This window comes from Streptomyces sp. E11-3, assembly GCF_046540415.1.
Lineage (GTDB): Bacteria > Actinomycetota > Actinomycetes > Streptomycetales > Streptomycetaceae > Streptomyces.
On sequence record NZ_JAZGRL010000002.1, the window covers coordinates 280446 to 337268 of the forward strand.

Sequence of the window (56823 nt, forward strand, 5' to 3'; positions counted from 1 at the left end):
TGAGTCCGGCCGCGTCCAGGGGCGAGCGGTGCGGGGGCGAGCCGCCGCTCGCCTTGTGGCCGGTGGTCATCCCGCGGGTCCAGGACGGCAGTCGGGGCTCGCGCGAGGCCGGCCGCTCGGAGCGCGCGCCCGCGAGGGGGGCCGCGCCCGCGTGGGGGTCCGCGCCCGCGTGGGGGTCCGCGCCCGCGAGAGAGCCAGGACCCGCGAGGGGGCGTGTCACCACGGTGGACGCCCGCACCACGGCGGGTGGACCGGCGCGGCCGTCGGCGACCCGGCGGGCCAGTTCCCGCGCGTCGGGCGGGCGGGCGTCCGGCTGCTTGGCGAGCAGGTCGAGGACGATCCGCTCGAAGTACCCGGGCAGCTCCGGGCGGTGGCCGCGCGGCGGCGCCGGCGGTGTGTCGCGGTGCCCGACGAGCACCGCCCAGGCGTCGTCGAGGTCGAACGGCGGGGCGCCGGTGGCGATTTCGTACAGGACGCAGCCCAGCGAGTACAGGTCGCTGCGGTGGTCGACCGGGGCGCCGCTGATCTGCTCGGGCGACATGTAGTGCGGGGTGCCCATGGCGATGCCGGTGCCGGTGAGCCGCGCGGTGAAGCCGATGTCGTGGCCGAGGCGGGCGATACCGAAGTCGCAGATCTTCACTGTGCCGTCGGTGAGCCGCATGATGTTGGCGGGCTTCAAATCCCGGTGCACGATGCCCTGTTCATGCGTGTACGCCAGGGCGTGTGACACCTGCTCGGTGATCTCCACGATGTCGGGTACGGCCAGCGGATGCGCCTTGTTGTCCTCCAGGAGCTGGCTGAGGTTGCGGCCCTCCAGGAGCTCCATCACCAGGTACAGCACACCGTCGTACTCGCCGAAGTCGTGGACCACGGTGACCCCGCGGTGCTGCAGCGCCGCCGCGACCCGCGCCTCGCGCCGGAACCGCTCGCGCAGCACCCGCGTGAACGACGGATCGTGCTGCGGCCCCAGCGGTTTCAGGCACTTGACGGCGACCCTGCGCCCCAGCGACTCGTCGCGAGCCCGCCACACCTCGCCCATGCCCCCGCGCCCGATCAGCTCAAGCAGCCGGTACCGGCCTTGGATCAGCCTGGTGTCCGCCATCGCGTGCAGTCGCCCCCGTCGCCTCGCTGCGCCCTCCCCGGCTAGGTCCTGTCGTCAGACTCCCGCCGTTCATCCCCTGGGCAGGCGGAATTCTGACGACACGACCTAGTCCAGTATGGCCGTCTGACCGCGCAGTGTGTACGGTGCCGGACGGCTGGCCGGGCCGAGGCGTTCCATGGCCCGCAGGATGTGCTTGGGCGGCAGTTGCCAGCGGACCCTGGCGGGTATGCAGCGCAGCAGGTTGCCGGCGGTCCGCAGCCGCAGGTCCACGGTCTCGGGCGGCGGGGCGGGTCTGCCGTACAGCGCGTGCGCCCAGGGCGGCAGCGCGCCGTAGGCGAGGTTCGCCACCCGCCGCCACAGCAGCTCCCGTGCCGGGGTGAGCAGCGGGTGGGTCGGCGGACGGCGCAGGAAGGCGTCCACGTCGCGGGCCTCGGCCCCGGCGGCGAGTTCGGGACGTATCCGCGCGAAGTACGCGGCGAGCTCCGCCCGGTCGGCCGGTACGCCTTGCGGATCGAGGCCGACGAGGCGGGCGCTCTCGCGCTGCTCGTCGATGTACCGGTCGGCGTGGGCGTCGCTGATCGGCAGGCCCGAGCGGCGGGCGACCTCCAGATACGAGTCGATCTCGGCGCAGTGCACCCAGAGCAGCAGCGCGGGTTCGTCGACGCCGTAGCGTTCGCCGGTGTCCGGGTCGGTGGCCTTGAGGTGGCGGTGAATCCCGCGCACCCGGGCGCCGGCCCGCTCGGCCGCCTCGGTGGTCCCGTAGCTGATGGTGCCGACGAAGTTGGCGGTACGCAGCAGGCGGCCCCAGGCGTCCTGGCGGAAGTCCGAGTTCTGGATGACTCCGCGGACGGCGCGCGGATGCAGCGCCTGGAGGTACAGCGCCCGCATGCCCGCGATCCACATGGCGGGGTCGCTGTGCGTCTGCCAGGTGACGGATGCGGGGCCGAAGAGCCCTGGGTCCGCTGTGCTCACGCTCGTACCTCCCGATCCACCCGGTCCACCCGGTCCACCCGGTCCACCCGGTCTCCCCGGTCCACCCGATCCTCCCCCTGCCGGTTTCAGGCTAAGCGGGGAGACGGGTCGGCCGCCCTGGGCCAAAGCACCACATAGCACCCGAGGACCCAGTCGTTATATCCGGAGTCTTGACAGTGACGTAACGCACCCGCATTCTCATCGACACCTGCTAATTCGATTTAGCCGATGCCGATGCCGATGGAGGAGTGGGACAGCGATGACCGCACGCCGCGTGACCATGGCCGACGTCGCCCGCAGCGCGGGTGTCTCGCCGACGACCGCGTCGTTCGTGCTGTCCGGCAGGACCGATATGCGCATCTCGGACGCCTCCCGCGAGAAGGTCCTCGAGGCCGCGCGCGTGCTGGGCTACCGCCCGAACGTCACCGCCCGCAGCCTGCGCACGAAGTCCACCCAGACCATCGGCCTGGTCTCGGACACCATCACCACCACCCCGTTCGCCGGTGAGGTGATCCGCGGCGCGCTGGAGGCCGCCCGCGCCCGCGACCACCAGCTGTTCATCACCGAGACCGGAGGGAACCACGAGGCGGAACCCGGCCTGGTCAACGGGCTGCTCGACCGGCAGGTCGACGCGCTGATCTACGCGGCGATGTACACCCACTACGTCACCCCGCCCAAGGAGCTGCACGGCCGCCGGGTCGTGCTGCTGAACTGCCTGGCCCCCGGCTTCGACGCCCCGTCCGTCATCCCGGACGAGATCGAGGCCGGTCGCGACGCCGGACGCGCCCTGCTCAGAGCCGGACACACCTCCGGCATCTGGGCCATCGGCGGCCACCAGGCGATCCCCGCCACCCCCGAGGGCGTCTTCGCGGGCAACGAGCGCATGCGCGGACTGCGCGAGGTGCTGGACGCGGCGGGGGTGACGCTCGACGGGGTGGTCGAGTCCGACTGGAGCACCGAGGACGGCTACCGCGAGGTGCGCGCCCTGCTCGCCGCGGGGCACCGGCCGCGCGCACTGGTCTGCTCCACCGACCGGATCTCCTTCGGCGCCTACCAGGCGCTCGCCGAAGCGGGTCTCACCATCCCCGACGAGGTGTCCGTCATCTCGTACGACGACCAGGACATCGCCTCCTGGCTGCGGCCCGCGCTGTCCACGCTGGCCCTGCCGCACTACGAACTCGGCCGCACCGCCGTGGAGTTGATCCTCGGCGAGGCGCCGCTGGGCGCCGGTATCCACCGGCTGCCGATGCCCCTGCGTGAACGGGCGTCCGTCGCCCCGCCACGCCCGTAGCCGCTCCACCGCAACCGCACGAACGCCGGTGGGGCCGGGCTGCCACCCGACCCCACCGAAGGCTCATCCCCCAGCACGCGACTGACCACGAGGACGGACGAACCATGCGCACACCCATCGTAGCCGCGGCCTGCGCCGCGTTGGCCCTGGCGATGACCGCCACCGGCTGCTCGGGCTCGACCGGCGCCGCCGCGGACGGCGCCACCTGCGACGGAAAGATCGACGGCAAGTCCACGATCACCAGCTTCTACCACGGCGGTGGCGACGAGAAGAAGACGTTCCTGTCCCTGGTCAAGCAGTTCAACGCCGGTCAGGACCAGGTCACCGTCAAGGTCCAGAGCGTCCCCGAAGGCACCTACAACGACTCGGTCCAGGCCGCCGCGGCCTCCGGCAAGCTCCCCGAGGTCCTCGACTTCGACGGCCCGAACCTCTACAACTACGCCTGGAACGGCAACCTCATCCCGCTGGAGGAGTGCCTGTCCGTGAAGACGCAGGACGACCTGCTGCCGTCCATCGTCGAACAGGGCACGTACGACGAGAAGCTGTACGGCGTCGGCGCCTTCGACTCCGGCCTGGTGCTGTACGCGTACAAGTCGGCCCTCAAGGAGGTCGGCGCCCGCGTCCCGACCGGCATCGACGACGCGTGGAGCGCCGAGGAGTTCACCGACATCCTCGGCAAGCTCAAGAAGAAGGGCTACGACCGGCCGCTGGACCTGCACATGTGGTATGGCCGCCAGGGCGAGTGGTTCTCCTACGGCTTCGCCCCGATCATCCAGTCCGGCGGCGGCGACCTCATCGACCGCGACAAGTACCAGAGCGCCAAGGGCGTCCTGGACAGCGACAAGTCCGTCAAGGCGATGACCACCTTCCAGTCCTGGTTCACCGACAAGTACGTGGACACCGAGGCCCAGGACGACACCCCGTTCCTGAAGAAGAAGAGCCCCATCGCCTGGAACGGCATGTGGGCGTACAAGAACGGCTACAAGAAGGCCGCCGGGGACGACCTCGCCGTCCTCCCGCTGCCCGACTTCGGCACCGGCAGCAAGAACGGCATGGGCTCCTGGCAGTTCGGCATCACGCGCACGGCGAAGGACCCGGACGCCGCGGCCGCGTTCCTCGAGTTCCTGCTGAAGAAGCAGAACCTGATGACGACGTACGAGACCGTGGGCGCGCCGCCCGCCACCAAGACGGCGCTCGCGGAAACCGAGATCTATGCCGCCGACGGCCCGATGAACCTCATCACCGACGGACTCAACCAGGCTCCGAACGTCGCCGTGCCGCGCCCGCAGACTCCGGCCTACCCGGCCATCACCCAGGCGTTCGCCCAGGCCGTGGACGACATCAGCCAGGGCAAGGACGTCAAGAAGGCCCTCCAGGCGGCGGTCGGCAAGATCGACCAGGACATCCAGGACAACGCCGGCTACGCCGCGCAGGAGTAACCCGCACACCTGCGGCCCCGCCGTCCTGTCCCAGCCCGGTGCGGCGGCGATGCGCGTACCGCCCGCCGCCGCACCGCCCCCTCCTCGTCCGTACCGCCTCGTCGACCCACCCGAGGACCCGTCATGCCCACAACCCGCCTCACACGCGCCGCCAAGGACCGCGTGTCAGGACACGGCGCCGACCGGCCGCCGCCCACCACCGTCCCCACCTCAGCCCTGCCCAAGAGCGGCCCGCTCAAGAAGCGGCGGCGTACGCGCGAGGGCCTGGCCGCCGTACTGTTCTCGGCGCCCGCCATCGCCCTGCTGCTGCTCTTCCTGGTCGCCCCGTTCGTCTCCGCCGTGGTGCTCTCCTTCACCAACCAGCGGCTCTCCTCGCCGCTCCCGGTCGCGTTCGTCGGGTTCGAGAACTACCAACGCATCTTCACCGACCCGCAGTTCTGGCGGTCCTTCGGCAACAACTCGCTGTTCGCGGCGCTCGTCGTCCCGCTCCAGACCTCGGCCGCGCTGGGCCTGGCGATTCTCGTCAACCGGCAGCTGCCCGGGCGGGTGTTCTTCCGTACGGTCTACTTCCTGCCGACCGTGACCGTGATGGCCGTGGCCGCGGTGGTCTGGAAGCTGCTGCTGCTTCCCGAGGGCGGTCTGGTCAACGGGGTTCTGGGCACCCTCACCTTCGGGCAGCTGCAGCCGGGCTGGCTGTCCAGCACCAGCTGGGCGATGCCCGCGATCGTGCTCACATCCGTCTGGCAGGGCGTCGGCTTCCAGATGGTGATCTTCCTGGCCGGGCTGCAGGCCATTCCGCAGTCGCTGTACGAGGCGGCCCGGGTGGACGGCGCAGGCGCCTGGCAGCAGTTCCGGCATGTCACCCTGCCGGGTCTGCGCAACACCCTGATCTTCGTGCTGAACGTGACCGCGATCTTCGCGTTCCGCCTCTTCGACCAGGTCTATCTGATGCCGCAGTTCCCGGGCGGCCCGCTGGACTCGACCCGCACGATGATGCTCCAGCTGCTGCAGACCGGCTACACGCGGCGGATGATCGGCCAGGCCTCGGCGATCGCCGTCTTCTTCTTCCTCTTCGTCCTCGCCGTGACGCTGATCCAGCGCCGGCTCGGCCGCGAGGAGCGTGCCGTCCGATGAACACCCGTACCGCTACGCGCCCTTCGGCCCCCGTACGACGTCACACCCGACGCCGTACGCACAACCTGCCGCTGCATTACGCGGTGTGCACCCTGGTCGCGGTGGTGATGCTGGTCCCGCTGGTCTTCATGTTCGCGGGCGCGCTCAAGCCCAACGAGGACGTACTCGGCGACGGTGCCGGGTGGCGGGCGCTGGTCCCGGCCGAGGTGAGCCTCGACAACTTCGTCAGCGCCTGGGAGCGGTCCGCCTTCGGGCAGCTGCTCTTCAACTCGCTGCTGATCTGCTCACTGACCGTCGTCGGCGGCCTGATCGTCAACTCGATGTTCGGCTACGCGCTGGCCCGACTGCGCTGGACGAGCCGCAACGCGGTCCTCGCGATCGTCGTCGCCCTCATCATCATCCCGTTCGAGTCGCTGGCGATCCCGCTGCTGCTGATGGTCACCGAACTGGGCTGGCTCGACACCTACCAGGCGCAGATCATCCCCTTCGTCGCCAACCCCTTCTTCGTCTACCTCTTCTACTCCTTCTTCCTCGCCCTGCCACGGGAGTTGGAGGAGGCGGCGCGGGTCGACGGGGCGGGCCCCTGGCGGACCTACCGCAGCGTGATCGTGCCGGTCTCCAAGCCCGCGTTCGCCTCGGTCGCCATCCTCAGCTTCCTGATGACCTGGGGGCAGCTCCTGTGGCCGGTGATGGTCACCCGCAGCGAGTCGGTGCGCCCGCTGCCCGTCGGCATGGCTGTCTTCCAGACGCTGCCGCCGCTGCAGTGGGGGGACATCATGGCCTTCGCCGCGATGATGACCGTCCCGATGCTCGTCGTGTTCCTCATCTTCCAGCGGGCCTTCGTCCAGGGCGTGGCCGCACAGGCGGTCAAGGAGTGACCCAGCACATGCACCTCACGGTCCAGGAAACCAACCGGGACACCAGCCGAGACGCCGACCGGGACGCCGACCGGGACCCGCACCTGCCCACCGTGCATACGCGGCCCCCGGCCAACTGGATCAACGACCCCAACGGCCTGGTCCACCACGACGGTTGGTACCACCTCTTCTTCCAGTACAACCCCGACGCACCGGTCCACCGCCAGGTGCACTGGGGCCACTACCGCAGCCGCGATCTGCTGCGCTGGGAGGCGCTGCCCATCGCGCTGGCGCCCACCCCCGGCGGGGAGGACGCCGACGGCGTCTTCTCCGGCAACGCCGTCTCGCACGACGGCCGGATCACCGCGTTCTTCTCCGCGCACCGCGACGACCGCTCCTTCCAGCCGGTCGCGGCCGCCGACTCAGGGCCCGACGGCACCGTCTTCACCAAGCGGCCCGCCCTGCTGGTGCCCGAGCCGCCCCAGGGCGTCACCACCTTCCGCGACCCGTACGTCTGGCGCGACGGCCAGCGGTGGCGGATGCTCGTCGGCGCCGGGCTGCGCGACGGGCGGGGCGCGGCGCTGCTGTACGAGTCCGACGACCTGGAGTCCTGGACGTACCGCGGGCCGCTGCACACCCGCGCCGACCGGGGCGGCCGGGGCGATCAGGTCGAGGGCGGGGCGGGCGTGCGCACCGGCGAGGCGTGGGAGTGCCCGCAGCTGGCCGTGTACGAGGACGGGCGCGCCCTGCTGCTGNCTGGACGTACCGCGGGCCGCTGCACACCCGCGCCGACCGGGGCGGCCGGGGCGATCAGGTCGAGGGCGGGGCGGGCGTGCGCACCGGCGAGGCGTGGGAGTGCCCGCAGCTGGCCGTGTACGAGGACGGGCGCGCCCTGCTGCTGACCAGCGCCTGGTACCAGCGCACCGGGCCAGGACAGGTCGTCGCCTGGGCCGGTACGGCCGACGGGGACCGCTACCACTTCGGCGCCCCTTTCCGGTTCGACCACGGGCCGGACTTCTACGCCCCCGCGCTGCTGCGGGCTCCTGACGAGCGCTGGCTGCTGTGGGGCTGGTCGTGGGAGGCGCGGGAGCGGCCCGGCGACTGGGCGGGGGTGCTCACGCTGCCCCGCGAGGTGACGCTCACCCCGGACGGCCGGGCCCATCAGGCCCCGGCTCGGGAGCTGGTGGGCCTGCGTACCGGTCGGCCGCTGACCGTCGTACGGGACGCGCTGCCCGGCGAGTCGGTCGAACTCGGCACCTGCGCGGGCGCGACGGACATCACCGTCCGGATCGACTTCGGTGCGGAGGCCGCCTGGGGCCTGCGGGTCGTCACCGGGGACGATCCCGCCGAGTATCTGGACCTGGCGGTGGTGGACGGTGCGCTGCTCGTCGACCGCGGGCACGCGTCCGGCGACCCGCGCGCCCATGTCGGCACGTGCCGCATGCCGTTGCCTCAGGCCGCGCCCGGTCACAGCGTCGAGCTGCGGCTGATCCTGGACCACTCGATCGCCGAGGTCTTCAGCGACCTGGGCGAGGCCCTGACGTTGCGTCACTATCCGTCCGGTACCGGGCCGTGGCGCCTTCTCTCGCGTGGGCTCGCCGCTCATCCCGTACAGCTGGACCTCGTGGCGCACACCCTCAGCGCCCCGGCGGGTGACGAGCGATGAGTGGGTCCTCGCGGGTCACGGTCGTGGGCGAAGTGCTCGTCGATCTCCTGTGGCGGTACGGCGCGCGGCAGGTGGAGCCCGTGCCCGGGGGCAGCCCGGCCAACGTCGCGGTGGGGCTGCACCGGCTGGGCCGCCAGGCGACGCTGGTCACTGCGTGGGGCGACGACGCACCGGGCGCCATGGTCCAGGCCCATCTTGAGGGGCAGGGGCTCGACGTGCGCCGGACCGCATCGGCCTCGGGTCGGACCACGATCGCCCTGGCCCATCTGGACGCCGAGGGCTCGGCATCGTACGACTTCCTGGCCGCCTGGGACCCGACGGATCTGGTCGTACCGGATGACACCGCCGTGCTGCACACCGGGTCGCTCGCCGTGGTCGTCGAGCCGGGCGCGTCCCAAGTGCTGCGGCTCTGTCGCGCGTTGCACGGCGCGCCCGGCCGGGCCGTCGTCGCCGATCTCAACGTCCGGCCCCAGGTCCAGCCGGACCGGGACGCCTATCGTGCGGCGTGTCTGCGGCTGGCCGGGGTCACGGATGTCGTGAAGGCCAGCGACGAGGACCTCGGCTGGCTCTTTCCAGACCTCGAACCCGTCGCGGCGGCCCGGCTGTTGCTCGCCGCTGGGCCTCGCCTGGTGGTGGTGACGCTCGGCGGCGACGGCGCGCTCGCGGTCACCGCCGACACGGAGGTACGGGTCGGGGCCCCGGAGGTCGCGGTGGCGGACACGGTGGGCGCGGGCGACGCCTTCCAGGCGGCGCTCCTGGATGCGCTGGCCGCGCATGCGGCGGGAAGCGCCGATGTGCCGTTCCCGCTGCCGCTCTCCCCCGAAGGTCTCGTAGCGGTCCTGACACGGTGCGCGGCGGCCGCGGCGCTCAACTGCACCCGCGTCGGCGCCGATCCGCCGAGCGGGGCCGAGCTGGACGCCGTGTGCCGGATCGGGGCCGCGCCGCCGCCCAGCGGGCCGGGCGCGGGCTGACTTCACGCGTGGGGTCACAGCACGGGGTCACAGCGCGGGGTCACAGCGCGGGGTCGTCGAACTGGCTGAGCAGAGCGTCGGCGAGTGCGTCGCCCTCGAGGGCCTCGCCCCCGCCGTTGTGGAGGAGCTGTTCGGTCCAGATGAGCTTCCCGCCGGGCACATGGCGTGTCCCCCAGCGATGCGCGAACTGGGCCACCAGGAACAGTCCGCGGCCGCCTTCGTCCGTGATCGCCGCCCGTTGGATATGCGGCGCGGTACTGCTGCCGTCCGACACTTCGCAGGTCAGGGTGCGATCGTGCAACAGTCGCACCCTGATCGGCGGCGCCCCGTACCGGATGGCGTTGGTGATCAGCTCGCTGAGGATCAGTTCGGTGGCGAACGCGATCTCCTCCAGCCCCCAGGCCGCCAACTGCGCTCCGCACTGCGCCCGCACCGTCGCCACGGCCGCCGGGTCCGGCGGTACGTCCCACGTCGCCACCTGCGACGGCGGCAGCAACCGGGTGCGTGTCACCAGCAGAGCGATGTCGTCGGTGGGGTGCGCGCTCAGCGTCGCGTCCAGCGCCGCCTGGCACGTCTCCTCGGCCGTACGCCCGGCCCCGCCCTCCAGCGCTCCGCGCAGCAGGTCCAGACCGACGTCGATGTCACGGTTCCTGCCCTCCACCAATCCATCCGTGTAGAGCGCCAGTTGTGAGCCCTCGGGCAGGTGCAGCTCGGCGGTCTCGAAGGGGTGGCCGCCCAGGCCGAGTGGCGGGGAGACCGGCACGTCAGGGAACGCGACGGTGCCGTCCGGGTGCATCACCGCCGGGCCCAGGTGGCCCGCGCGGGCCATCGTGCAGACCCCCGTCACCTGGTCGTAGATCGCGTACAGACAGGTCGCCCCCGTCACTCCCGCGCTCTCCTGGCCCGCCGTGTCCTCGCCGACGTTCTCCTCGGCATCGATGCGGCTGACCAGTTCGTCCAGGTGCCCGAGCAGCTCGTCCACCGGCAGATCCAGTGCGGAGAAGTTGTGCACCGCGGTGCGCAGCCGCCCCATCGTCGCCGCGGCGTGCAGTCCGTGGCCCACCACGTCCCCCACCACCAGCGCCACCCGTGCGCCGGGCAGGGGGATGACGTCGAACCAGTCCCCGCCGACGCCCGCCTCGGCCGGCAGATACCGCCAGGCCACCTCCAGCGCGCTCTGCTCCGGCAGCCCCCGTGGCAGCAGGCTGCGCTGCAGGGTGACCGCCGTCGCACGCTCGCGCGTGAACCGCCGCGCGTTGTCGACGCAGACCGCCGCCCGCGCCGCCAGTTCCTCCGCGAAGACGAGGTCGTCCTCCTCGAACGCCGGCGAATCCCCCGCCCGCCAGAACGTCGCCAGCCCCAGCACGACACCCCGCGCCTGCAAGGGCACCGTCACCAGCGAATGCAGCCCGTGCTCCAGTGCCCCGCGGGCGCGTTCCGGGTCCTGCTCCCGCCACCCGCTCGCCTCCCGCAGATCCGCCTCCAGCACGGCCCGCCCCAGCTCCAGCGCCCGTGTCTGCGGTGTCGTGGGCACAAACGTGATCAGCTCTCCCACCGGGTAGAGCGGCAGCATCGCCGGATCGCCGCTGATCGCCGTGCGCCGCATCTGCCGCCATGTCTCCCGCGGCTCCTGCCCACGCGCCACGGCGTCCAGCAGATCCACCACGACGATGTCGGCGAACCGGGGCACCGCCACGTCCGACAGCTCCTGTGCCGTCCGCACCACATCCAGCGTCGTACCGATCCGTACGCCCGACTCGTACAGCAGCTCCAGCCGCTCCCGCGCCACCTCCGCCCGCCCCGACACCGCTGCCAGCTCCGTGGTGTCCCGCAGCGTCACCACGGAGCCGGACGGCCCGCCGTACGGGGCCGTGGGGCGTTTGTTCACCGCCAGCAACCGGTCGCCGGCCAGGTGCACCTCATCGGTGACCGGCTCGTCCGACGCCAGCAGCCGGGCCATGGCCGCGCCAAGCCCCAGCTCCGCCACCCGTCGCCGCTCCGTGTCCGCGTCCGCGGGCAGGTCGAGGAGCCGCCGCGCCTCGTCGTTCGCCAGGAGGAGCCGCGCTTCGGCGTCGATGATCAGCACGCCTTCACGTACGGCGTGCAGCACCGCGTCGTGGTGCTCGTACATACGTGCCATCTCCACCGGGCCCAGGCCGTGCGTCTGCCGGCGCAAGCGCCTGGCGACCAGTGCCGTCCCGGCCGTGGACAGGGCGAGCGCGGCCGCGCCGGTGCCCAGGATGATCGGCAGCTGCCGTTCGACCAGACCGGTGGCGTTCTGGACCGTGACCCCGGCGGACACCAGCCCGACGACCGAGCCGTCGGCGTCGAACACCGGGACCACCGCCTGGACGACCTGCGCCCGCACCCCGGGCCTGACGGGCCCCTCGGCGCTCTCGATGACGGTGCGGCCCGCCAGCGCCGGTTCGATGGTGCCGATGAACTTCTTCCCGATGAAGCGCGGATCGGGCTGCGTGTAGCGGATGCCGTTCGTGTCCATGACGATGATGAAGTCGACACCCGCCCTCTTCCGGGCGGCTTCGGTGCGCGGCTGCAGCACCGCCGTCGGGTCCGGGCTGTCCAGCACCTCGACCAGGCCCGGGGCGTGCGCGAACACCTCGGCGGCGGCCACCGACCGGTTCCGGGCCTCCCGCTCGCTGTCGTTCCTCGCCTGGAGCACCAGGCCCGCCACCGCGGCCGCAACCAGCAGCATCACGATCACGACCTGCAGTACGAACACCTGTCTGGCGGCGCTGCGCAGGTTCAGCCGGGCGCGCAGTCCTGAAGCGGAGCCCGCGGCCGTTTTCCGCTGTCCCATGCCGACTCCTGGGTGACGTGATCGCGCAGCGCGGTCGCTCTCCGCTCACCGCGCTCCCTCACCCACTCTCCGCCCACAGGCGAAGCGCGGCAAAACAACGGGTACCACTCTGTGCTCAGCGGCGCACCCGCGGCATGCCCAGGCCGATCCAGGAGATGATCTCGCGCTGGATCTCGTTGTTGCCGCCGCCGAAGGTGAAGATGACCGCAGAGCGGTAGCCGCGTTCCAGTTCGCCGTGCAGGACCGCGCCCGCGGAGGCCTCTTTCAGCGGGCCCGCCGCGCCGACGACCTCCATCAGCCAGGCGTAGGCGTCGCGGCGGGCCTCGGATCCGTAGACCTTGACGGCGGAGGCGTCCTGCGGGGTGAGGGTGCCCTCCTGGACGGCGTTCACCATCTGCCAGTTGAGGAGCTTCATCGCGTCCAGTTTGGTGTGCGTCCTGGCCAGGCGCCTGCGCACCCAGCCGAGGTCGATGACGCGGCGGCCGTCGGTGAGTTTGGTGTCGGCGGCCCAGCGCTGGACGTCGTGCAGGGCGCGGATGGCCATGGTGCCGTGTGCGGCGAGGGTGACGCGTTCGTGGTTGAGCTGGTTGGTGATCAGCCGCCAGCCCTTGTTCTCCTCGCCGACGCGGCGGGTGACGGGGACCTGGATGTTCTCGTAGTAGCTGGCCGTGGTGTCGTGCGAGGCGAGGGTGTTGATGAGGGTGCAGGAGTAGCCGGGGTCGCTGGTCGGCACCAGGAGCATGGTGATGCCCTTGTGCGGCGGGGCGTCGGGGTCGGTGCGGACGGCGAGCCAGACCCAGTCGGCGGTGTCGCCGTTGGTGGTCCAGATCTTCTGCCCGTTCACCACGTACGTGTCGCCTTCGCGCACCGCCCGCGTCTTGAGCCCGGCGAGGTCGGTGCCCGCGTCCGGCTCGCTGTAGCCGATCGCGAAGTCGATCTCGCCGGAGAGGATCTTCGGCAGGAAGTACTCCTTCTGCTCCTCGGTGCCGAACCGCATCAGGGTCGGGCCTACGGTGTTCAGCGCCATCAGCGGCAGCGGCACCACGGCCTGGGCGGCCTCGTCGAAGAAGATGAACTGCTCCATCGGGGTCAGGCCGCGGCCCCCGTATTCCTTGGGCCAGCCGACACCGAGCCAGCCGTCGGCACCCAGACGGCGGATCGTCTCGCGGTAGAAGCGCTTCTGCGCCGCGGGCTCGGCGTACCGGGCGTGGGAGTCGTCCGGCACCAGCTCGGCGAAGTACGCACGCAACTCGGCGCGCAACCGCTGCTGCTCGGGCGTGTATGCGAGGTGCACGGCCCCTCCTGGCTCTCGCTGACCGTTGGGCGACGGCGCACACAGTAGAACTTGTTTCAGTAATGGGGAAGGGCGGCGAGCGGCAAGAGGTGCCCCGGTCGCGCGGTGCGGAGACGATGGTGGAGTGATCGACGTCGGCCAGCTGCTCGTCGCCTTCGGGACGCTCGGGGTGTTCGCTGTGCTGTTCCTGGAGGCGGCTGTACTGATCGGAGTCGTCCTGCCGGGCGGGACCACGCTGTTCACGGCCGGGATGCTGGCTGCCGCGGGTGAGGGCGGGCTCTCGCTGCCGTGGGTGCTACTGGCCGGTACGGCGGGCACCGTGCTGGGTGTGGAGGCCGGTTACTGGACCGGACTGCGCGCCGGGCCCCCGCTGCTGGCCCGGCTGCGCGGGGAACGGCTGCGCGCCGGGGTCGCGCGGGTCGAGGAGCTGCTCGCGCTGCACGGCCCGGTCGCGGCGGTGCTGGTGGCCCGCTGTGTCCCGGTCGCGCGAACCCTGTCAGGGCCGGTCGCGGGTGCGCTGGGTATACCAGTGCGCACGTTCACGCTCTGGCAGTCGGTGGCCGGGGTGGTGTGGGCGTCGGCCACCACCTTGTGCGGGTACTTCCTGGGGTCGGTGCTGCCCGGCCTGCAGGCCTATCTCCTGGTGTTCGGGGTGATGCTGCTCGTGGTGCTGATCGTCTCCGGGGTGCGGCGGCACGTGCGGGTCCGGCGCCGCTGAGAGACGCACAGGCAGGCCCTCAGGCCTTGGCCAGGACGCGCAGGGCGTCCTCCTCCGGCGAGCCCGGCGGCGCGGTGTAGACGAGCAGGCTCAGGTCCGGGTCCTGGGGGAAGTGGGTGATCTCGTACGAGAGGGTCAGCGGGCCCGCGTCGGGGTGGTCGATGCGCTTGAAGCCGTACGCCTTGGTGCGTACCGCGTGCTGGTTCCAGTACCTGCGGAACTCCTCGCTCCGTTCGGTCAGGTCCTCGACCAGCCGCCACAGCTCCGGGTCGTCGGGGAACCGGCCGGCAGCGATCCGCAGCTGCCCGACCGCCTCGCGGGCGACCATGTCACGGTCGGGGTAGCGGCGGCCGATCTCGTCGTTCAGCAGATGGAGGCGGCAGAGGTTGCGCTCGGCCGGTGGCAGTTCCCCGAAGTCGGTGATCAGCGCGCAGGCGGGGCGGTTCCAGGCGAGTACGTCCATCCGGCGCCCCATGGCGAGGGCCGGGGCAGAGATCCAGTCGAGGAGTTGCTGGACTCCGGTGCGCTCGGTGCCGACCGGTGACGGATGCCGCGGGTCGTCGCCCGGCTGTGGTGGCCTGGCCAGCCGGTAGAGGTGGGCGCGCTCGTCGCCGTCCAGGCGCAGCGCGACGGCCACCGCGTCCAGGACGGCGTCCGACGCGCTGCGGTTGCGCCCCTGTTCGAGCCGTACGTAGTAGTCGACGCTGACCCCGGCCAGATGGGCGAGCTCCTCACGGCGCAGCCCTGGCACCCTCCGCGGTCCCGCGCCGGACGCGAACCCGACGTCCTCGGGCCTGATCCGGGCCCGCCGCGACCGCAGGAATTCGCCCAACTCCTTCTGTGGCTGCATGGGTTCATTAAATCGGTCCCCAGGTTTCGGCGTCCCCGGGTACGGCCGTACCCAGGCACGGCAGGGCATCGGGAGCGGGCGGACCGCGGGCCGAGCATGGGCCGTACGAGCCGACCGTCGACCGTGCGAGCCGACCACGGGTCGTTCGGGCCAACCACGGTCATACCGGCCAACCACGGGCCGTACGGGCCGATCCCCCAGCCGAGGAGATGCACAGATGCGCGCCAGGACACGACTGACCTCACTGGCCGGGGCGGTGGCGGCCTTGCTGATGGTGGCCGCACCGGCGGACGCCGGGCAGACCACGCCGCCGCCCGACCCGGCGCCCGGTGGTCCGCAGCGCCCGTACGAGCCCGATGTCCCGGGGCCGGAGAACATCGACTCCCTCACCGCGTCCGTCACCCCGGACGGCGGCACCGCGCGGGGCGTCCGGGTGGCCTTCGACCGCAGCAGCCGCGCGGAGCCCGAGGGGCCCCCGGCCGCGGCCCGCAGGTTCGTCTTCCTCTTCGACCGGTCCCTCGTCTTCCGGCCGGAGGCCTTTCCGACCTGCTCCCGCGCCACGATCGAGGAGCACTCCCTCGCGGCATGCCCGAAGAACTCCGTGGTCGCCGAGGGCACCAGCCACCTCTATCCGGAGGGCCGGACGGAGGTGTACGCCGTCAACACCCGCCACCCGGGCGGCGCGCGCGGCGCCCTCGTGGTCATCCCGGCGAGCGACACCGCCCTGGAGCTCACCTGGGAGCGCGTCAGCGACCCGTACCGCAAGCGCGGTTACCGCTGGGCGCTCGACGAGATCCTGCCGCCGGGCGACACCCCGCCCGAGGAGCGGGTGGGCACCCGCCGGTTCGAGCTGACCTGGGGCGCGACGCGCCGTCTCGGCGACCGTACGGTCAGCTTCGCCGAGTCCACCGCGCGCCCGGGCGACAAGCTGCGGATCGGGCTGTGGAGCGAGTTCGTCACCGGCCAGGTCGTACTGCCGGAGACAACCGCGGTCCGTCCCTGAGGAACCGAAGTCGAAGGTACGCCGCGCGACTTCCACGAAGGGGACGAGTGGGGACAACGGTGAGGGACCCTTGCCTCTGCTGATAATTTCTACCGTGTAGTAGATGGAAGCTGCCTGGTCCGGGCTCGGGCCAGGCACACCCCCGATACCGTACGGAGTTCTCTCATGGCCCTGTGGGACCGCGTCAAGGAGTCCGCGTCACAGATGCAGACCCAGCTTGTGGCGAAGAAGAACGACCTCAAGAGCGGCGCCTTCCGTGACGCCAGCATGGCGATGTGCGCGCTGGTCGCCGCTGCCGACGGCAGCATCGACCCGGAGGAGCGCCGCAAGGTCGCCCAGCTCATCATGAGCAACGAAGTGCTGCAGAACTTCCCGGCCGACGACCTGCAGCGGCGCTTCGACGACAACTGCAACAAGCTGACCGCCGACTTCGACTTCGGCAAGGTCAGCGTGCTGCAGGAGATCGGCAAGGCCAAGAAGAAGCCGGCCGAGGCCCGTGCCGTCGTCCAGATCGGCATCGTCATCGGCGGCGCCGACGGCGACTTCGACAAGGACGAGCAGGCCATCGTCCGCGAGGCCTGCTACGCGCTGGGCCTGCCGCCGCACGAGTTCGACCTCTGAGCTCAGGCTTCGCGCCGGGCTCGCGTGGGTAACGCCACCGGGCCCGGCTCCGCGCCTGGGGTTCAGAGCCTGTCCTTGACCCCCCGCCTGCGCGCGAACGGCGGGGGTTCAAAGACAGGCCCTCAAGCTCGGCGGCTCCACTCGGGTTCCACCTCGGCCCAGGCCCGCTCCCACTCGGCCATCCGGCAGCGGTGGATGCCGCGTCGCAGGAGCAGCCACACCCCCACGGCCACGGCCACGCTTCCGGCCCCGGCGGCGACTGCCATCGTCACCGCCTCTGCCCGCACATCGGCGTCGCTCCTCGGTGCGGCGGTGATCCGGCCCCGCTCGTCGAGCCAGACGTCGGTGCGGCTGCCGCGCTTGGTGCCCGCGGGCACCGAGGCGGCCCCGGTCCGCCGCTGCCCGGCGCTGTCGGTCCACCGCACCGTGGCACGGTACTTCGACGAGGTTCCCGAAGCGACCCAGGAACCTCCTGTCGAGGCGGCGTCCTCCGCCAGCGTCGCCTGCACCAGCTGCCGCGACGCCCGTTCCCGGTCGGCCCGCGCCCGGGCGGAGTCGTACGCCGACCCGCCACCGACCAGACCCATCAGCGGTACCCCCAGCAGCAGAACGACCCCCAGCAGCACCCGGGTCCAGTGCTCGATCACATCCGAGCGGCGACGTGATCGGGGTGGGGGCTTCATCGCTGTCTCCTCATCGGCGCGGCTGTCCACCGCGCCGGGACTGCCCGCGCGTACGTTGCCCGGCCGGTGGACCCGCTGAGAGCGAACGTGAGGCCAACGCGCCGCGCCCCAGGGACGGGAGCGGCTACCGGCGGAGGGCCGGTAGCCGCTCGCGCGCTCAGGTGTGCCGCACCGGGATGGTCTTGGTGCCCGTCTTGGTCTCCGGCACCGGGACCTTGATGGTCAGCACGCCGTCCTGGTAGTCCGCCGTGGCGTCGTCGCCGCTCGCTCCGGCGGGCAGCCGGACCGAGCGTGCGAAGGTGCCGTAGCGGAACTCGGTGTGGTGCCTTTCGGTGGTCTGCGTGGCGCGCTCGGCGCGCAGCGTCAGAATCCCTTCCGCGACGGTGAGTTCGACGTCCTTGGCGGGGTCGATCCCCGGCAGCTCGGCGCGGAGGGTGTACATGCCGTCGGTCAGGGACTCCTCTATGCGGATGCTGTGCAGCCCCGGAGCCATGTGCAGCCCGGGAAGGCCGGTCTCGACCCAGCCGAACAGGTCCGGCAGCGGTGGCGGCCAGCCGGGAAGTCGCTCGATCATGCCACTCATCTCGCCCTCCTCTGTGTGGTCCGTGTCGTGTGCTGGGTCGAGCGTCCCGCCACCGCGGCCGTCCGGCGAGTGCCGAGCGGTACCCCACCGGGCCCGAATGGTCCCTGCCCGCCGAACAGGCTTGCCTCGACAGTGGGTTGAGGGACGGGACCCGTACACCGTCCATGACGGTGGCGAACAGAGGGGGGTCGGCATGCGCAAGCCGGTGCTGGTGGGAGTCGACGGATCGGCACGCAGCCGTGCGGCGGCCGACTGGGCCGCGTGTGCCGCGCTGAGCCGCGGACTGCCGCTGCGGATCGTCCATGTGTCCCCGGTGGACGAGGCGGCCCAGGCTCACCTGTGGCCCTGCCGCCGGGTACCGCTGCCCGAGGGCGTGGTGGCGGAGGTCGCCGCGCGGCACCCGGAGGCGGAGCTGACGGGGGTCCGGCTCAGCGGTCCGACCGTTCCCGCGCTGCTTGCGCACGCCGCGGCCGCGGAGCTGGTCGTGCTCGGTACCCGCGGCGCCGGCGGCTTCGCCGGGCTCGCCCTCGGCTCCACGGCCCTGGCCGTCGCCGAGCACTGCACCCGGCCGGTGGCCCTGGTGCCGAGCGGCCTCGCCTGCCAGGGCACGGGCCCGCGGCCGCACCCGGTCACGCTGGGCGTCGACGCCCGTCGACCGGACGAGGCCGCCATCGACTTCGCCTTCCACGCGGCGGAGCGCCGCGGCGCCCGGATGCGCGCGATACACGCCTGGGCGCTGCCCTCGCCGACCGCCGAGTGGATGCCGTTCGCGGTGCCCGAGCAGGACCGCGGCCGGTGGGAGGACCGCGAGGTGCAGTTGCTGGCCGACGCGCTGCGCCCCTGGCGGGACAAGTATCCGGACGTGCCCGTGCTGCAGGACGCTGTCCTGTTCAGCCCGGCGCAGGCGCTGGTACGGGCCTCCAGGCGGACGGAGCTGATGGTGGTGGGGCGGAGCGGGACGACCCTCGGACCGGCGGTGGACGCGCTCGCGCACCACATGGGAAGCCCGGTCGTCGTGGTCCCGTCGTGACGGACTCGCGCCTCCCCGAGGAAAGTCGACTCACTCGTGCGCGACGACCGCCACCGGGCAGCTCACATGGTGGATCGCCATATGGGCGACCCGCCCTGTGTGGCTTCCGACCACCGTATGGCGCAGTTGCCGGCCCACGACGAGCAGCCCCGCGCCCCGCGCCGCCTCGACCACCTCATGGACGGGCCTGCCGTTGACCACCTGCGCCCTGACCACCACGGTCGGGAACTTCTCCCGCCACGGGGCGAGTACGGCGGCCAGCTCATCCTCTTCCCGCACGGCCCGCTGTGCCTGCGCGCCACCGTCCCGCTCCGCGCCGCCATGGCCGCTCGGCAGGTGCCAGACGTGGAACACCCGCAGCGGCGCGGCGCGGTACTGGGCGGCTCCGAAGGCGAAGTCGAACAGCGGCCCGCACTCGTGCCGCAGGTCGACGGCCAGCGCCACGTCCCGGCATGGGGTGCGGCTACGGCTGCCAGGGCGGCCGTCCGGCAGCGGCAGGTGTTCGTCGGCCTCCGAGCAACCCGCGCGTACCAGGACCACCGGCCGCCGCACCTGCGCCAGCGCCGCCATCGCCACGGAACCGGCGAAGAACCCGCTGAGCGGGCCGAGCCCCTGGTTTCCGAGGACCAGCAGCTCCGCCGTCTCCGCCTCGGACACCAGAGTCGGGACCGGCGGCCGCTTGATCTGCTCCGCGCTGATGTACACCTGCGGATAGCGCTCGGACAGCCGCTCCATGGCGCCGCGCACCACCCGCCGCGCCCAGTACTGCGGAACCCTCAGCTCAGGCAGCCGAGCCGGCTCCTCGTCGTTCGGCAACCCCTCCCAGGCGTGCACCAGCCGCAGGGGCAGCCCGCGGCGCAGCGCCTCCCTGGCCGCCCAGTCCGCCGCGGCCAGGCTCTCCCGGGAACCGTCCAGGCCTACCACGATCGCCTTGATCATCACTGCCGCCTCTCAGAGCCTGTCTAGCCGGTCCGTGCCGCGAGGAACCGTGCGGCGTCGGCCAGCGTGTCGAAGTCGGGGTAGTCGTCCTCGGCGATGCGTACGCCGGTGCGTTCGGAGAGGATTTCCACCAGGCTCAGGAAGTCGAGCGAGTCGAGTTCCAGCGCGTCACGGAACTTGTCGTCGGGTCCGATGCCGATGAAGTCCGCGTCCGGGACGATCTCGGTGATCGCCTCCTTGACGAGGGCCAGGGCTTCGGTGCGGTCGAGATGACGGATCATCACAGCTCCTCGGGTTTCTGCAGCAGACGGTCGACGGCGGCGAGGTAGCGTGCTCCAGTCGCGCCGTCGGTGGCTCGGTGGTCGGCGGAGAGCGTGGCGGTGACGACGGGGCGTACGCCGACCATGCCGCCCTGGGCCCAGGGGCGTTCGACGACGGTGCCGAAACCCACCAGGGCCACCTGGGGCGGGTAGATCACGCCAAGCACGCTCTCGACGCCCTGGTCGCCCAGACTGGTGACGGTCAGCGTCGCCCCGGAGACGTCCGCGCCGCGCAGCCGTCCCTTGCGGGCGCGCCCCACCAGGTCCTTGAGCTGGGCCATGAGCTCCGGCGGCTTCAGTGTGTCGGCCTCGTGGATCACCGGTGCGAGCAGTCCGCCGTCCCGCAGCGAGACCGCCACGCCGAGGTGCACTCCCGCGCCGGGTTCGAAGCCGCCGTTCTGCCAGAAGCCGTTGAGCTCCGGGACCCGGCGAGCGGCCACGGCCGCGGCCTTGAGCAACAGGGCCGCGGGGACGAGCCGTTCGCCCGGCGGGTGGTCGCGGTTGTGCCGCCGCATCCAGTCCATGGCGGTCGAGAGGTCGACGGTGGTGGAGAGGTAGTAGTGCGGGATCTCCCGCTTGGCACGGGTCATCAGCTCGGCGATGGCCTGGCGCATCGCGGCCGACCGCTGTGCCTCCCTGCTCGTGGGGGCGGCGGCGTGTGCCGGGGCGGCGGTGGCGGACGCGCCGGATGTCCGTGCGCGTACGGCCGCGTGCACATCAGCGGCCCGGATGGCTCCGCGATGACCGGTGCCCCGCAGGGAGGCGAGGTCGATGTGCTGTTCACCGGCGAGCCGTCGGGCGTACGGGGTGGCCCGCACCCGAGGTGGCGGGTGCGGTGCGCCGGCCCACTGCTCGACGTCGGCGCGAGTGATTCGGCCACCGCGTCCCGTGCCGTGCACGGTCGCCAGGTCGACCCCCCGCTCGGCGGCGAGATGCCGTACGAGCGGGCCCGCTTCGGCCTGCGCGGCAGCGGGCGCGGGTGCGGGAGTGACGGGCGGCGGGGCAGCTGCGGAGGGCGCCGGGGTGAGGGGCGGTGCGGGAGCGCGGTCCCGGTGGGCCGCCGGAGCGGTGGGCTGCGGTGGGACTTTCGGCGCGGGCCCGCTCGCCGGGCGGTCGCCGCCGACCGGTTCCTGCGGTGCCCGCGGAGCCTGTGCGGCGGCAGACGACCCGGCCGGGGCCTCCGGTGGCGCCACGACGGCCGAGGCCTTCGGTGACGCCGCGTCCCCCACCGCCTCGATGGTGGCGAGTGGCGTCCCCACCGGCAGGACGTCCCCCGGCTCGGCCAGCAGCCGGGTCACCGTCCCGGACTCGAAGGACTCGACCTCGATGGCGGACTTGGTGGTCTCGATGACGGCGATCGGCTCGCCCTTGGTCACCGAGTCGCCGGGCGCCACCAGCCACTCGGTGAGGGTGCCCTCGGTCATGTCGGCACCGAGGGACGGCATCCGGAACTCACCCACGGTGACCCACCGCCTCACGGGCCGCGGCGGCGATCCCGGCCGCCTGCGGGATCGCCGCCTCCTCCAGTTGCCGGGCGTACGGGATCGGCACCTCGGCGGCGCACACCCGGCCGACCGGCGCGTCCAGTTCGTAGAAAGCCTGCTCGGTGATCCGTGCCGAGATCTCGGCGGCGAGACTGCCGGTGCGCCAGGCTTCGTCGACGATGACGACGCGGTGGGTGCGGGCCACGGAGGCCATGAGGGTGGCGTCGTCGAGGGGGCGTAGCGAGCGCAGGTCGATGACCTCGGCGTCGATGCCGTCCGCCGCGAGGAGGTCCGCGGCGGCGAGTGCCTTGGGCAGGCAGCCGCCGTACGTGATGAGCGTGATGTCGTGCCCGGGGCGCCGGATGACGGCGGAGCTCAGGTCCACGGGCCCGTCGGGCGGGGCCGGTTCGCCGGAGACGTTGTAGAGCGAGCCGTGCTCGAAGATCACCACGGGGTCGGGGTCGGCGAGCGCCGGGGCGAGCATCCCGCGGGCGTCCTCCAGCGTGGCGGGGGCCAGTACCCGGATGCCGGGGATGTGCGCGTACCAGCCCTCCAGGCTGTGGGAGTGCTGGGCGGCGAGCTGTCGCCCGGCGCCGGTGGTCATCCGGATCACCACGGGGACCGAGAGCTGTCCGCCGGACATGTGCCGGAGGGTGGCGGCGTTGTTGAGGATCTGGTCGAGGGCCAGCAGGCTGAAGTTGACCGTCATGATCTCGACGATCGGCCGGAGTCCGGCGATGGCGGCCCCGATGCCCATGCCGGTGAACGCGGACTCGGACAACGGCGTGTCCCGTATCCGGTCGGGGCCGAACTCCTCGATGAGACCGAGGCTCACGCCGAAGGCGCCGCCGTACCTGCCGACGTCCTCGCCCATGAGGAACACCCGCTCGTCGGCGGTCAGCGCCTCGCGCATTGCGTCGCGGAGTGCCTCGCGGTAGCTGGTCTTCATCGCGGTGCCTCCGTGTGGACATGGCGCAGCAGATCGCTGACCGGTTCCGTGGGCGCGGCCTCCGCGGCGGCCTCCGCCCGGGCGACCTCGTCGGTCGCCCGGCGGTCGAGTTCGCCATAGGAGGCGTCGTCCAACTCGCCGTCCGCGCGCATGCGTTCGGCCAGGACGGCGATGGGGTCACGGGTGCGCCAGTGGGCGATCTCGACCTTGTTGCGGTAGCGGTCGGGGTCGTACATGGAGTGGGCGCGGTACCGGTAGGTGCGCAGTTCCAGGAAGTGCGGGCCGTGTCCGGCGCGGATGCCGTCCACGGCACGGCGGGCGGCCGCCTCGACGGCGAGTACGTCCATGCCGTCGACCGCCCAGGCGGGCATGCCGTACGAGGCGGCGCGCATCGCCAGATCCGTCTGGGCGTGCTCGGCGGCGATCGGCGTGCCCATGGCGTAGAGGTTGTTCTCGCAGGCCAGCAGGAGGGGCAGATTCCACAGGGCGGCGAGGTTGGCGGTCTCGTGGAACTCGCCCTCGGCGAAGGCTCCGTCGCCGAAGTAGCAGCAGACGACTGCCTGGCCGCCGCGCATCCGCTCGGCGAGTGCGATTCCGGCGGCGAGTGGGATGCCGCCGCCGACGATGGCGTTCCCGCCGTAGAAGCGGCGGCCCACGTCGAAGAGGTGCATGGAGCCGCCGCGGCCGTGGCTGCAGCCTGTCGACTTGCCGAACATCTCCGCCATGACGGCTTCGGTGGGTATGCCGCGGGCGAGGGCGTGGCCGTGCTCGCGGTAGGTGGAGACCACGGCGTCGTCGGGGTCCAAGACGGCGCCGAGGCCGGTCGCGACTGCTTCCTCTCCGATGTAGAGGTGGACGAAGCCGCGGATCTTCGTGGCGCTGTAGAGCTCGACGCAGCGCTCCTCGAAGCGGCGGATCAGCAGCATGGAGGCGAGGAGGTCGCGGTGGTGTTTGGCCGCGGCGTCGTGGCCCTTGCCCTGTGCTGCGGCCTTCTCGGGCGGCGCTGCGGTCTTGGCGGCGCTCGTGGCCTCGGTGTCGCCCGTGGCCTTGACGGGGCCCGTCGCCTTGGTGGTCTTCCTGCGTGAGGTGGTCATGACGTGTCCTCCGCCGTCTCCAGGGTCGAGGTGTCACCCTCGGGCAGGCCCAGTTCCCGGGCCCGCAGCAGCCGCCGCATGACCTTGCCGCTGCGGGTGTGCGGCAGCTGCTGGTCGAAGGCGATCTCCCGGGGCGCCACGGCGGGTCCCAGCCTGCGGCGCGCGAAGGCCAGCAGCTCGCGCCGGAGCCGTTCGTCCGGCACGGCAGCGGGGCGCAGCGACACATAGGCCTTCACGATCGTGCCCGCGGTGTCGTCGGGACGGCCGATCACTCCGGCCTCGGCGACCAGCGGGTGTTCCAGCAGGGTGCTCTCCACCTCGAAGGGGCTGATCAGATGCCCGGCGGACTTGATCACGTCGTCGGCCCGCCCGACGAACCAGAAGTAGCCGTCGGAGTCCCGGCGGACCACGTCACCGGTCAGGTACCAGCCGTCGGCGAAGCTCGCGGCGTAGCGCTCCTTGGCGTGCAGGTAGCCGCGGAACATCGAGGGCCAGCCGGGCCGCAGGGCCAACTCGCCTTCCTGGTCGGGCCCGTCGACGTTCCGTACGCCGCCCGTCGGTGACCGCAGCGCCCGGCCGTCGGGGCCGCGGGCGAGCACGGTCGCCTCCACGCCGGGCAGCGGGCGGCCCATGGAGCCGGGTTTGACGGGGCAGGCCGCCAGATTGGCGATCATGATGCAACCCGTCTCGGTCTGCCACCAGTTGTCGTGGATGGGCAGGCCGAGCACGTCCCTGCCCCACAGCACGGCCTCGGGGTTGAGCGGCTCGCCGACCGAGGCGATGAAACGCAGCGCGGACAGGTCGTAGGAGCGCGGCAGGTCGTACGGCCCTTCGCGGGGTGTGGCCCGCATCAGCATGCGTACGGCGGTGGGAGCGGTGTACCAGACGGTGACCCGCTCCTCGGCGAGAATCCGGTACCAGCGGCGTGCGTCGAAGTCTCCCTCGTCCACGACGACGGTCACCCCGTGGGTGAGCGGGCCGATGATCCCGTACGACATGCCGGTGACCCAGCCGGGGTCGGCCGTGCACCAGTACACGTCGTCCGGGTGCAGATCGAGGGCGTACGCGGCGGTGATGTGGTGGGCCACGACGGCCTCGTGGACATGGACCGCGCCCTTGGGGACGTCGGTGGTGCCGCTGGTGAAGTGCAGCAGCGCCATCTCGTCGGCGTCGGTACGCGGCACGGTGAAGTCCTCGGATGCCGCGGCCATCAGCGTGTCGTAGGAGAGTGTGTCCAGCAGGTCCTCGTCGTGCTCGCCGACGATCAGTACGTGGGCGAGTTCGGGCAGGCGCTCCCTGATCGGGGCGACCTTGCGCCGGTACAGGGGCGCGGTGGTGACCAGGACGCGGGCGTTGCCCAGGCTCATCCGCTGCGCCACCGGCTCGGGCCCGAAGGCCGAGAACAGCGGGCACAGCACGCTGGCGTTCTTGAAGGTGCCGAGCACGGCCGTGAACAGCTCGGGGCAGCGGCCGAGCAGGGTGAACACCCGGTCGCCGCGCCCCACCCCGAGCGAGCGCAGCACATGGGCGAAGCGGTTGGTGAGCAGGCCGAGTTGGGCGTACGAGACGGCCTCGACGGTGCCGTCCCGGCGTACGCAGCGCAGGGCGGTGTGCGCGCCGCGGCCTTCGGTGATGTGCCGGTCGACGGCCTCGTATCCGATGTTGAGCCCGCCGTCGGGGAGTCCCGCCAGCTGGGCACGTGCCTCGGCCCAGGTGAACTCCGCGCGGGCTCCGGCGTAGTCGGCGAGACGGGGGGTGATGCGGGGCCGCGCCTCCTTGGTGATGGCCTCTGGCGCCATGGCTATCACTCCCGGCCCGCGTGGACCGGTCCGCGCACGGGTTCCGTGTCGCGGGGTGCGGCGACGGGGCGGCCACCGGATGGCCCGCCCGTGGACGGACCGTGTTCGCGGTCACCGCCGCGCGGGTCGGCGTGGCCGGGCCGCTGCCGGCGCCCGCGGCCGTAGCAGGCCTCTGCGCCGATGGTGGCCAGGTATACGGCGGCCATCGCGATGACCAGCAGCGTGACGAACAGCGTCCAGAATTCGGCGGTCAGTGTGGTCCGCACGGTCCGCCCCCTTTCTCGCGTTTCTCGCGCCTTCTGACGGGGTCCTTGTCTCAAGCCAACGCGATGGACGGCGCCCGCGCCTGGGGCCGGTCTTCCCTGGAGGTGGGCCGACCGGGCCGCGCGGGCCCACCGGCCCGGCTGCGGGCAGCAAAAGGCGGCCTTTGCCTGACAGGCCGAACGAACTCAGCTGAGCGGGCGCGCACTTGGGCCGTTCGACTCGGCAGCAGGGCCCTTCGGCCTCTGTCCGTCGCGGGGACCGGCTGGGAGGTTGGATGATGAGCCCGCGACTTGGCCATGGTGAGGGCGTACACCGCCGGCGGGCTCCTGGCAGGGGATGTCGGTCCCCCCGCCGGCACCGGACCCGCCGTAGCGGCCGACGGGGGACAGCGGCTGTGTTCCCCGCCAGGTGGCGGGCCCGGTGCGTTCCGCCCGTACGAGCCGAACTCCCGAACCCGCCCCTCGACTACCGGCGGCTTCAGCCGATGTCGGCGGTGGCCAGGAACTGGGTGGCGGCGAGTTCGGCGTAGAGCGGGTCGGCGGCGACGAGTTCACGGTGGGTGCCCACGGCGCGTACCCGGCCCGCGTCCATCACGATGATCCGGTCGGCCATGGTGACGGTGGACAGCCGGTGGGCGACGACCAGCACGGTGGTGGTACGGGCCACATCGGCGACGGTGTCGCGCAGGGCCGATTCGTTGACGGCGTCGAGCTGACTGGTGGCCTCGTCGAGCAGCAGCAGCCGAGGGCGGCGCAGCAACGCGCGGGCGATCGCGACGCGTTGGCGTTCGCCGCCGGAGAGCTTGGTGCCGCGGTGGCCGACCAGGGTGTCCAGGCCCTTGGGCAGGTGGGCGACCAGGTCCTCCAGGCGGGTGGTGTCGAGCACCCGGTGCAGTTCGGCGTCGTCGGCGTCCGGGTTGCCGAGCAGCAGGTTGTCGCGCAGGGTGCCGGACAGGACGGGCGCGTCCTGCTCCACATAGCCGATGGCGGCGCGCAGTTGGGGGATGTCCCAGTGCGCGACATCGCGGCCGTCGACGGTGATCCGGCCCGCTTCGGGGTCGTAGAACCGCTCGATGAGGGAGAAGACGGTGGTCTTGCCGGCGCCGGACGGGCCGACGAAGGCGGTCATGCCGCGGGCGGGCACGGTGAACGTCACCCCGTGGTGAACGTACGGCAGATCCTCGGCGTAGCGGAACCGCACGTCGGCGAAGGCGAGTTCGGCGGGCTCGGCGCCGGGTAGAGGCAGCGGCGCCGGGTCGGCCGCGGGTTCGGCGGGCAGCGTCAGCGCCTCCTGGATGCGGGTGAGCGCCGCCGCCCCCGTCTGGTACTGGGCCACGGCGGCGACGACCTGCTGGATCGGCGACATCAGGTAGAAGACGTAGAGGAGGAAGGCGACCAGGGTGCCGATGTCGATGGCGTCGGTCGCGACTCTCGCACCGCCCACCGCGAGGACCGTGATGAACGCGATCTGCATCGACAGACCCGCGGTGTTCCCGGCCAGCGCCTCCCACTTGGCGGCCCGTACGCTCTGCCGCCAGGATTCCGTGGCGGCCCGGTGCACGACCTGTTCCTCGCGGTGTTCGGCGCCGGACGCCTTGACGGTGCGCAGCGCGCCCAGGATGCGCTCCAGTGAGGCGCCCATGACGCCCACCGCGTCCTGGGCCTTTTTGCTGGCCCGGTTGATACGGGGCACGATCACCCCGATCACGGTGCCCGCGACCAGGATCACGCCCACCGTGACGGCGAGCAGCACCGGGTCGACCACGCCCATCAGCACCAGCGTGGCGACAAGCGTGAGACCGCCGGTGCCGAGGCCGACCAGCGAGTCGGTGGTGACCGCGCGCAGCAGGGTGGTGTCGGAGGTGATCCGGGCCATCAGGTCACCGGGCTCGCTGCGGTCCACGGCGTCGATGCGCAGCCGCAGCAGGTACGACGACAGGGTGCGCCGGGCGCCGAGCACGACCGACTCGGCGGTGCGCCGCAGGACGTACGCGCCGATCGCGCCGATCGCGGCGTTGGCTATGACCAGCGCGGACATCGCGACCAGCGGTCCGGTGATCGACCGGCTGTGCGAGAGGTCGTCGATGAGAGCCCTGGCCACCAGCGGCAGGGCGAGCCCGGTGGCCCCGGTGAGCAGGGCGAGCAGCGCGCCGCCGAGCAGGGTCCAGCGATGGGGGCGTACGTAGCCGAGTAGCTGCCGCCAGGCGGGCGCGGTGGGCGGCTCGGACGGGGCGGACGGCTCGGACGGGGCAGCGGCTTCGGTGCTGGTGGCCACGTGGCGCTCCTCGGTGTGGTGGTGGGGCGGGNCTGCGTGCCGAGCAAGGCGCTGCTGCGGGTGGCCGCCGAGGTGCACGTCGCGCGCGGAGTGGACCGGTACGGTCTGGCCGCCCCGCGCGGCCCCGCCGACCTGGCCTCGGCGCTGGCCCGGGTCAAGGAGGCGATCGCGGCCATCGAGCCGCACGACTCCGCCGCGGCGCTGGCCGAGCTGGGGGTCGACGTCGCCCACGGCCCGGCCGTCTTCACCGGGCCGCGCGGATTGCGCGTCAGGGAGCGCCGGATCAGCTTCCGGTACGCGGTGGTCGCGACGGGTTCGGCCCCGGCGCTTGCCCCGGTACCGGGCCTGGCCGAGGCCGAGCCGCTGACCAGCGACACAGTGTGGGACCTGGGCGAGCTGCCGGGCCGACTGGTGGTGCTGGGCGGCGGGCCGATCGGCTGCGAGCTGGGCCAGGCCTTCGCCCGCCTCGGGTCGAAGGTCACGCTGGTGGAGGCCCTGGACCGGCTGCTGCCCCGCGAGGAGCCGCGCGCCGGGCGGCTCGTCCGGGAGCGGCTGGAGGCCGAAGGGGTCACGGTGCGCACCGGCTACCGCGCCGAACGCGTCGCGGGAGGCGCACTGCACGGACCGGGCAGCCCGATCCCGTACGACCGACTGCTCGCCGTCACCGGCCGCCGCGCCCGCACCGACGGGCTGGACGTGGAGCGGGCCGGGGTACGGCTGGACCGGCACGGGCAGATCGAGGTCGACGCCCGGCTGCGTACCGCCAACCCGCGGATCTACGCGGCCGGGGACGTCACGGGTCGGTCCGCGTTCACCCACCTGGGCGGGGTGCAGGGTTCCGCCGCGGCCGCCGAAGCGCTGCTCGGGGTGCGGCGCCGGATCGACTACGACGCGGTGCCCGCGGTGACGTACACCGATCCTGAGGTCGCCCGCGTCGGCCTGACCGCCGCCGAGGCGCGTGAGCGGTACGGCGCCGCGGTGCGGGTTCGCACGCTGGACCACGACCGGGTGGACCGGGCGGTCACCGACGGGCGCACAGACGGGTTCAGCCAGTTGGTCATCGGTCCGCGTGGCCGGATCGTGGGGGCCACTGTCGTCGCCCCGCGCGCCGGGGAGACCGTCGCCCATCTCGCGGCCGCCGTACGGCTCGGGTGGACTCCGGCGCGGTACGCCAGAACCGTGCATCCGTATCCGACCTATGCGGACGGGCCGTGGCATGCCGCGCTCGCCGACGTGTACGACCGCCTCGCGCGCGGCAGGCGCGGCACGGACAGGCTGCTCGCACTGCGCAGGCGACTTGGCCGCTGAGCACGCCCCACCGTTGTACGGAACAAGCCAAGGAGAGCACCCGCTGATGGGCATGATGGGCCTGTTGTCGACCCTGCGCTCGCTGGAGCGCGCGACCCGTCCCTACGATCCCGAGTTCACCCGCGCGATGGAACGCCGCTGGGCGGAGCTGCCGGAGGCTGCCAGAACACCGGGGCAGATCATCGGCCGGCACGGCGTCGGCTGCGAAGGCACGCACGGAGTGTTCCCCAGGTGCAACCTGAAGTGCACCCCCTGCTACCACTCGCGGGACGCCAACGCCGTACGGGTCGACGGGCCGCACACCGTCGAGCAAGTCACCGCCCAGCTGGGCCTGTTCCGGGAGCTACGCGGCCCCCGTGCCCACGCCCAGCTGATCGGCGGTGAGGTCAGTCTGCTGCCGCCCGACGACCACGCCGACGCGCTGGCCGTGATGCGAGCGCACGGCCGGGAGCCGATGAGCTTCACGCACGGCGACTTCGACGAGGAGTACCTGAGGGCGCTGGCGCTCGGCCCGGACGGCAGGCCGCGCTTCGGGCGGCTGTCGTTCGCGGCGCACTTCGACCGGTTCATGTACGGGCGGCGCGGCATCGAGCGCCCGCCGAACGAACGGGCGCTGCACCCCTACCGGGCGCGGTTCGCCGCCATGTTCGCCCGCCTCAGACGCGAGCACGGCGTGCGGTACTTCCTCGCCCACAACATGACGGTCACACCCGGCAACCTCGACGAGGTCGCCGAAGTCGTCCGGGACTGCCGGGACATGGGGTACGGCATGTTCTCCTTCCAGCCCGCCGCCTTCCTGGGCGACGAGCGCCGCTGGAAGGAGCGGTACCGCGAGGCCACCCCGGACGCGGTCTGGGCGGAGATCGAGCGCGGCGCCGGAACCCGCCTGGACTACGACGTGTTCCACAACGGCGATGTGCGCTGCAACCGCACCGCCTACGGCTTCTACCTCGGCCGCCGCTGGTACCCCTTCCTGGACGGCTCCGACCCGCGCGACCTCGCCGTCCGCGACGCCTTCTTCCGCTATCTGGGGCGGGTGAGCTTCACCGGCACCCCGCCCGGCCTGCTCGCCGCCAAGCTGGCCCGCGTCGCGCTGCGGCATCCCGGCACGGTGGTCACGGCCGTGCGCTGGCTGGCCCGTACGGTGCGCCGGGTCGGCGTCGGCAGGCTGCTGCGCCATCGCGGCCGGGTGCGCCCGGTGACGTTTGTGATGCATCTGTTCATGGACGCCGAACAGGTCGCCCCGGCCTGGGAGTTGATGCGGCGTGGCGAGACCAGCGCCGATCCGGTGCTGCGCGAGACCCAGGAGCGGCTGTCGGCGTGCCAGCACTCCATGGCCCACCCGTCGGACGGCACACTCGTACCTGCCTGTGTGCAGCACTCCGTACTCGACCCGGCCGAGAACGCGCGGCTGCGCACGCTGCTGCCGCTCGTCGAGGTCCGCACCCCGTCCACCACCCCGTCCACCCAGCAGAACGACAACGACACCCCAGGAGGTCCCCCATGCGCGTAGGCGTGATCACGGGCTCGGGCAGCTACGACTGGCCGCATCTGGAGGGGCGCGTCCAGCGCACCATCGCCACCGAGTACGGCGAGGTCGCGGTCACCGAGGGCCGCCTCAAGGGCGTCGACGTCGTCCAGCTCTCGCGGCACGGCGCCGGGCACCGGAGGTTGTCGAACCAGGTCGACCACAAGGCCAACCTGGCCGCGTTGCGGGCGGCCCAGGTGGACGCCGTCGTCGCACTCACCGTGTGCGGGACGGTCGACCCGGATATCGCCCCTGGTTCGCTGATCGTCTTCGACGACCTGCACTTTCCCGCCAACCGGCTGCCCGACGGGTCCCCGTGCACCTGGTACGACCAGCCGGGGCAGCGGGGTCGCGGCCACTGGATCTTCGACCGGCCGTTCAGCGAACCGCTGCGCCAGGCCCTGCTCACCGCGTCCGTGCAACTGGACACGCCGGTGGTCGAGTCCGGGGTGTACGGGCATGTGGACGGCCCGCGTTTCAACACCCGTACCGAGATCGCGGCGCTGAGGCAGGTGGGTGTCACCGCCGTCAGCCAGACCGCGGGTCCCGAGGTGGTACTGGCCGGGGAGGCCGAACTCCCCCTCGCGCTGGTGGGGTTCGTCACCGACTACGCCAACGGTGTGGCGCCGGAGCCAGAACCGGTCGACGCGCTGCTTGAGCGAATGGCGGCCAGCAGACAGATCTTCGCCGACCTGGCCGCTCACGCCCTGCCGGGCCTCGGCGAGGTGGGCCCGGCAGGATTCGTCTACCGGTTCGGCGAATGACGGCGGCGCGGGGGGCGAAGGTGTCGGTCGTGATGCCCGTGCTCAACGAGGAAGCCGCCGTGCACGCCGCGCTGGCCCGGCTGTGCCGGGACTTCCCCGAGTGCGAGGTGGTCGTGGTGGACGGCGGCTCCGCGGACGCCACCGTCGAACTCGCCACGCCGCATGCGAAGGTGGTGCACGGGCCACGCGGGCGCGCCCTCCAGATGAACGAGGGCGCCCGGCACTGCAACGGCGACGTGCTGTGGTTCCTGCACGCCGACACTCGGATCGACCCGGCCGCACTCGGCCAGATCCGTACCGCACTCGCGGACCCGCGCGTGGTCGGCGGCGGGCTCACCCTGCGCTTCGACCGCCGATCCCCGGGCCTCGACTATCTGGCGTACGCCTCGAACGCGCGTGCCCGCCGACTGCACCACATCTTCGGCGACCAGGCGATGTTCGTCCGCCGCGAGGTCTTCGAGGCGCTCGGCGGCTTTCCGGAACTGGCCCTCATGGAGGACCTGGAGATGTCCCGACGGCTGCACCGGCGCGGGCGTCTGGCCGTACTGCCCGCGACCTCCACGGCGTCGGCCCGGCGTCTGGTCGAGCACGGCACCTGGCGCATGATCGTCTTCATGCAGTGTCTGAAGCTGCAGTACTTCGCGGGGGTCGACCCGCGCACGATCGAGCGCCGCTATGCGGCGGGCCCGCTCCTCCCCCGCCTGCGACGACGCCGACGACCACGCGTATGACCACAGCTCGCCTACGACGATAAGGACTTCATCATGCGGATCGCCGTGTGCGGCGGCCCCTACGGCAACCCGTACGCCCTGCGGGCCTTCGTCGACGACGCGCGCGCCCGAGGGGCCGAGCGGCTGTTCTGTCTGGGCGATCTCGGCGGGTTCGGGGCCGAAGTAGACGCCCTGTGGCCCCTGTTGACCGAGAGCGGCGTGGAGTGCGTCGCGGGCAACTACGACGTGGCGATCGCCCGCGGTGACACCGACTGCGGCTGCGGCTACCGCGACCGGAGGGACAACGAGTTCGCGCAGCTCGTCTACGACCACACGCTGGCCACCACCAGCCGGGACTTCGCCGCCTGGATGGGCGAACTGCCCACGGAGCGAAGGGAGATGATCGACGGTGTCGACGTCCACCTGGTGCACGGATCGACGCTCGCGCTGAACGACTTCTGGTGGGAGTCCCTGCCGGAGGAACAACACCGGCAGCGCGTGGCGGCCTCCGGCGCGGACGTCGTCCTGTGCACCCACAGCGGCCTGCCCTGGCAGCGGCGCATCGGCGACACACTGGCCGTCAACGTCGGCGTGCTGGGCAAACCGGCCAACGACGGCACCCGGAACGTCTGGTACGCGCTCCTCGACCCGCACGCCGGTGCGGCCCACGCCGAGCTGGTACCGCTGGCCTACGACTGGCGGGCCCAGGCCGCCTCGATGCGTGCCGCGGGGCTGCCCGAGGTGTTCGTGGAGACCATCGAGACCGGCTGGTGGACCACCTGTCTGGAAGTCCTGCCGCCCGCCGAGCGCTCCCGTGGCCGCTACCATCTGTACCGCTCCACGCTGCCGACCGGCTTCCGACCGGCCGACGACGGCTGGGGCCCCGGGCGTGGCCAGGTACTTGAGGACGAGCGGCCGGTGGTGCCGCTGTTCGGCAGCCCGTACTTCCCCTCCCGGCTGTGGCTCTACTCCAACTTCCACTGCAATCTGGCCTGCGACTACTGCGCGGTCGCCTCATCGCCGGGCGCCGCCCCGCGCACCCTGGCCGCCGACACCTTCCGCGCGCTGGTCGACGAGGCCGTGGAGTGCGGCTTCACCGAACTGTACGTCACGGGCGGTGAGCCGTTCCTGCACCCCGACATCGTCCGCCTCCTCGACCATGCCTCGGCCAGGCTGCCCACGGTCGTCATGACCAACGCGATGCTGCTGCGCGGCCGCCGCGCGGCCGGGCTCGGCGAACTGGCTGACCGCAAGCTGACCGTCCAGACCTCGCTGGACGGCGCCACCCCCGCCACTCATGACCTGCACCGCGGCCGCGGCTCCTGGAAGCGCACCATCGACGGCATCGGCCAGCTGATCGAGCTCGGCCTGCCGCCGCGCGTGGCGCTCACCGAGACCCCCGAGAACAGCGGCGAGGTGCCCGCCGTCGCCGCGCTGCTGGCCGGACTCGGCCTACCCGCCGAGAACTTCGCGGTACGGCCGCTGCTGCGCCGGGGGTTCTCCGAGAGCGGTGTCGAGATCGGCGAGGACACCTCCGTGCCCGAGCTCACGGTGAGCGCCGACGGCCTGCACTGGCATCCCGCGGGCGCCGACGCCACCACCAGCCCTGACCTGCATCTCGCCGCCGCGGGCACGCCGTTGGAGGTGGGGGTGCGGCGCGTGACCGAGCGGTTCTTCGCCGCCCGGCTGTCCGACGGCAGCCTGCCGCGACCCGTGCACTGCGCGGTCTGACCACACCACGAGAGGGTTACCCACCATGTCGCCGTCACCTGTCGCGATTCTCGGGGCCGGTCCGATCGGACTGGACGCCGCGCTCGCCTGCCTGGACGCGGGGGTGCCGTGCACCGTGTACGAGGCCGGGGAGAGCGCCGGCGCGCAGGTGCGGGCCTGGGGCCATGTCCGGCTGTTCACCCCCTGGGACCTCAACGTGTCGCGCCGTATACGCGGCCATCTGAGCGCCGCCGACCACCCCGTCCCGTACGGCGACGCCTGCCCCACCGGTGCTGAACTCGTCGCGAACCTGCTGGGGCCGGTGGCCGAACTGCCCGCGCTGCGCCCGCGTATCCGCTACCGCACCCGTGTCGCCGCCGTGGCCCGCGGCGGTCTGCTCAAGCACGAGCAGATCGGCACCGGCACCCGGGCCGCCGCGCCCTTCACGCTGCTCCTGGACACCCCCGACGGTGAGGACACGGCCGAAGCGGGCCTCGTCCTGGACTGCACGGGTACGTACGCGCACCCCAACGCGCTCGGCGACGGCGGCATCCCCGCACCCGGCGAACGCGCCCTGGACGACCGGATCATCCGTACGCTCCCGGCCTTCGACGACCCGGACCGCTGGGCGGGGACCGTGCTCCTGGTCGGGGCGGGCAAGTCCGCGCAGACCGCGGCCCGCGAGCTCGCCGCGCTCCCCGTAACCCGCCTTGAGTGGGCCGTACGCGACCCCCGCCCGGACTGGGGCGCGATCCCCGACGACGCACTCCCCGGCCGTCGGGAACTCGTCTACTCCTCGCAGGCGTTGGCGGCTGGTGCGGGCGCGCGTACGACCGTGCACACCGGCGTACGGGTGCGGGCGCTGCGGCCCGACGGCGACCGCGTGCTGGTCCGGCTCGCCACCGCCGTGGGAGAGCGCGAGCTGTCCGTGGACCATGTCGTCTCACTTACCGGCTACACCGGGGACGCCACGCTCTACCGCCAACTCCAGGTCCACGAGTGCTACGCGACCGGCGCCCCGATGAACCTCTCCGCCGCGCTCCTGGCCGCATCCGGCGCGGGCGCCGACTGCCTGGCCCAGCCCGCGCCCGGGCTCGACCAACTCCGCACCCCCGAGGCGCACTTCTTCATCCTCGGCGCGAAGTCCTACGGCCGCCTGAACACCTTCCTGCTCCGGACGGGCTACGAACAGGTCGACGCGCTTTTCGCGGGTGGGTACGAGTGGGTCGCCGAGGGCGCCTAGGCGCCGCCGTCCTCTGTCAGCGCGCGGGTGCGCAGCGCCATCAGCGCGCCCGTGCGGAACCGTGGATCGGCGAGCCGGTCCCCGAAGAGGTCGTCCAGCTGCCGCAGTCTGCTCCGCGCGGTCTGCGGGTGTACGCCCAGCGCGTCCGCGACCTCGGGGGCCGTGCGGCCCCAGGACAGCAGCAGCGCCTGCAGGGTCTCGGCGAGCCGGGCAGCCTTCCCGGGTGGGAGGCCGCGCAGGCCCTCGGTGATCCGGTCGGCCATCAGCCGCCCGATGGGCGCACCGGACAGCAGCTGTACGTCGAGCAAGTGGTCGTCCACTACGAGGAGTTCGCCCCGTGGCGCGGTCAGGCTGCGCCGGTGCCTGAGGGCGATGCGCGCGCAGTACGCGGAGAGCCAGGCGTCATCGAGTGGCACCGTAGGGCCCAGCGCCGCCGGGTGGGCGCCCGCGGCGGCCCGTAGACGGTCCAGGCGGCCGCCGCCTTGCGGGTCGGGGACCAGGAACAGCAGTTCCCCACCGCGCGGCAGGGACAGGATGTCCTCGTCGAGCCCTGCTGCCAGGACATGTCCGCCGCCGCCCGCGCGCCGCATCACCAGACAGGCCAGGGTGCCGGGCAGCCGCCACTCGGCCAGCTCGGCCAGGGCGGCCAGGGGTTCGCCCCGCGGGTCGGGTGACTGCTCCAGCAGGCGGGCGGCCAGGGCGCGCCGGGTGCGTTCGGTCTGCCCGGCGGAACGGGCCCGGGCGTCGGCGTAGCCGCGTACCGCCTGTGCGGACATCGCGTCGACATGGGTCAACACGGCTTCGGTGACCGAGGGTTCGGCCTCGGCTGGCAGTGCGGCGTCCCGTGCGAGGCGGACGTAGTGGCGGCAGGCGACCCGGGCACCGACGCGGTAGGCGGCCTGAATGCCGTCCGCGGTACGGCCGCTCAGGAACTCCAGTCGGCCCAGGTGCTGGAAGTAGAGCTCGTGATGACCCTGTGGGCTGTCCGGGTTCTCGACGAGCTCCACGAACTGCCGCATGGCACGGTGCACGGCCGCCGACAGGTCCCGGCCCATGGCGGAGCCCACCGGCCGCTGGTAGACGCCCACCTCGCGGCGGATCTCGGCGAGCATCTCCGCGGCGATCTCCTCGATCCGCGGGCGCAGTACCTCGGCGAAGACCGCGGGGATCTCCCGCCAGGGCTGACGGGACAACGTACCGCCGGCGATCCGCACGGCGCCCCCCTCCATACGTAGTTACCGCAGGGTAGGCAGTCTCTGCCGAGCGGGGTGCGCGGCTCTAGTCCCGCGGCACACATCGGAGTGGCCAGAGCACTCACCTAGTTGAGCGGTGGACCTGCGGAAGTGTCACCCGCGTGCCGGTTTCCGGTGCGGGTCGCGCCTGGTCACTGGTGTGCGGCAAGCGGCTGGATCACGGTGTGACACCGGTGTTACGCACCGGTAACCCGAGCCGATCCCGTACCGCGCGAAAGGTGAGAGCCGCATGCCCGTCCGCACCCGCACCACCCGCGATTCCCGCACGGCCCGCAAGACCGGCACGACCCGCAGGCATCGAGCACGGTCGCTGCGCGGCCGCGTGGCCGCTGCGCTGACCGGAGGGGCCGTCGCGCTCGGCCTCGGCGCGTTCGGCGTCGCGTCCGCGGCGGACGCCGCCGCACCGCCCACGGCCACGTCCGCAGCGTCAGCCACCGAACAGGCGTCCGCCGAGGGGCGGGAGGGGCCGCCACAGACGTCCTTCGCCGGAGCGACGGCGTACGCACTACTCCAGCCGACGGCCGTGCCGCCCGGCGCCAACGACTGGGACTGCCGGCCCAGCGCAGAACACCCCAACCCCGTCGTCCTGGTGCACGGCACCTTCGAGAACCGCTATATGAACTGGGCGGGCCTCTCACCGAAGCTCAAGGACGAGGGCTACTGCGTCTACGCCCTCAACTACGGCGGCAAGCAAGGCTCGCTCACCCAGGGCACCGGCGACATCGCCGCGTCCGCGGCGCAGCTCTCGACCTTCGTCGACAGGGTACGGGACCGGACCGGGGCCGCCGAGGTCGATCTGGTCGGGCACTCCCAAGGCGGGATGATGCCCCGCCACTACCTCAAGAACCTCGGCGGCGCGAACAAGGTCGGCAAGCTCGTCGCCCTGACGCCCACCAACCACGGCACCTCGCTCTCCGGCTTCGGCACGCTGGCCTCGTTCGTTCCGGGCGCCGAGAAGCTGGTCGGCGCGGCCTGCCCGGCCTGTCACCAGCAGATGACCGACTCCGACTTCATCAAGGCCCTCAACGAGGGCGGCGAGACCGTTCCGGGCGTCGACTACACGGTGCTGGCCACCAGGACGGACTGGGTGGTCACCCCGTACACCTCGTCCTACCTCGCCCCGGCCGACAACGTCAGCCAGAGCAGGCTCCAGGACCACTGCCCGCTCAACCTCGCCTCGCACCTCGGCATCAGCTACGACCGGACCGCGACCCGGATCGTACTCAACGCACTCGACCCCGACCACACCAGGAAGCCCGGCTGCTGACTCGGGCCCCTCCGGGCGCCCGGCGCGGACAGCCGGGCGCCCCGATGCCGGTGGCGACCCTGCCACCGGCATTTTCCGCTGTCCTCCCAGCGATGCTTTCCGGTCGATGCGAGCCATTCCGAACGAGAATGCATAGGATATTCGTGCAGGTCAGGCGGTTGTTTCCGATTTTACTATCGCATCGTGTTCACACTCTGAACGACCGACGCACACCCCGACCACCCACTCTGAGCTGCCCGAACGTCTCTTCGCCTGCCGCTCAGCGGACGCCCGCGTCCGATAACCGACCATGAATGTGGCACTCACTCTCCGCACCCGCAAGACTCCCGTCCGCGAAGAGCACCTCAGCCCCGCACGTTCACCCGCACCCGCATCGTGCCCTCGCGTCAAAGGAGAGTTCCACGTGCGTTACGTATTGAAGACCATGGGAGTGGCTGTCGCCACAGCTGCCTGCGTCCTGGCCGGAACGGCCGGCACCGCACAAGCCGCTAACGCGACCAGCCTCTACGCCCCGTCGGACCTGGTACTCGCCATCGGACAGGGCGAGGAGGCCGCCACGATGACGGCCGACCGCGCCGTCACTCTGACCTGTGCGCCGAGACCCGGCGGCAGCCACCCCGCTGCCAGCGCCGCATGCAATGAACTGGGGGCCGCCGAGGGGAAGTTCGACCAGCTGGTCGTCTCCGCGCCGCAAGTCGCGTGCACCATGGAGTGGCGGCCGGTCGTGGTCACCGCCGACGGCTTCTGGGACGGCAGACGCGTCTCCTGGTCGACCACCTTCGCCAACCAGTGCCAGATGCGGGCGAGCCTGGCGGGGAGCAGCACGCTGACCTTCTGAAGCGTCCGTTCCGGCTGACGCATCCATGGCGGCGCATCGCGCCCAGGGAGACTCTCGGCAGCCTTTCGTGGGGGAAGGCAGCCGAGCAACGGGCCCCCGTTGTCCTGTGGTTCACGGACAACGGGGGCCTCGGGCCGTGCTGGTACTCAGTCGCCGTCAGGCCCCGTCGGCCGGGCGGCCCGGTACCTCTTCCGTCACGCCGGCCCACTCGGCCGGGCCACTGCCGTACGGACGCGTGAAGGCCTCCATGGCGTGGCCACCGGGGTCCATGAAGTAGAGGCCGCGCCCACCGTCGTTGCGGTTGATCCGGCCCGGCTGCTTGCCGTGTGGATCGGCCCAGATCGACACCTCGGCGTCGACGAGCCGGGCGAGCACGTCGTCGAACTCCTCCTCGGAGACCAGGAAGGCGTAGTGCTGCATCGGGATGTCGTGGTCGACGGTGGCGAAGTCGAGGGTGACGCCGTTGGCGGTCGTCACCGGCAGGAACACTCCCGCGGGCTCCCCGACCTTCAGACCGAGGATATGGGCCAGGAAACGGGCGGACTTCTCCCGGTCACGGGACAGAACAATGGTGTGGTTGAACTCTACTGACACGGTTGAATGCCTCCATCGGGCATATCAAACGGGCACCTCCGCGCCTCACCCAGCCGATGACCGACGTGCGATGCCGTGCCCGGGATTCTAGGAAGGGGCGCGGGCCCCGTCCAACGCTTTTCGGCCCACTTGTGTCACCACATGTGTGTCAGGCGACCGGCCCGCACACTCCCGGACCTGCCGCAGCACCCCGCCCGTGGTAACGATGAGGCATGACGAGAGGCACGCGGCCCGCCGAGTCCCAAGACGGAGTCCGGGTGCGTCGGATCTACGACGCACCCGCCCCGGACGACGGGACCCGCGTCCTGGTCGACCGGCTGTGGCCGCGCGGCATGGCCAAGGCGGACGCGCACGTCGACGTCTGGCCCAAGGCGCTCACCCCGTCGACGGAACTACGGCGCTGGTACCACGGCCCGGAGGGGACGTACGACGAGTTCCGCCGCCGCTACGAGGCCGAGCTCACCGCTCCCGCCGCCGCGCAGGCACTCGACCAGCTGCGTGAGCTCGCCGCCACGGGCCCGCTCACGCTGCTCACCGCCGCCAAGGACCCCGCCCACAGCCACACCGCCGTACTCCTGGACCAGCTGCGCCACCCGCGCCCGGCATGAAATCCGAGCGGCTCAGTGCCCGTCCTGCTTCTTCCGCTCCCGCGCCTGGGTGGCGATGACCGCGGCCTGGATGCGTCGCTCCACGCCGAGCTTGGCCAGCAGCCGGGAGATGTGGTTCTTGACGGTCTTCTCGGCGAGGTACAGCCGCTGACCGATCTGGCGGTTGGTCAGGCCCTCGCCGATCAGGGCGAGGATCTCGCGCTCGCGGTCGGTCAGGCCCGGCAGTGCGTCCGGTTCCGGTTCCTTGGTCTGCTCGCCCCGCAGACGGGCCATCAGCTTGGCGGTCGCACTGGGGTCGAGCAGGGACTGGCCCGCGCCCACCGTGCGTACGGCCGTCACCAGGTCCGAACCCTGGATCTGCTTCAGGACGTAACCGGCCGCGCCGGCCATGATCGAGTCGAGCAGCGCCTCCTCGTCGTCGAAGGAGGTCAGCATCAGGCAGGCGAGGTCGGGCATCCTCGAGCGCAGTTCCCGGCAGACGCTCACACCGTCGCCATCGGGCAGGCGTACGTCGAGCACGGCGACGTGCGGGCGCAGGGCGGGGACGCGTACCAGGGCCTGCTCGGCGTTGGCGGCCTCGCCGACCACGGTGATGTCCGGCTGGTCGTCCAGCAGGTCGTGCACCCCTCGCCGTACGACCTCGTGGTCGTCCAGCAGAAAGACCCGAAGCGGGGTCTTGGGGTCGGTCTGCTCACTGTCCGTCATCGACGGCTCCTGTCCTGCGTCGGCTGTCTCCCGCACCGGGTTCCGCCTCGCGGGCCGGACCTGGTGCTTCCCTCTCGAAGATCTTGCGCGTTTCCGGGCCGAACGGCCAGGGCCGGTCGGCCCTGCTCGCTCTGGCGTTCCCACCCCCAGGCGAACCAGGGACGTTCGGACCTGAACGGGACCATCAGCCCTCTGGAGTCGCGGGGACCTGGCCGCAAGGCTCAGTATGAGGGTCGGGGCAGTCGTCCGCGGCCCGGTGGTCGCCCACTCGACACGGAGGTCCCTTGTCATGATTCGCCCCATCACCGTTGGCCTGGACGGTTCGCTCCAGAGCTTGGCCGCCGCCGACTGGGCCGCCCGTGAGGCACAGCGTCGCGGCCTGCCGCTGCGCCTGGTGCAGGCCTGGGTCCGTCAGCCGGACGCACCCGCCTCGCCGGACCCGGAGTCCCGGCAGCACTGGGCCCTGCGCATCCTGCGGGAGGCCGAGCAGACACTGCGCGAGCGGTACCCCGAACTGACCATCGACATCGAACAGATTCCCGGCGTCGCGGCCGAGGTGCTGGTGGACCAGGCCAAGGAGTCCGAGCTGCTGGTGCTGGGTTCCAGCGGACACGGCGCCATCGCCGGATTCTTCCTCGGGTCCGTAGGACAGCAGGTGCTCGGCCGGGCGAACAGCCCGGTGGTGTCGGTGCGACCCCCCGCTGAACCGGGCGCCGAACAGGACGGCGGGGAGGTCGTGGTCGGGGTCCAGACCCCGGGCGCTCCGACCGCGCCGGTCCTGGACTTCGCCTTCAGCGCGGCCGCCGCCCGCGGGGCCACGCTGCGCGCCGTACACGCGGTGGACCTGCCGACGCCGTACGGGTACGGCCTGGTCGTGTATCCGGCCGACCTGGGGGACGGCACCCCACGGGAGGAAGAGCAGGCACTGGTCGACGCGGTCAAGCCGTGGCGCGACAAGTACCCGCAGGTCCCGGTCGTCTACACCGTCGACCTGGCCCAGGCGTCCGAAGTCATGCTCCAGGCCGCCGCGCAGGCCTCGCTGGTGGTGGTCGGCCGCAGGGTGCACCGGCCGGCGCTCGGGATGCGTATCGGGGCGATCGCCCACGCGGTACTGCACCACGCGACCGCTCCGGTCGCGGTCGTCCCGCACAAGTGAGGGCCGGTTGCCGCGCGGCTTGAGGCCGGTTTCCGCGCGGCATGAAGGCCGCATACCAGGCGGCTTGAAGGCCGATTTCCGTGCGGCTTGACGGCCGCTGTCCAGGCGGCCTGAGGGTCGGTTCCCGCGCGGCTTGACGGCCGCGTTCCACGCGGCTTGAGGGCCTGTTTCCGTGCGCCCCGAGGGCCGACCGAACGCCCCCGCCGTCCAGGACGTCCCGTACCGGCCGTCGCGCCGGGGGGAGGCGCTCGGCGCTGGAGTCGCACCGCCCCCCGCAGACTTGAGGAGCATCACATGAAGGCAGCAGTCGTCCGGGCCTTCGGACAACCGCTGGTCATCGAGGAGCGCCCCGACCCGGAACCCGGCCCCGGCGAGGTCCGCGTCCGCGTCGAGGCCTCCGGTCTGTGCCACACCGACATCCACGCCGCACACGGCGACTGGCCGGTCAAACCCACGCCCCCGTTCGTCCCCGGCCACGAAGGCGTCGGCATCGTGGAGGCGGTCGGCGACGGGGTGACCCGCCTGGCCGTCGGCCAGCGGGTGGCCGTGCCCTGGCTCGGCTGGGCCTGTGGGCACTGCGAGCACTGCCTGTCCGGCTGGGAGACGCTGTGCGAGCGGCAGCAGAACACCGGCTACGGCGTGGACGGCGGCTACGCCGAGAAGATGCTCGCCCCCGCCGACTTCGCCACCGTCGTCCCCGACGGGATCGACCCGCGCGACGCCGCCCCGCTGACCTGCGCGGGCGTGACCACGTACAAGGCCCTCAAGGTCGCCGGAGTGCGCCCGACCCAACTGGTGGCGATCTCCGGCGTCGGCGGACTCGGCCACCTGGCCGTGCAGTACGCGAAGATCGCCGGGGCGACCGTCGCCGCGATCGACGTCACGGACGAGAAGCTCGAACTCGCCCGTGACCTGGGCGCCGACATCGTCGTCGACGCCCGCAAGGAGGACCCGGCCGAGGTGCTGAAGCGGCACGGCGGAGCGCACGCCGCGCTCGCGCTGGCCGTCAACGAGCAGGCGTTCGCCGCCGTCTACGGCGGGCTGCGGCGCGGCGGAAAGCTGGTGATGGTCGCCCTGCCCGCGGGCGGCACCATCGAGGTGCCGATCTTCGACACCGTCCTGAACGGCACCTCCGTCATCGGCTCGATCGTCGGCACCCGCCAGGACCTGGACGAGGTGTTCCAGCTGCACGCCGCCGGGCGCACCAAGGTGATCTACGAGACCCGGCCGCTGGACACCGTCAACGAGTCCATCGCCGAGGTCCTCGGCGGACGGATCAGGGCACGCGTCGTCTTCGAGATGTGACCCACCGGCCCTCCGCCGCGGCCGCAACTCCCCCAGGAAGCCGGAAGTGATGAGCGAAGGGATGGGCACCGTCATGGGCCCGTACGTGTACGAGTTCACCGAAGGTGGCCGTGACATGGCCGACCTGCTCGGCGGCAAGGGCGCCAACCTGGCCGAGATGTCCCGGATGGGCCTGCCCGTGCCGCCCGGCTTCACGGTCACCACCGAGGCCTGTCGGGCCTTCCTCGGCACCGGGGCCGAGCCGACGGGACTGGTCCGCGAGGTCTTCGACCATCTGACGGCCCTGGAGCGGGCCGCCGGACGGCAGTTGGGGCAGCCGGACGATCCACTGCTGCTCTCCGTCCGCTCCGGGGCCCGCTTCTCCATGCCCGGCATGATGGAGACGATCCTCGACATCGGCCTGAACGACGACTCGGTGCTGGGCCTGGCGAAGTCGTCCGGGAACGAACGGTTCGCCTGGGACTCCTACCGCCGCCTTGTGCAGATGTTCGGCAGCACGGTCATGGGTGTCGACAGCGCGCTGTTCGAGAACGCCATGGCCGACCTCAAGCGGGCGCGCGGCACGGCGGACGACCTGCGGCTTGACGCGACCGACCTGTCCCGGCTCGTCGAGGACTACCAGGAGCTGATCCGCCAGGAGACCGGCGAGGACTTCCCGCAGGAGCCGGGCGAGCAGCTGCGGCGGGCGATCCTCGCCGTCTTCGCGTCCTGGAACGGCGAGCGCGCCCGGCTCTACCGCCGCCGCGAGCACATCCCCGACGACCTCGGCACGGCCGTCACCGTCCAGCGCATGGTGTTCGGCAACCTCGGAGCCGACTCCGGCAGCGGCGTCGCCTTCACCCGCGACCCGGCGACCGGGCGGCGCGGCCTGTACGGCGACTATCTGGCCAACGCGCAGGGCGAGGACGTGGTGGCGGGCATCCGCAACACGGTCCCGCTGACCGACCTGGAGCACCTGGACCCACGGGCGTACGCCCAACTCCAAGGCCATATGCGGACGTTGGAGGAGCACTACCGGGACCTGTGCGACATCGAGTTCACCATCGAGCGCGGCACGCTGTGGATGCTGCAGACCCGGGTCGGAAAGCGCACCGCCGAGGCCGCGTTCGCCATCGCCTCCGCGCTGGTCGACGAGGAACTGATCACCCCTGACGAGGGCCTGGCCCGGGTCAGCGGGGACGGGCTCGCCCGGTTGATGTTCCCCCGCTTCGACACCTCGGCCGTCGGTGACGCGCTCGCCCACGGCATCCCCGCCTCGCCCGGCGCCGCCGTCGGCGCCGTGGTGTTCGACTCCGCCGAGGCGGTGCGGCGGGCCGCCGCCGGAGAGCAGGTCGTCCTCGTACGGCAGGAGACCACACCCGACGACCTGCCCGGCATGGTCGCCGCCCAGGCCGTGCTGACCAGCCGTGGCGGCAAGACCAGCCACGCCGCCGTCGTCGCGCGCGGCATGGGCAAGGTCTGTGTGTGCGGCGCCGAGGAGATCACCGTCGACGTGCGGGGGCGCCGGTTCACCGTCGGCGGCACCAGCGTCGATGAGGGCACGGTCATCTCCGTCGACGGTTCCGAAGGCGCCGTCTACGCCGGTGCGGCGCCGCTGGTCGACTCCGTGGTGATGCGCTACTTCGAGACCGGCGAACGCGCTGCCGGGCTGGTCGACGCCGTCGTACAGACCATGCAACAGGCGGACGGCGTACGGCGGTTGAGTGTGCTGGCGAACGCCGACACACCCGAAGACGCCGCCCGGGCCCGTCGGTTCGGCGCCGAGGGCATCGGTCTGTGCCGTACCGAGCACATGTTCCTGGGCGATCGGCGGCCCCTGATCGAGGCGATGATCCTGGCCCGTACCGACGCCGACCGCGAGCGGGCGCTCGACGCGCTGCTGCCCCTGCAACGGCGGGACTTCGTCGGCATCCTGGCGGCGATGGACGGCCTGCCGGTCACCATCCGCCTGCTCGATCCGCCCCTGCACGAGTTCCTGCCCGACCGTACGGAACTCGCGGTGCGGATCGCCACCGCCGAGGCGCACGGCACCCCGCCGAGCCCGCACGAGACGGAGCTGCTGGAGGCTGTCAACCGCATGCACGAGGTGAATCCGATGCTCGGCCTGCGCGGGGTACGCCTCGGGCTGGTCGCGCCGGGCCTGGTGGCCATGCAGGTGCGGGCCATCGCCGAGGCGGTCGTGGAACGCCGGCGGGCCGGTGGCGATCCCCGGGCGGAGATCATGGTTCCGCTGATCGACACCGTCGAGGAACTGCGGCTCGTGCGGGAGGAGGCGGAGCGGGTACTGGCCGAGGTCTCCGAGGCCGCGGGCGTCCCCGTCGAGTGCCCGGTCGGCACGATGATCGAGCTGCCCAGGGCCGCCCTCACCGCGGGCCAGATCGCCCAGGAAGCGCAGTTCTTCTCGTTCGGCACCAACGACCTCACGCAGACGACCTGGGGCTTCTCCCGGGACGACGTGGAGGCGGCGTTCTTCTCCGCGTATCTCGACAAGGGGATCTTCGCGGTGTCCCCGTTCGAGACGATCGACCGGGCGGGCGTGGGGCGCCTGGTCGAGATCGCGGTCGCCGAGGGCCGCGCCACCCGGCCCGGACTCAGGATCGGCGTGTGCGGCGAGCACGGCGGCGATCCGGACTCGGTGCACTTCTTCCACGCCGCGGGGCTCGACTACGTCTCCTGCTCGCCGTTCCGCGTACCGGTGGCCCGCCTGGAGGCCGGGCGGGCCGCACTCCCCGAGACGGAAACCAGCGACAGCAGATGACCGGCGGTCGGCGGGGGCAGTTCGGCCCCCTGACTCGGGTCGGTCGGCCCCTGCCCCCGCTGACCTGCGACGGGCGAGACTGAAGGTGCATCGGGGGACCGGCTCCCCGGGACCGTCCGAAGGGACAGCAACGGCCACTCGGCCGACGAGCCCGCGTTCCGGCCCCCGAGCGATCGGCAGGAAGGGAGTTGGCGTGATGACCCGCATCGTCGGCGAGGTGATGACCAGCGAGGTCGTCGAAGCGCGCCGGGAGACATCGTTCAAGGACGTGGCACTGCTGCTGGACCGCCACCGGATCAGCGGACTGCCCGTCGTGGACCAGGACGACAAGGTTCTGGGAGTGATCTCCGAGAGCGACCTGATACGCCGCCAGGCAGCCCAGTCGGCGCCTGGCCCAGAACGCCGCTTCCGGATGCCGGCGCTGCGCCGAACAGCTCGTCACACGGCCGCCGTGGCCCGCGCCACGACCGCCGAGGAGCTGATGTCGACACCCGCCGTCACCGTGCACCCGGAACAGCGTGTCGCGGATGCCGCCCGCGTGATGGAGCGCCACCACGTCGAACGGCTTCCCGTGGTGGACGAGGAGGACCGGCTGATCGGTATCGCCACCCGGCGCGACCTGCTGCGGGTGTTCCTGCGGACGGACGACGAGATCCGCCGGGACGTCCTGGACGAGGTGCTGACCCGCGCCATGGGCCTGCCGCCGCACACCGTGATCGTCTCGGTGCGGGACGGCATGGTCACGCTGGAAGGGCGCCTTGAGCACCGTAGCGACATCCCGCGCGCCATCCAGCAGACCTGGCGGGTCGACGGAGTGGTCGGCATCGTCAACAGCCTGACGTTCCGCGTCGACGACACACACCCGCCCGAGAAGCACCCCTCCCACCGGATCGCCCACCACTGGCTGCCCGATCGCTGACGCCCAGCGGTCGGACGGCCGTGGGACGGCGGTCGGACGGCGGTCTGGGCCGAACGGCCCTAGCGAGGCCGGATCGCACCGATGTCTGATCAAAGTTGCCGTCGTCGGAGGCATGGCGTGAGCGACCAGTCCACACGGAAGTTGATCATGGGAATCCACCACGGCCGGCCGGCCCCTCCCGGGCCGCGCCACAGCGTCGAACTCGACCGTGCCGAGGCCCTTCGGCTGCTCGGCAGCGTGTCGCTGGGCAGGGTGGTCTTCACCCAGCACGCGCTGCCGACGATCCGCCCGGTCAACCACGTCCTGGACGACGGCGACGTCATCATCCGTACGCACGAGGGCGCGGCCCTGACCTCGTACACCCAGACCACCGGACCGCCCGGTGTCGTCGTCGCCTACGAGGCCGACACCATCGACCCGGACACGCACCTCGGCTGGACCGTCGTGGCCACCGGCTACGCCCGCCTGGTGACCGACCCACAGGAGCTGGCCCGCTACCAGAGGATGCTGCAGCCGTGGGTGAAGCAGACCATGGACTACGCGGTCCGCATACACCCCGACCTGGTCACCGGCATCCGGCTCACCGACACGGACACGGACACGGACGCGGACGAGGACGAACCGGCCAACCGCTGAATCCCTCGCGTGCACGCAAGGAGGCCGCCGCCATGGACGAGACACCGCAGGGAGAGCAGGGAGCCCCGACGCACTCGCCCGTACGGCCCAGACCCGCCCTGCTGACCTTTCTGGGTGGCGTGGGCACCGTCACCGGCAGCAAGTTCCTCGTCGAGAGCGATCACGCCCGGCTGCTGGTCGACTGCGGCCTCTTCCAGGGCTTCGCGGAACTCCGCCGCCGCAACTGGCGCCATCTGCCGTGCGACGCTTCGGACATCGGCGCCGTGGTGGTGACCCACGCCCACCTGGACCACTGCGGCTACCTGCCACGGCTGGTCCGGCACGGATTCCGTGGACCGGTGCTGACCAGCGCGTTCACCGCGCGCCTCGCGGAGATCGTGCTGCGGGACAGCGCCCACCTGCAGATCGAGGCGGCCGAGCACGCCAATCGGCACGGCTGGTCCAAGCACCACCCGGCCCGCCCGCTCTACGACGACGGGGACGTCGACCGCACCATGAAGCTCTTCGACCCGGTGCCGATGAACACCGAGGTCGAGATCGCCCCACAGACCCGCCTGACGCTGCACGGGGCCGGTCACATCCTGGGCTCGGCCTGGGCCCGGCTCACCCTTGAGGACGGGCACACGCTGGCCGTCAGCGGCGACCTCGGCCGCCCAGGGCACCCCCTGCTGCTGCCGGCGGAGCCGTTCTCCGGCGCGGATGTGCTGCTGATGGAGTCCACGTACGGCAACCGCCGCCACGACGACGCGGCGGGACGGGCGCGGTTCGCCGCCGTCCTGACCCGTGCGCTCGGTCGCGGCGGCACGGTGGTCATCCCGGCGTTCGCCCTCGACCGCACCGAGGTCGTCCTGCACGAGCTCGCCGCGCTCCGCCGCGAGGGGGTGCTCCCGGCGAGTGTTCCGGTGTACGTGGACAGCCCCATGGCCCTGGCCGCCCTGGACGTGTACCGGGACGCCATCGCCGCCAAGGCCGCTGAGCTGCGCCCCGACGTCACGGCGGCGGGCACGGCCGCGCTCAGCCCTGAGCCGTTCCTCGCCGCGCGTTCCCTCCAGGAGTCCATCGACATCAACGACGCCCCCGGGCCCGCGGTCATCGTCTCCGCGTCCGGCATGGCGACCGGTGGCCGGGTCCTGCACCACCTGCGCCGCGTCCTGCCCGACCCGCGTAACGCCGTCGTCGTCGTGGGGTTCGCCGCGCAGGGAACCCGGGCCCGTGACCTCGTCGACGGCGCCCGCGCACTCAAGATGTTCGGCGAGTACGTGCCGGTCCGCGCCGAGGTCGCCGACGTGCCGCACTTCTCCGCCCACGCCGACGCGGCCCAGCTTCTCCAGTGGCTGCGCGGCGCCCCCGCGCCGCACACCACGTACCTCGTCCACGGCGAGCCCGACGCGGCCGCGGCCCTGCGGAACCGTATCGACCAGACGCTCGGCTGGACCGCGGTCGTCCCGCGCTCCGGTGAGCACGTCCTCGTTCGCTGAACCGGTAGCAGGCCCCACCCGGCGGGGGCACTCGCCGGGACCGAAGGAGCTGACCGCCATGACGACCCTGACCGGAGCCCCAGACCGCTCGGTCCAGGTGAACGCGGTGCTCGACGCACCGCTGTCCCGGTGGCTGTGGCTGGTGAAGTGGGTCCTGGCCATCCCCCACTACGTGGTGCTGTTCTTCCTCTGGGTCGCCTTCCTCGTGGTGAGCGTGATCGCGTTCTTCGCCATCCTGTTCACCGAGCGCTATCCGCGCGCCCTGTTCGACTTCAACCTGGGTGTGCTGCGCTGGAGTTGGCGGGTCGCGTACTACGGGTACGGCGCCCTGGGCACCGACCGCTATCCGCCGTTCAGCCTGGGGGCGGAACCCGACTACCCGGCGCGGCTGGACATCGCCTACCCCGAGCGGCTCTCCCGCGGCCTGGTCCTGGTGAAGTGGTGGCTGCTGGCCATCCCGCACTACCTCGTCATCGGGTTCTTCGTCGGCGGTTACCCGCTCGGATGGTGGGAGGGGGGACTCATCGCCGTACTGGTGGTGATCGCGGCCGTGGCCCTGGCCTTCACCGAGAAGTACCCCAGGGGCCTGTTCGACCTGGTCCTCGGCCTCAACCGGTGGGTGCTGCGGGTCGGCGCCTACGCCGCCCTGATGACGGACAGCTATCCGCCGTTCCGCCTCGACCTGGGCGGCGCCGAGCCGGGCGGACCGGAGAAGCGGTCGTAATCGCCGCCCGCGACGGGTCATGCGGTGTTGCCGGTGCCCTCCACCAGTGACGCCGCGTGTGCGGGAACGTACGTCTGGAGCGTGCGCGGTGGCCGCTGGTATCCGGTGGAGGCCGGGCGCGGGGGCAGTTCCAGCGGCGGGGGCTGCACCTCGTGATAGGAGATCGTGGACAGCAGGTGGGCGATCATGTTGATGCGTGCGCTGCGCTTGTCGTCGCTCTCCACGACGTACCAGGGCGCCTCCGGGATGTCGGTGTGCGCGAACATCTCGTCCTTGGCCCGGGAGTACGCCTCCCAGCGCGTGATCGACTCCAGGTCCATCGCCGACAGCTTCCAGCGGCGGGTGGGGTCGTCGAGCCTGGTGCGGAAGCGCTGCTCCTGGACCGCGTCGCTCACCGAGAACCAGTACTTGCGCAGCAGCACCCCGTCCTCCACCAACAGCCGCTCGAAGAGCGGGCACTGGTGCAGGAACCGCCAGTACTCCTCCTTGGTGCAGAAGCCCATCACATGCTCGACGCCGGCCCGGTTGTACCAACTGCGGTCGAAGAGCACGATCTCACCCCCGCTGGGCAGGTGCTCCACGTACCGCTGGAAGTACCACTGCGTGCGCTCGCGCTCGGTCGGTGTGGGGAGCGCCACGATCCGCGCCACACGGGGGTTGAGGTGCTCGGCGACGCGTTTGATCGTGCTGCCCTTGCCCGCGGCGTCGCGCCCCTCGAAGACCACGACAAGTCGCGCGCCCTCGGCCCGCACCCACTCCTGGAGCTTGACCAACTCCACCTGAAGCCGAAGGAGTTCACGCTCGTACACCTCACGCGGCAACCGCTTCGCCGGCGTGCTGTCACGGGGACCCTTCTTGCCTGCCACCAGACCTCCTGCTGCGCGCCGCGGACGTACGCTCCACGCTACGGGCATTCGGTCAGTCGTGGGGGATCACCGCGACCGGTGCACAGGCGTGGTGCAGCACCGCCTGGGTCACCGGGCCGATATGGCTGCCGATCGGCGTGTGGCGGTTCCTGCGGCCGACCACGACCAGTGCGGCGTGGTGGGAGGCATCCACCAGATGGGAGCCCGCACCGCCGATCACGGCCTGCTCGTGCACGTCGACGCCGGGGAACTTCTCCCGCCACGGCCGCAGCGCGTCGGCCAGCCTGCGCCGTGCCTGTGCGGCCAGTTCGTCGTTGAGTTCGGGGTCGAGGGAGCCTCCGTAGCCGTTGTAGTGGCGCGGCAGGGTCCAGCCGTGCACGACGCGCAGGTTCGCCGCGCGGCGCTCGGCGGCGTCGAACGCGTACTTGAGCACGGTGTCGTCGGGGTGCTCCACGTTCAGTCCGAGCACGACGTCGCGGTACGGCGTGTGCGTGCACGGGTGTCCGGCGGGGTCCGGCAGATGCTCGTCCTCGGCGCGCTCACTGGCCCGTACGAGGACGACAGGCCCCTGGGCGCGGGCCACGACGGCGAGCGCGACGGAGCCGACCAGGAACCCGCCGACGCCGCTCAGTCCGCGCGACCCGAGTACCAGCACCTCGGCTGACTCGGCGGCCTCCAGCAGGGCGGGGACGGGCTGCTGCGCGACCCCGCTGGTGCTCATGTGCAGGTCGGTGTGGCGGCCGGAGAGCACGGTCGCGGCCTGGTGCAGCACGCGGGTGGCCCGGTTCCGCCCGCTGTCGGTCGTTCCGCGCGGCCGTGCGTCCGCGCCGCGCGGGGCGTGCGCGTAGGGCTGCCCTTTCGAGGCGTGCACCAGGTGCAGGGGCAGGTCGCGCAGCCGTGCTTCGCGGGCGGCCCAGTCGGCCGCGGCGAGGCTCTCGCGCGTGCCGTCCAGGCCTGCGGTGACGCTGCGGGGCATGAGGGGACCTCCTTTCGGTGGGGCGCTGTCAGGGGAGGCGGGGCGCCACCGCGTCGTCGCGATGGCGCCCCCGGTCGTGGCCCGCTGTCAGAGCAGCCAGCGGTTGCGGCTGACGAACGGCAGGCGTGCCCAGGCCTTGCCCAGGCCCCAGGTGGCGCCGGCGCCCGCGGCCGCGAGGGCGATCAGGACGACGGCGTAGATGAGGTGGTAGTCGGCGAACGGGTTGGTCGACATGCTGGCCGAGCCGTCGGACAGGTGCTTGGCGGGGGGCCACTCCGCGATCCACATCAGCGCCATCATGGCGGTGCCGGCGACCGCGGCGAGCCGCAGCGCGACACCGGTGACGAGGGCCAGGCCGATGCCGAGCAGGCCGAGCATGAACAGCCAGTCGGCCCAGCCCGCGCCCGCCCAGTCGTGGAACGTGGACTCCATCGGGCCGACGGCGACCCGGCTGAGGAAGCCCTCGGTCGGCGAGCCGCCGTCGATCCAGCCGTTGCCGGACGCGGTCGCGTAGCCGAAGCCGAAGGTCTTGTCGAGGAAGGCCCACAGGAAGACGAACCCGGTCAGCAGGCGCAGGCCGGCGAAGACATAGGAGCGGGTCGCCGTGACCGCCGCTGCCGCCGTCTCGCCGGACGCGGACGTGGCCGCGGTCCTGTGCAGAGACGGGAAGTGGAACCCCGGGCGCCGGTGGGGGTGCTGGTGGACTGCCATGATGCTCATCCCTTCCAGGGGCGTGGACGAGGCCGCGGTGACTCTCGTTGCCTCCAATGTCCCGCCGTGCCGGACGGGCTCGGAGGGGCTGCGGGGCCTTGGTCGGGGGCCGGAGGTCCCCGACCGCGGGTCCGGTCGGCGGCCCGGGTCCGGTCAGCTGCCCCAGGTCCAGTCGGCGACCTCGGGCAGGTCGGTGCCGTGTTCCCGGATCCAGTCGTGGTGGCGCAGCCTGATGTCCTCCATCAGCTGCCGCACGGGGGCGGCGCGTACGGCCAGGCCCGGCACGCGGTCGATGACGTCCATCACCAGGCGGTAGCGGTCCAGGTCGTTGCGGACCACCATGTCGAACGGCGTGGTGGTGGTGCCGATCTCCTTGTAGCCGCGCACGTGCAGATTCGGGTGGCCGGTACGCCGGTACGCGAGGCGGTGGATCAGCCAGGGGTACCCGTGGTAGGCGAAGATCACCGGCTTGTCGCGGGTGAACAGCGCGTCGAACTCGGCGGCGGGCATGCCGTGCGGATGCTCCTCGGCGGGCAGCAGCCGGGCCAGGTCGACGACGTTGACCACGCGTACGGCCAGGTCGGGCAGGTGGGTGCGCAGCAGCTGCGCGGCTGCCAGCACCTCCTGGGTGGGGACGTCACCGGCGGCCGCCAGCACCACGTCCGGCTCCCGCTCGCCGGTCTCGGTGCCCGCCCACTCCCAGATTCCGGCCCCGCGGGCGCAGTGCGCGCGGGCCTGGTCCATCGACAGCCAGTCGAAGCAGGGCTGCTTCCCGGCCACGATGACGTTCACGTAGTCCCGGCTGCGCAGGGCGTGGTCCGCCACCGACAGCAGGGTGTTGGCGTCCGGTGGCAGATAGACCCGTACGACCTCGGGGCTCTTGTTCAGTACGTGGTCGACGAAGCCGGGGTCCTGGTGCGAGAAGCCGTTGTGGTCCTGACGCCAGACGTGCGAGGTCAGCAGGTAGTTGAGCGAGGCCAGCGGGGCGCGCCAGGGCAGCCTCCGGGTGACGCGCAGCCACTTGATGTGCTGGTTGACCATCGAGTCGACGATGTGGGCGAACGCCTCGTAGCAGGAGAACAGTCCGTGCCGACCGGTCAGCAGATAGCCCTCCAGCCAGCCCTGACAGGTGTGCTCGGACAGGATCTCCAGCACCCTGCCATGCCGGTCCAGGTGCTCGTCGACGGTCAGGGTCTGGGCCTGCCAGGCCTTGCCGCTCGCGCCGAACACGGCCTGGAGCCGGTTGGAGGCGGTCTCGTCCGGGCCGACGAGCCGGAAGTCGCGGCGCGCGCTGGTGGCCTCCATGACGTGCGCCAGCAGGTCGCCGAGGACCCTGGTGGGCTCGTGCAGGGTCGCTCCGGGCTTGTCGACGGCGACGGCGTAGCGCTCCAGCGGCGGCAGGGGCAGCTCGCGTAGCAGCAGTCCGCCGTTGGCGTGCGGGGTTGCGCCCAGGCGCCGGGCGCCCTCGGGGACGCAGGCCAGGATCTGTTCGCGAGGGCGGCCGTGCTCGTCGAAGAGCTCTTCGGGCCGGTACGAGCGCAGCCAGGTCTCCAGCTGCCGCAGGTGCTCGGGGTTGTCACGGACGGCGGCCAGCGGCACCTGGTGGGCCCGCCAGGTGCCCTCCACGGGAAGGCCGTCGACCTCGGCGGGCCCGGTCCAGCCCTTGGGGGTGCGCAGCACGATCACCGGCCAGTGGGCCCGTTCGGCGACGCCGTCCTCGCGGGCGGTGCGCTGGATGAGCGCGATGCGGTCCAGGGCGTCGTCCAGGGCGGTGGCCATGGCGCGGTGCACGGCCATCGGTTCGTCACCGGTGACGTGGATCGGGACGTGGCCGTATCCGCGCAGGAGCGCGTCGAGTTCGGACTCCGGGAGCCTGGCCAGCACCGTCGGGTTGGCGATCTTGTAGCCGTTCAGGTGCAGGATCGGCAGGACCGCGCCGTCGTGGACGGGGTCGAGGAACTTGTTGGAGTGCCAGGACGCGGCCAGCGGTCCCGTCTCCGCCTCGCCGTCGCCGATCACGCACGCCACCAGCAGGTCCGGGTTGTCGAAGGCGGCGCCGTAGGCGTGTGCGAGGGAGTAGCCGAGTTCGCCGCCCTCGTGGAGGGAGCCGGGCGTCTCGGGCGCGACATGGCTGGGCACTCCGCCCGGGAACGAGAACTGCCGGAACAGCCGCTCCATGCCCGCCTTGTCCCGGCTGACGTCGGGATAGGTCTCGCTGTAGCTTCCTTCCAGCCAGGAGTTGGCGAGTACGGCGGGCCCGCCGTGGCCGGGCCCCCAGACGCACAGGGCGTCCTGGCCGCGCTTCTTGATGACGCGGTTGAGGTGGGTGTGCACCAGGTTCAGGCCAGGGGATGTGCCCCAGTGGCCGAGCAGCCGCGGCTTGACGTGCTCCGGGCGTAACGACTCGGTGAGCAGCGGGTTGGCCATCAGGTAGATCTGGCCGACGGCCAGGTAGTTCGCCGCACGCCAGTGGGCGTCCAGGTGCCGCAGTTCCCGCTCGGTGATCGGGCCGGGCGCCTGCTGCGGTGGGACGTCGGGCATGGTGGTTCCTTCCGGGTGGACGTCACGTTCCGGTCCGCGCTTCTTCCACCCTGCGTCCGCCCGTCATGCCCCGGACAGGGCCGGTCGGCCCACACCGTCGCGTTCCGTACAGACGCTCGACCGCGCAAGGGGCCGTTCGGGCATGATGGGACCGACAGGGCTGTGATCGAGGGGAACTGGTATGGACCAGAGCGCGCACGATCCACAGGTTCCGCGGTCCGCTGCTCCAGCGACGCCGCAGCTGAACCTGGACGCGCAGCTGGACGAGCTACAGGCACAGGTGAGCCGCGTACGCGGTACGCAGAACCGGGTACGCACCCTGCTGGACGCGGTGCTGGCTATCGGCAGCGACCTGGACCTGGACGTGATGCTGCATCGGATCGTCGAGTCCGCGGTGCAACTGGTCGACTGCCGCTACGGGGCGCTCGGGGTCGTCGGCGAAGAGGGCGGCATCAAACAGTTCATCACCGTGGGTGTGGACGAGGAGACCATCGCCGGCATCGACCACTATCCGCGGGGCGAGGGCATCCTCGGCCTGCTCATCCGCGAACCCCACTCGCTGCGGCTCGCGGTCCTGAGCGACCACCCGGACTCCGTCGGCTTCCCGCAGGGCCACCCCCCGATGACCACGTTCCTCGGGACCCCGGTCCAGGTCCGCGACCGGATCTTCGGCAATCTGTACCTGACCGAGAAGCGCGGCGGGGCGGAGTTCGACGCCGAGGACGAGGCGGTGCTGCGCACCCTCGGCACGGCGGCGGGCGTGGCGATCGACAACGCCCGGCTCTACAACGACGCCCGGCGCCGTGAGCGCTGGCTCGCGGCGAGCAGCGACCTGACCCGTACCCTGCTGTCGGGCGCCGAGCCCAGCGCGGTCCTGCGCACCTTCACCGCCACGGTGCGGGAGCTGTCCGACGCCGACCTGGTCACGCTGGCGGTGCCGGTGGGCACCGCCGGAAACCTGGTCGTCGAGGCGGCGGACGGACTCGACGCCGACCTCGTCCGTGGCCTGGCCCTGCCCAACGGCAGCAGCCTTGCCGCCAAGGTGTTCGGCTCCGGTGAGACGATCGTCAGCCCGTCCCTCGGCCAGGACCCTCGCGCGCAGACGGGTGGCACCTCCGTGCTGGACCTGGGGCCGGCGTTCCTGATCCCGCTGGGCACGCCCGAGCGCGTCCGCGGCGTCCTGCAGGTCACCAACCGTGAGGGCGGCCCCGCGTTCCCCGATGCCACCGTGGACATGATCACCGGATTCGCCGGTCATGCGGCGCTCGCCCTGGAGATCGCCGAACACCGGCGCGACGCCGAGCGGCTGCTCGTCCTCAACGACCGCGACCGCATCGCCCGCGACCTGCACGATCTGGCCATTCAGCGTCTGTTCGCCAGCGGGCTGAGCCTGCAGTCGGTCCTCAACCGCCTCACGGACCGGCCCGATGCGGCCGAGCGCGTCCAACGGGTGGTGGACGACCTGGACGACACGATCAAGGTCGTCCGGTCCACCATCTACGCCCTGCGTCAGCACGACCACTCCGACGCGGCGGGCCTGCGCGCCCAGCTCGTGGCCGAGGTGGGCCGGGCGGGGCAGACTCTCGGTTTCACTCCCGCACTGCGCATGGGCGGCCTGCTGGACACCGGTGTCCCCCACGAACACCGCGAGCAGCTGCTCGCGGTGGTGCGCGAGGCCCTGTCCAACGCCGCCCGGCACGCCGACGCCACCAGTGTGGAGGTCGGCGTCGAAGCCACCCCCACCACACTGCGGCTGCGCGTGGCCGACAACGGCTGCGGCGTCGACCCCGCTGTCACCCGCCGCAGCGGCCTGGACAACATCCGCACCCGCGCCGAGAACCTCGGCGGGACCTTCACCCTGACGTCCAACGAGCCCAGCGGCACCCTCCTGGAATGGACGGTGCCGATGCCCGCCGACGCGGTGTGAACAGCAGGGGTCACCGCACGGTGATCTCGCGTCCGGTGATGGTGTCCGGGTCGATGCGCACCCAGACGTTGCGCTCGCCGCCCACCCAGGGGCGGCTGTACGCCCGCTCCTCCAGTCGGCGTACGGCATCGGGGTCCGTCGTC

At 72.0% G+C, this 56823-nt stretch carries 51 protein-coding genes (1 of these 51 cut by a window edge); 28 read left to right on the plus strand and 23 right to left on the minus strand.

The annotated features are described in order from the left end of the window. Window positions 1–1102, minus strand: a 1102-nt coding sequence (locus U9R90_RS20025) for a serine/threonine-protein kinase (protein WP_411058019.1), incomplete at its 3' end; no start/stop codon positions are given. A gap of 105 nt (window positions 1103–1207) precedes the next feature. Next, window positions 1208–2074, minus strand: a complete 867-nt coding sequence (locus tag U9R90_RS20030) for an oxygenase MpaB family protein (RefSeq protein WP_411058020.1) — start codon at window positions 2072–2074, stop codon at window positions 1208–1210. A 259-nt stretch (window positions 2075–2333) separates the two neighbouring features. On the opposite strand from U9R90_RS20030, the gene U9R90_RS20035 reads away from it, so the two are divergent. The 7 genes from U9R90_RS20035 (at window position 2334) to U9R90_RS20065 (ending at window position 9432) form a co-directional block, all read left to right on the plus strand. Continuing rightward, window positions 2334–3365 (plus strand): LacI family DNA-binding transcriptional regulator, encoded by a 1032-nt coding sequence (locus U9R90_RS20035; protein ID WP_411058021.1) that lies wholly within the window; start codon window positions 2334–2336, stop codon window positions 3363–3365. A gap of 104 nt (window positions 3366–3469) precedes the next feature. After that, window positions 3470–4804 (plus strand): extracellular solute-binding protein, encoded by a 1335-nt coding sequence (locus U9R90_RS20040; protein WP_411058022.1) that lies wholly within the window; start codon window positions 3470–3472, stop codon window positions 4802–4804. Between the two features lie 123 nt (window positions 4805–4927). Continuing rightward, entirely contained in the window at window positions 4928–5938 is a 1011-nt protein-coding gene (locus tag U9R90_RS20045; protein ID WP_411058023.1) for a carbohydrate ABC transporter permease, read from the plus strand. Further along, the gene (locus U9R90_RS20050) at window positions 5935–6816 is read left to right on the plus strand and encodes a carbohydrate ABC transporter permease (RefSeq protein WP_411058024.1); all 882 of its coding nucleotides are present in this window, start codon (window positions 5935–5937) and stop codon (window positions 6814–6816) included. The genes U9R90_RS20045 and U9R90_RS20050 overlap by 4 nt, the downstream gene beginning before the upstream one ends. 8 nt (window positions 6817–6824) lie before the next feature. After that, window positions 6825–7697, plus strand: a complete 873-nt coding sequence (locus tag U9R90_RS20055; RefSeq protein WP_411058025.1) for a glycoside hydrolase family 32 protein — start codon at window positions 6825–6827, stop codon at window positions 7695–7697. Further along, complete coding sequence (locus U9R90_RS20060; RefSeq protein ID WP_411058026.1) at window positions 7628–8461, plus strand: GH32 C-terminal domain-containing protein; 834 nt, start codon at window positions 7628–7630, stop codon at window positions 8459–8461. The genes U9R90_RS20055 and U9R90_RS20060 overlap by 70 nt, the downstream gene beginning before the upstream one ends. Next, window positions 8458–9432, plus strand: a complete 975-nt coding sequence (locus U9R90_RS20065; protein ID WP_411058027.1) for a PfkB family carbohydrate kinase — start codon at window positions 8458–8460, stop codon at window positions 9430–9432. The genes U9R90_RS20060 and U9R90_RS20065 overlap by 4 nt, the downstream gene beginning before the upstream one ends. 40 nt (window positions 9433–9472) lie before the next feature. On the opposite strand, the gene U9R90_RS20070 is transcribed toward U9R90_RS20065, so the two are convergent. After that, window positions 9473–12250, minus strand: coding sequence for a SpoIIE family protein phosphatase (locus U9R90_RS20070; protein WP_411058028.1), 2778 nt, complete (start codon window positions 12248–12250; stop codon window positions 9473–9475). A 115-nt stretch (window positions 12251–12365) separates the two neighbouring features. Next, window positions 12366–13544: an acyl-CoA dehydrogenase family protein gene (locus U9R90_RS20075; protein WP_411058029.1), complete on the minus strand. Its 1179-nt coding sequence runs from the start codon at window positions 13542–13544 to the stop codon at window positions 12366–12368. Window positions 13545–13668: 124 nt separating this feature from the next. Between U9R90_RS20075 and U9R90_RS20080 the strand changes: the two genes are divergently transcribed. Then, on the plus strand, window positions 13669–14262 hold the full coding sequence (locus U9R90_RS20080) for a DedA family protein (protein WP_411058030.1): 594 nt from the start codon (window positions 13669–13671) through the stop codon (window positions 14260–14262). Window positions 14263–14281: 19 nt separating this feature from the next. Here the strand turns inward: U9R90_RS20080 and U9R90_RS20085 are convergent, their stop codons facing one another. Further along, complete coding sequence (locus tag U9R90_RS20085; protein WP_411058031.1) at window positions 14282–15112, minus strand: helix-turn-helix transcriptional regulator; 831 nt, start codon at window positions 15110–15112, stop codon at window positions 14282–14284. A gap of 217 nt (window positions 15113–15329) precedes the next feature. Between U9R90_RS20085 and U9R90_RS20090 the strand changes: the two genes are divergently transcribed. Continuing rightward, the gene (locus U9R90_RS20090) at window positions 15330–16115 is read left to right on the plus strand and encodes a hypothetical protein (RefSeq protein ID WP_411058032.1); all 786 of its coding nucleotides are present in this window, start codon (window positions 15330–15332) and stop codon (window positions 16113–16115) included. 165 nt (window positions 16116–16280) lie between these two features. Next, a complete protein-coding gene (locus U9R90_RS20095; RefSeq protein WP_411058033.1) occupies window positions 16281–16736 on the plus strand; it encodes a tellurite resistance TerB family protein in 456 nt (151 codons plus the stop codon). A gap of 122 nt (window positions 16737–16858) precedes the next feature. On the opposite strand, the gene U9R90_RS20100 is transcribed toward U9R90_RS20095, so the two are convergent. Both U9R90_RS20100 and U9R90_RS20105 read right to left on the minus strand, forming a co-directional pair. Next, complete coding sequence (locus U9R90_RS20100) at window positions 16859–17419, minus strand: hypothetical protein (RefSeq protein ID WP_411058034.1); 561 nt, start codon at window positions 17417–17419, stop codon at window positions 16859–16861. A gap of 157 nt (window positions 17420–17576) precedes the next feature. Continuing rightward, window positions 17577–18002 carry an Hsp20/alpha crystallin family protein gene (locus U9R90_RS20105; protein ID WP_411058035.1) on the minus strand — a complete coding sequence of 142 codons (426 nt, stop codon included), beginning with the start codon at window positions 18000–18002 and terminating at the stop codon, window positions 17577–17579. Between the two features lie 193 nt (window positions 18003–18195). Between U9R90_RS20105 and U9R90_RS20110 the strand changes: the two genes are divergently transcribed. Continuing rightward, window positions 18196–19032, plus strand: a complete 837-nt coding sequence (locus tag U9R90_RS20110) for a universal stress protein (protein WP_411058036.1) — start codon at window positions 18196–18198, stop codon at window positions 19030–19032. A gap of 30 nt (window positions 19033–19062) precedes the next feature. Here the strand turns inward: U9R90_RS20110 and U9R90_RS20115 are convergent, their stop codons facing one another. From U9R90_RS20115 to U9R90_RS20150, 8 genes are all read right to left on the minus strand, one after another. Continuing rightward, entirely contained in the window at window positions 19063–19971 is a 909-nt protein-coding gene (locus U9R90_RS20115) for a universal stress protein (protein ID WP_411058037.1), read from the minus strand. A gap of 23 nt (window positions 19972–19994) precedes the next feature. Beyond that, entirely contained in the window at window positions 19995–20252 is a 258-nt protein-coding gene (locus U9R90_RS20120; protein WP_411058038.1) for an acyl carrier protein, read from the minus strand. Then, window positions 20252–21751, minus strand: a complete 1500-nt coding sequence (locus U9R90_RS20125) for a dihydrolipoamide acetyltransferase family protein (protein ID WP_411058039.1) — start codon at window positions 21749–21751, stop codon at window positions 20252–20254. Before U9R90_RS20125 ends, U9R90_RS20120 begins: the two co-directional genes overlap by 1 nt. After that, window positions 21744–22724, minus strand: coding sequence for an alpha-ketoacid dehydrogenase subunit beta (locus tag U9R90_RS20130; protein ID WP_411058040.1), 981 nt, complete (start codon window positions 22722–22724; stop codon window positions 21744–21746). Before U9R90_RS20130 ends, U9R90_RS20125 begins: the two co-directional genes overlap by 8 nt. Continuing rightward, complete coding sequence (gene pdhA, locus U9R90_RS20135) at window positions 22721–23818, minus strand: pyruvate dehydrogenase (acetyl-transferring) E1 component subunit alpha (RefSeq protein ID WP_411058041.1); 1098 nt, start codon at window positions 23816–23818, stop codon at window positions 22721–22723. The genes U9R90_RS20130 and pdhA overlap by 4 nt, the downstream gene beginning before the upstream one ends. Further along, on the minus strand, window positions 23815–25617 hold the full coding sequence (gene acsA / locus U9R90_RS20140; protein WP_411058042.1) for an acetate--CoA ligase: 1803 nt from the start codon (window positions 25615–25617) through the stop codon (window positions 23815–23817). The genes pdhA and acsA overlap by 4 nt, the downstream gene beginning before the upstream one ends. 5 nt (window positions 25618–25622) lie before the next feature. Next, window positions 25623–25883 (minus strand): hypothetical protein, encoded by a 261-nt coding sequence (locus tag U9R90_RS20145; RefSeq protein ID WP_411058043.1) that lies wholly within the window; start codon window positions 25881–25883, stop codon window positions 25623–25625. A gap of 475 nt (window positions 25884–26358) precedes the next feature. Next, window positions 26359–28155, minus strand: a complete 1797-nt coding sequence (locus tag U9R90_RS20150) for an ABC transporter ATP-binding protein (RefSeq protein ID WP_411058044.1) — start codon at window positions 28153–28155, stop codon at window positions 26359–26361. On the opposite strand from U9R90_RS20150, the gene U9R90_RS20155 reads away from it, so the two are divergent. From U9R90_RS20155 to U9R90_RS20180, 6 genes are read left to right on the plus strand one after another with little or no spacing between them, the layout of a single operon-like run. After that, window positions 28156–29463, plus strand: a complete 1308-nt coding sequence (locus tag U9R90_RS20155) for a dihydrolipoyl dehydrogenase family protein (RefSeq protein WP_411058045.1) — start codon at window positions 28156–28158, stop codon at window positions 29461–29463. Between the two features lie 46 nt (window positions 29464–29509). Further along, window positions 29510–30976: a radical SAM domain-containing protein gene (locus U9R90_RS20160; RefSeq protein WP_411058046.1), complete on the plus strand. Its 1467-nt coding sequence runs from the start codon at window positions 29510–29512 to the stop codon at window positions 30974–30976. Further along, window positions 30967–31755: an MTAP family purine nucleoside phosphorylase gene (locus U9R90_RS20165; RefSeq protein ID WP_411058047.1), complete on the plus strand. Its 789-nt coding sequence runs from the start codon at window positions 30967–30969 to the stop codon at window positions 31753–31755. The genes U9R90_RS20160 and U9R90_RS20165 overlap by 10 nt, the downstream gene beginning before the upstream one ends. A gap of 32 nt (window positions 31756–31787) precedes the next feature. Beyond that, window positions 31788–32486: a TIGR04283 family arsenosugar biosynthesis glycosyltransferase gene (locus U9R90_RS20170; RefSeq protein ID WP_411058048.1), complete on the plus strand. Its 699-nt coding sequence runs from the start codon at window positions 31788–31790 to the stop codon at window positions 32484–32486. A gap of 33 nt (window positions 32487–32519) precedes the next feature. Further along, window positions 32520–34196 (plus strand): radical SAM protein, encoded by a 1677-nt coding sequence (locus tag U9R90_RS20175; protein ID WP_411058049.1) that lies wholly within the window; start codon window positions 32520–32522, stop codon window positions 34194–34196. A 25-nt stretch (window positions 34197–34221) separates the two neighbouring features. After that, complete coding sequence (locus tag U9R90_RS20180) at window positions 34222–35418, plus strand: hypothetical protein (protein WP_411058050.1); 1197 nt, start codon at window positions 34222–34224, stop codon at window positions 35416–35418. On the opposite strand, the gene U9R90_RS20185 is transcribed toward U9R90_RS20180, so the two are convergent. Further along, entirely contained in the window at window positions 35415–36632 is a 1218-nt protein-coding gene (locus tag U9R90_RS20185) for a helix-turn-helix domain-containing protein (RefSeq protein ID WP_411058051.1), read from the minus strand. The two genes, U9R90_RS20180 and U9R90_RS20185, sit on opposite strands and share 4 nt — an antisense overlap. A gap of 268 nt (window positions 36633–36900) precedes the next feature. Between U9R90_RS20185 and U9R90_RS20190 the strand changes: the two genes are divergently transcribed. Beyond that, window positions 36901–37938 carry an esterase/lipase family protein gene (locus tag U9R90_RS20190; protein WP_411058052.1) on the plus strand — a complete coding sequence of 346 codons (1038 nt, stop codon included), beginning with the start codon at window positions 36901–36903 and terminating at the stop codon, window positions 37936–37938. 403 nt (window positions 37939–38341) lie between these two features. Further along, on the plus strand, window positions 38342–38776 hold the full coding sequence (locus U9R90_RS20195) for a subtilase-type protease inhibitor (protein WP_411058053.1): 435 nt from the start codon (window positions 38342–38344) through the stop codon (window positions 38774–38776). A 156-nt stretch (window positions 38777–38932) separates the two neighbouring features. On the opposite strand, the gene U9R90_RS20200 is transcribed toward U9R90_RS20195, so the two are convergent. Further along, entirely contained in the window at window positions 38933–39370 is a 438-nt protein-coding gene (locus U9R90_RS20200; protein ID WP_411058054.1) for a VOC family protein, read from the minus strand. Window positions 39371–39582: 212 nt separating this feature from the next. Between U9R90_RS20200 and U9R90_RS20205 the strand changes: the two genes are divergently transcribed. Next, window positions 39583–39978 carry a DUF488 domain-containing protein gene (locus tag U9R90_RS20205; RefSeq protein WP_411058055.1) on the plus strand — a complete coding sequence of 132 codons (396 nt, stop codon included), beginning with the start codon at window positions 39583–39585 and terminating at the stop codon, window positions 39976–39978. Between the two features lie 12 nt (window positions 39979–39990). On the opposite strand, the gene U9R90_RS20210 is transcribed toward U9R90_RS20205, so the two are convergent. After that, window positions 39991–40683: a response regulator gene (locus tag U9R90_RS20210; RefSeq protein ID WP_411058056.1), complete on the minus strand. Its 693-nt coding sequence runs from the start codon at window positions 40681–40683 to the stop codon at window positions 39991–39993. A 289-nt stretch (window positions 40684–40972) separates the two neighbouring features. Between U9R90_RS20210 and U9R90_RS20215 the strand changes: the two genes are divergently transcribed. From U9R90_RS20215 to U9R90_RS20245, 7 genes are all read left to right on the plus strand, one after another. Next, window positions 40973–41839, plus strand: a complete 867-nt coding sequence (locus tag U9R90_RS20215; protein ID WP_411058057.1) for a universal stress protein — start codon at window positions 40973–40975, stop codon at window positions 41837–41839. Between the two features lie 294 nt (window positions 41840–42133). After that, entirely contained in the window at window positions 42134–43144 is a 1011-nt protein-coding gene (gene adhP, locus U9R90_RS20220; protein ID WP_411058058.1) for an alcohol dehydrogenase AdhP, read from the plus strand. Between the two features lie 73 nt (window positions 43145–43217). Then, window positions 43218–45902 (plus strand): pyruvate, phosphate dikinase, encoded by a 2685-nt coding sequence (ppdK, locus tag U9R90_RS20225; protein WP_411059748.1) that lies wholly within the window; start codon window positions 43218–43220, stop codon window positions 45900–45902. A 196-nt stretch (window positions 45903–46098) separates the two neighbouring features. After that, window positions 46099–46821: a CBS domain-containing protein gene (locus U9R90_RS20230; protein WP_411058059.1), complete on the plus strand. Its 723-nt coding sequence runs from the start codon at window positions 46099–46101 to the stop codon at window positions 46819–46821. Window positions 46822–46968: 147 nt separating this feature from the next. Then, complete coding sequence (locus U9R90_RS20235) at window positions 46969–47457, plus strand: pyridoxamine 5'-phosphate oxidase family protein (RefSeq protein ID WP_411058060.1); 489 nt, start codon at window positions 46969–46971, stop codon at window positions 47455–47457. A 32-nt stretch (window positions 47458–47489) separates the two neighbouring features. Next, window positions 47490–48935: an MBL fold metallo-hydrolase RNA specificity domain-containing protein gene (locus U9R90_RS20240; RefSeq protein WP_411058061.1), complete on the plus strand. Its 1446-nt coding sequence runs from the start codon at window positions 47490–47492 to the stop codon at window positions 48933–48935. 58 nt (window positions 48936–48993) lie between these two features. After that, window positions 48994–49659, plus strand: a complete 666-nt coding sequence (locus tag U9R90_RS20245) for a DUF4389 domain-containing protein (protein ID WP_411058062.1) — start codon at window positions 48994–48996, stop codon at window positions 49657–49659. 17 nt (window positions 49660–49676) lie between these two features. On the opposite strand, the gene ppk2 is transcribed toward U9R90_RS20245, so the two are convergent. The 4 genes from ppk2 to U9R90_RS20265 form a co-directional block, all read right to left on the minus strand. Beyond that, window positions 49677–50525, minus strand: a complete 849-nt coding sequence (gene ppk2 / locus U9R90_RS20250) for a polyphosphate kinase 2 (protein ID WP_411058063.1) — start codon at window positions 50523–50525, stop codon at window positions 49677–49679. A 52-nt stretch (window positions 50526–50577) separates the two neighbouring features. Next, window positions 50578–51501, minus strand: coding sequence for a universal stress protein (locus tag U9R90_RS20255; protein ID WP_411058064.1), 924 nt, complete (start codon window positions 51499–51501; stop codon window positions 50578–50580). Between the two features lie 87 nt (window positions 51502–51588). Continuing rightward, the gene (locus U9R90_RS20260) at window positions 51589–52212 is read right to left on the minus strand and encodes a hypothetical protein (RefSeq protein ID WP_411058065.1); all 624 of its coding nucleotides are present in this window, start codon (window positions 52210–52212) and stop codon (window positions 51589–51591) included. A 153-nt stretch (window positions 52213–52365) separates the two neighbouring features. Beyond that, window positions 52366–54753, minus strand: a complete 2388-nt coding sequence (locus U9R90_RS20265; RefSeq protein ID WP_411058066.1) for a phosphoketolase — start codon at window positions 54751–54753, stop codon at window positions 52366–52368. Window positions 54754–54934: 181 nt separating this feature from the next. Between U9R90_RS20265 and U9R90_RS20270 the strand changes: the two genes are divergently transcribed. Next, a complete protein-coding gene (locus tag U9R90_RS20270) occupies window positions 54935–56680 on the plus strand; it encodes a GAF domain-containing protein (RefSeq protein WP_411058067.1) in 1746 nt (581 codons plus the stop codon). A gap of 10 nt (window positions 56681–56690) precedes the next feature. Here the strand turns inward: U9R90_RS20270 and U9R90_RS20275 are convergent, their stop codons facing one another. Then, window positions 56691–56823, minus strand: partial view of a helix-turn-helix domain-containing protein gene (locus U9R90_RS20275; RefSeq protein WP_411058068.1) — the final stretch only. It continues 554 nt past the right edge of the window; 133 of the gene's 687 nt are visible here — the last part of the coding sequence; its start codon lies off the right edge, out of view — the gene reads right to left on this strand; its stop codon occupies window positions 56691–56693.

Excerpts from the sequence above, each read along its gene's own strand:
- U9R90_RS20035 (WP_411058021.1), top strand. The coding sequence starts at position 2,334 with ATGACCGCACGCCGCGTGACCATGGCCGACGTCGCCCGCAGCGCGGGT.
- U9R90_RS20040 (WP_411058022.1), top strand. The coding sequence starts at position 3,470 with ATGCGCACACCCATCGTAGCCGCGGCCTGCGCCGCGTTGGCCCTGGCG.
- U9R90_RS20045 (WP_411058023.1), top strand. The coding sequence starts at position 4,928 with ATGCCCACAACCCGCCTCACACGCGCCGCCAAGGACCGCGTGTCAGGA.
- U9R90_RS20050 (WP_411058024.1), top strand. The coding sequence starts at position 5,935 with ATGAACACCCGTACCGCTACGCGCCCTTCGGCCCCCGTACGACGTCAC.
- U9R90_RS20065 (WP_411058027.1), top strand. The coding sequence starts at position 8,458 with ATGAGTGGGTCCTCGCGGGTCACGGTCGTGGGCGAAGTGCTCGTCGAT.
- U9R90_RS20070 (WP_411058028.1), bottom strand. The coding sequence starts at position 12,250 with ATGGGACAGCGGAAAACGGCCGCGGGCTCCGCTTCAGGACTGCGCGCC.
- U9R90_RS20085 (WP_411058031.1), bottom strand. The coding sequence starts at position 15,112 with ATGCAGCCACAGAAGGAGTTGGGCGAATTCCTGCGGTCGCGGCGGGCC.
- U9R90_RS20090 (WP_411058032.1), top strand. The coding sequence starts at position 15,330 with ATGCGCGCCAGGACACGACTGACCTCACTGGCCGGGGCGGTGGCGGCC.
- U9R90_RS20095 (WP_411058033.1), top strand. The coding sequence starts at position 16,281 with ATGGCCCTGTGGGACCGCGTCAAGGAGTCCGCGTCACAGATGCAGACC.
- U9R90_RS20100 (WP_411058034.1), bottom strand. The coding sequence starts at position 17,419 with ATGAAGCCCCCACCCCGATCACGTCGCCGCTCGGATGTGATCGAGCAC.
- U9R90_RS20105 (WP_411058035.1), bottom strand. The coding sequence starts at position 18,002 with ATGAGTGGCATGATCGAGCGACTTCCCGGCTGGCCGCCACCGCTGCCG.
- U9R90_RS20110 (WP_411058036.1), top strand. The coding sequence starts at position 18,196 with ATGCGCAAGCCGGTGCTGGTGGGAGTCGACGGATCGGCACGCAGCCGT.
- U9R90_RS20115 (WP_411058037.1), bottom strand. The coding sequence starts at position 19,971 with ATGATCAAGGCGATCGTGGTAGGCCTGGACGGTTCCCGGGAGAGCCTG.
- U9R90_RS20120 (WP_411058038.1), bottom strand. The coding sequence starts at position 20,252 with ATGATCCGTCATCTCGACCGCACCGAAGCCCTGGCCCTCGTCAAGGAG.
- U9R90_RS20130 (WP_411058040.1), bottom strand. The coding sequence starts at position 22,724 with ATGAAGACCAGCTACCGCGAGGCACTCCGCGACGCAATGCGCGAGGCG.
- pdhA (WP_411058041.1), bottom strand. The coding sequence starts at position 23,818 with ATGACCACCTCACGCAGGAAGACCACCAAGGCGACGGGCCCCGTCAAG.
- acsA (WP_411058042.1), bottom strand. The coding sequence starts at position 25,617 with ATGGCGCCAGAGGCCATCACCAAGGAGGCGCGGCCCCGCATCACCCCC.
- U9R90_RS20160 (WP_411058046.1), top strand. The coding sequence starts at position 29,510 with ATGGGCATGATGGGCCTGTTGTCGACCCTGCGCTCGCTGGAGCGCGCG.
- U9R90_RS20165 (WP_411058047.1), top strand. The coding sequence starts at position 30,967 with ATGCGCGTAGGCGTGATCACGGGCTCGGGCAGCTACGACTGGCCGCAT.
- U9R90_RS20170 (WP_411058048.1), top strand. The coding sequence starts at position 31,788 with ATGCCCGTGCTCAACGAGGAAGCCGCCGTGCACGCCGCGCTGGCCCGG.
- U9R90_RS20175 (WP_411058049.1), top strand. The coding sequence starts at position 32,520 with ATGCGGATCGCCGTGTGCGGCGGCCCCTACGGCAACCCGTACGCCCTG.
- U9R90_RS20180 (WP_411058050.1), top strand. The coding sequence starts at position 34,222 with ATGTCGCCGTCACCTGTCGCGATTCTCGGGGCCGGTCCGATCGGACTG.
- U9R90_RS20190 (WP_411058052.1), top strand. The coding sequence starts at position 36,901 with ATGCCCGTCCGCACCCGCACCACCCGCGATTCCCGCACGGCCCGCAAG.
- U9R90_RS20205 (WP_411058055.1), top strand. The coding sequence starts at position 39,583 with ATGACGAGAGGCACGCGGCCCGCCGAGTCCCAAGACGGAGTCCGGGTG.
- U9R90_RS20210 (WP_411058056.1), bottom strand. The coding sequence starts at position 40,683 with ATGACGGACAGTGAGCAGACCGACCCCAAGACCCCGCTTCGGGTCTTT.
- U9R90_RS20215 (WP_411058057.1), top strand. The coding sequence starts at position 40,973 with ATGATTCGCCCCATCACCGTTGGCCTGGACGGTTCGCTCCAGAGCTTG.
- adhP (WP_411058058.1), top strand. The coding sequence starts at position 42,134 with ATGAAGGCAGCAGTCGTCCGGGCCTTCGGACAACCGCTGGTCATCGAG.
- ppdK (WP_411059748.1), top strand. The coding sequence starts at position 43,218 with ATGGGCCCGTACGTGTACGAGTTCACCGAAGGTGGCCGTGACATGGCC.
- U9R90_RS20230 (WP_411058059.1), top strand. The coding sequence starts at position 46,099 with ATGACCCGCATCGTCGGCGAGGTGATGACCAGCGAGGTCGTCGAAGCG.
- U9R90_RS20235 (WP_411058060.1), top strand. The coding sequence starts at position 46,969 with ATGGGAATCCACCACGGCCGGCCGGCCCCTCCCGGGCCGCGCCACAGC.
- U9R90_RS20240 (WP_411058061.1), top strand. The coding sequence starts at position 47,490 with ATGGACGAGACACCGCAGGGAGAGCAGGGAGCCCCGACGCACTCGCCC.
- U9R90_RS20245 (WP_411058062.1), top strand. The coding sequence starts at position 48,994 with ATGACGACCCTGACCGGAGCCCCAGACCGCTCGGTCCAGGTGAACGCG.
- U9R90_RS20255 (WP_411058064.1), bottom strand. The coding sequence starts at position 51,501 with ATGCCCCGCAGCGTCACCGCAGGCCTGGACGGCACGCGCGAGAGCCTC.
- U9R90_RS20260 (WP_411058065.1), bottom strand. The coding sequence starts at position 52,212 with ATGGCAGTCCACCAGCACCCCCACCGGCGCCCGGGGTTCCACTTCCCG.
- U9R90_RS20265 (WP_411058066.1), bottom strand. The coding sequence starts at position 54,753 with ATGCCCGACGTCCCACCGCAGCAGGCGCCCGGCCCGATCACCGAGCGG.
- U9R90_RS20270 (WP_411058067.1), top strand. The coding sequence starts at position 54,935 with ATGGACCAGAGCGCGCACGATCCACAGGTTCCGCGGTCCGCTGCTCCA.